Source organism: Photorhabdus temperata (assembly GCF_025384845.1).
Lineage (GTDB): Bacteria > Pseudomonadota > Gammaproteobacteria > Enterobacterales > Enterobacteriaceae > Photorhabdus > Photorhabdus temperata.
The window spans coordinates 1-57671 of the sequence record NZ_JAJAFX010000033.1 but is presented as its reverse complement, the minus strand read 5'-3'; the positions used below and the strand labels follow the sequence as shown (position 1 = coordinate 57671).

Here is a 57671-nt window from a genome sequence, read left to right as displayed (position 1 = left end):
ATGATGGTACTGCCGTTGCCACCCTTCATGCTGGATTTGCTGTTTACGTTTAACATTGCGCTATCAATTATGGTGTTGCTGGTGGCGATGTTTACCCGGCGTACTCTGGATTTTGCCGCATTTCCGACAATATTGCTGTTTTCTACTTTACTGCGTTTGTCTCTTAACGTGGCTTCAACCCGTATCATTTTATTGGAAGGGCATACAGGTTCTGCGGCGGCGGGCCACGTTATAGAGGCATTCGGTCACTTTCTGGTTGGCGGTAACTTCGCCATCGGTATTGTGGTATTTGTTATCCTGGTATTGATTAACTTTATGGTGATTACCAAAGGCGCGGGGCGTATTGCTGAGGTTGGCGCCCGTTTTGTGCTGGATGGTATGCCAGGTAAACAGATGGCGATTGATGCTGACCTGAATGCCGGATTGATCGGTGAAGAGGAAGCGAAGAAGCGCCGTACGGAAGTGACGCAGGAATCGGATTTTTATGGTTCGATGGATGGTGCCAGTAAATTTGTGCGTGGCGATGCGATTGCCGGATTAATGATCCTGGTTATCAACGTCGTCGGTGGCTTAATTGTTGGTGTGGCTCAGCATGGCATGAGTTTAGGGGATGCAGGGGAGGTTTATACCCTGTTAACCATTGGTGATGGTCTGGTGGCGCAGTTACCTGCCCTGATTATTTCGACCGCGGCTGGTGTGATTGTTACTCGCGTGGCGACGGACCAGGATGTTGGTCAGCAGATGGTGACTCAACTGTTCAATAATCCACGGGTGCTGATGTTGAGTGCGGGGGTTCTCGGATTATTGGGCATGGTTCCGGGAATGCCCAATTTTATTTTTCTGCTATTTACTGCGGCGTTGGCAGGTCTTGGCTGGTATCTCTATCGCCGCGCTGATAGCCCGGTGCTCAATGCGGAAAAACCAAAAATAGAAGAACAACAGCAGGCATCAGAAGCTTCATGGTCTGATGTTCAGCTTGAAGATCCGCTGGGGATGGAAGTGGGATATCGCCTGATCCCGATGGTTGATTTTCGTCAAAATGGCGAATTACTGGGGCGAATCAGTGGCATTCGGAAGAAATTTGCTCAAGAGATGGGATACTTACCACCGGTGGTTCATATTCGTGACAACCTTGAACTGGCTCCGGCTGGCTACCGTATTCTAATGAAAGGGGTAGAAATTGGTCGTGGTGAAGCCCATCCGGGGCGCTGGCTGGCAATAAACCCTGGTGGTGCAGTAGGGGAATTGCAAGGTGATATCACCAAAGATCCGGCTTTTGGGCTCTCTGCGGTTTGGATTGATGACAGCCTCAGAGAACAGGCGCAGGTTCAGGGTTACACAGTGGTTGCTGCCAGTACGGTTGTGGCTACCCATATGAATCATCTGTTGACGCAATATGCTAATGAGTTATTTGGGCGCCAGGAAGCCCAACAACTGTTTGAACGCGTCAGTCAGGAGATGCCTAAACTGACCGAAGACTTTATTCCCGATATCGTCAGTTTGACAACCTTGCATAAGGTTTTGCAAAACTTGTTGTCTGAACAAGTGCCGATCCGGGATATGCGGACAATTATTGAGACACTGGCTGAACATGCTCCGGGACAAACTGATCCTTATGAGTTGACATCTGTGGTCAGAATCGCGCTTGGCCGGGCGATTGCTCAACAGTGGTTCCCGGGAGCACAGGAAATCCAGGTTATCGGCTTAGATGCCGGTCTTGAGCGTTTGCTAATTCAGGCGTTGCAAAATGGGGGTGGTCTGGAGCCAGGATTGGCGGATAACCTGCAACGGCAGGCAACGGAAGCACTGCAACGTCAGGAAATGTTGGGTGCTCCTCCAGTACTGCTGGTTAATCACGCATTGCGTCCGCTGTTATCGCGTTTCTTGCGAAGGACTTTACCTCAATTGGTTGTCTTATCTAACCTTGAAATCAGTGATAACCGTCAAATCCGTATGACTGCGACGATTGGTGGTAACGGATAGTCATATCAATAAGATAATGTGCCATTTATATTCGTATAAATGGCCTTTATTATTCTTTCTTAGAAAATCTGCTCGTTTTAGATAAAAGTGAGATTTTTCTTTTATCATATTTCCCTTTACAAGTATCGCCGAAGAAGTTTTTATTCACTTCAGTTTTTTCATTGTTAAATAATAATTAGTGATCTTGAGAATAGGTTGGTAAAAAGAGTGATAATTAATTTTTTAATGTTGCTAGCTCTGATTTTAATATTATCTAAATATAAAAAATTTTCGAAACAGATCAAAAATAGAGCAAATCATATTGGGCAGGGATAATAAATAACAAACTAAAGAGTCGAATGTTGAATTAAAGAATAATAATGATAAAGGAAAGATAAAAAATAACACACCAAATTTGGTGACGAAAAAATAAAATGCAGTAATATTTACCGCTCTAAACAATTCAAAAGGATGAGAGTTAAATATGTATAAAAATATGTTAAAACCCGTAACATCAGGAAAAACAGGAAACGGAACTCAACTAAAAGGAAATGAGGATACATATGACACATCAATATTAAAAGGCAGCCCTGTAGGACGAAATGATATTGGAAATTCAGCACCACTACCCGCTCAGGCAGAAGTTTTTCAAAAAGTTGTCGATGAAAAAATAGAAAGCTTTAAAACAAAGGGAAATCCAATATCAATCGTTGTCTGGCGCAATAGCCAGACAGGGCTTACCCATATATTGGATGGTCAGCATCGATTTATTGCTGCATGCATACTTGGAGTACCCGTTAATTTGACATGGAAAAAATTCGGTATACCACCTAATCAGATAGACTGGAGTAGTACAAAATTCTCAAACGGAATACCGGCTAAGACCAAGATATTTGGAAAATAATCGATTAAGTTAGTTTAATGTGTATTAGGCGTGACTTGATCTGATACAGGAATTTGAAAGATTGAGAGTTACCGGTTTTGATATAGATGTTGAAATCTTAAACAAAACGTGAGGTAACTCTCATGCTCTATACTATTAATCCCATCATCCCGGATAAATTCAAATATAATTGAGAATGTAACGGGTGCTACGACCGCCAGCTCCGGTGCTTTTTAAACAGCCGAGTTCAACCAAATGTGCCAAATGTCTTGTTGCCGTGGGGCGACTTACCTTCGCCACTTTTTGATATTGGCTGCTGTTAATACCCTGCTCAAAATCACCGTCCAGCATACGGTTTAATATTTCTGCCTGTTCTTTAGTCAATTGGGTCTGATCTATCCGCCGCCAAAACTTAGCTTTTAACACAACCTGATTAATTTCTTTTAGTTTGTTTATTAAGGTCTCATTCAGTATTTTCAGAAACCAAACTATCCAGGCGGTAATATCCAAACTGCCTTTCTGAGTACTTTCAAGGATTTCGTAATACATCTTACGATGCTCACAAATACTGACTGACATTGCGTAGAAACGGATTGAGCGATTTTCGGCTTGGGCAAGTGCAAGGTCTGTCAAAAATCGGGTAACGCGCCCATTTCCGTCTTCTAAGGGGTGGATTGTCACAAACCATAAATGAGCAATTGCCGCCCTAATGATGGGATCGAGACTGGCATCTGTTCGGAATTTATTGAACCATTTTATAAATTGAAGTACTTCGGCGACGACTCTTTCCGGTAGTGGCGCTTCAAGGTGAACAGTCGGCTTATCCAGACGACCGGATACCACTTCTATCATCCCTTCGCGTAACTGACCTCCTTGTATCGGATTGAACAGGGTATATCCTACGGGGAACATCAACTGATGCCACCTGAGGATACGCTCAAGGGTCAGATCGGAGTCACTGTTTTCTATCACATCAAGGGCGACCTCGGTAATGCCGTCAGTTCTTTCTGTTGTTGGATAAGGTTTTTCTTCCGTGATGCCCAACCTGTTCGCCAATGACGAGCGTACAGAAGCCGCGTTCAATCTCTCGCCTTCAATTTCGCTGGAATAGATTATGCTGGATAGCAGGCTATCAAGCGTTGCTTGCCTGGCGTCTTCATACTCAGATTTGCCTAATAACAATCCTTGGTTGAAATGCACGTCTCGTAGTAATGGTGCAATAACGTCGGCATTCCAATGGAATTCAGGCCAATTATGTTGTTCCCATATCCACATTGATTTCACCTGTGAGTCAAATAAGACTTCTATTCTACTCACTAAATGAGTCGAATGTTAATTTTATTTGACTCATTTACGGTTTTTCTAAGGCCATTAAGGTCTTATTGACCTTGATAGAGGGGAGGGCGAGATCTCACATTTTTAGACCGGCCCTGACTCCTGGATTTAATCGGTATAAAGTTTTAACGATTGTTTTTATCGTTTTTAACATTTGCTTTTTATTAAATTTAATCATGATGGGATATTGTGTTTCACGTTTAACCAACGTTAATCATACCTGTTTTTTCATGATGCGTTTATCCTTTTTTCCAGGTTTTAAAATCACGCTGACAGACAAAAAACGGTTTTTATTAACTGTCGTTTTATCATTTTCAGATTCTGAATTATTTAACGTGGGTAATTATGATTTTGATATTATTTAAATATATGCGCGATTTTTCTTAATGATTTAAATGGAGCGTTTTTGTTTTATAAAAATCAAATGATTATGTGTAAGTAATGCTATTTTAGTGTGTTATCGGTTATTTTGTGTTTTTTCAATAAATTTTTTAATGAATTGATTTAAATCTAATTAAATTTATGATTATTGCAATAATAGTGGTGAGGGGGATATTTTTTATGTGAAATTTAATAAAAAAAGCAGTTAATTTTTTATTAAATAACTGGCAAAAATTCACTTTTCCACAATGCTTAATTATATCAGGTTGTGCCCCACGAAAAACCAGTGACATAGTCAAGTTAAATATTAAATAAGTGTTATCGTGAACATATTTTTCGAGGGCGGTAGCGTACCTGAGGCAATAAGCGAAGTTAAATCGTTTCAAATCGCAGGATAACTAAGAACGGGTTTCTGATGAGGAAAACATTATGTCCATTGAACCGCCGCTATATCAGGAAGGTATTGTCGTGATACATGTTGCCACGCCCGATGATTTGGTGAAGTTTGCCGATCAAGCCCTCTTCTGGAATAAAGAAACCTATGAGCAGATGAAAAGTGCAGAGGTATTGTTTACGCCAGCAGGAGAAACGCCACCTGGTCTGGGTATTAAACATGTCGCTACGCCCGATGATTTGGCGAAGTTTGTCGATGAAGAATACTACTGGAATAGGAAAACCTACGAACAGATGGAAGCTGTGAGGGTGTTGTTTATACCAGCAGAAAAAATACTCGGTGTGGGGATTAAACATGTTGCCACACCCGATGATTTAGCGAAATTTGCCGATAAAGACTTTTTCTGGAGTAAGAAAGACTACGAGCAGCTAAAAGCCGCAGAGGTGCTGTTTGTACCAAGAGAGGAAATGCCCGGTTTGGGGGTTAAACATATCGCCACGCCGGACGATTCGGCAAAGTTTACCGATAAAGCGGCCAATTAGAATGAAGAGAAACATCAAGAGGGGGATAAAGCCAGAATATTGTTTATCCCGAAAGTAAAAGAATAGAACGGCGTGTGACAACGTTAACTTATCTGTCATTCTGCATTGGAGGTATTAAATGGCTCACAACAAGACATCTACATCCAGCGAGAATAATCTGTTGAATAAAGAGGAGGTTAAATCCTGGTTTAAATTATATTCCCTGCCGAAAAGTGAAAATTATACTCAATTGGTGCAAATAGCGGCGGAAGGTCGGCGTTTAGCCGGGCTGGACCCTGATCAGCCCGACAATAATCCAGGGGCAGGATTGAACCGGGATCTGGATGAAGTGAATTTACTCTTAGTGAATCCCGGTGATGGGGTGCGTATCGGGGAGGAGCGTGAAATTGCTGTCAATATTGATAAGAGCAGCGGCTTACAGTTCATTAATGGCGAATTGGGAATACGTCCCGAATCTAAATTGTCGCTGGAATTGTTTGAGAGTTTTACAGAGGAACAAAAAAGGGAACTTTACCGTTGGCTGATTCATGCTGAGGAAATGGCAGCAAGTAAGGCTCAGTTGCCCGCGTTTGATTTGCCGACCAACGGTAACAATAAAAACCTTGGCGCTGTTGTCAGTGTCAGCGGCGATGGGAAAACTATCGCGCTTAGTGGGGCAGAAGGAAAGGATCCTGTATATCTATTTTCTTATACCGATAACGGTTGGCGGCAGCAATTCGCTGATTACGTCAGTGGTTATAGCGGCAGAGCGTTAAGTCTGAATCGAAATGGTAATGTTCTCGCGGTGGGTATTGAAAACCGAAACAGTGATGGTGGGCATGGTTCGGTGTTCGTTTATCGCAGATTGGCAAATGGCGCGTGGGAGAAATCTGCCAAACTTTGGCTTAGTGAGGCGAACGTTCAGCAGCATTTCGGTTGCGCTGTGGGCCTGAGCGCTGACGGCACACTATTAGCGGTAGGTTCTTATGGCTGGAGATCGGGTTCATTGACTAATTGTGGCGCAGTGTATCTTTATCAGTATGACGGAAAGAAATGGTCACAGCTTGGTGAGCGTCTGACCTTATCTTCTCCGGCACAGGGCGATATGTTTGGCGGCAAACTAAGCTTGAGTGCGGATGGTTCAACCTTGGCAGTGGCGGCAACCGGGCGTAATGGTAATAACGGTGAAGTGACGATATTTCATCGTCACGGGGCATACTGGCAGCCGCGACCGCCACTCAATTCGCTGACTTCTCCTTTACTCATCAGCAGTGACGGCTTTGGCGCCAGTCTCAGCCTGAGCGATAGCGGCAATATTCTGGCGGTGGGGTGCCCGGGAGAGAAGAGCAATGTTGGTGCGGTGTATTTGTACCAGCGTTACAGTAATGCATGGCAAGAAATGGGGATACTGAGAGAAGCGGTGACTGTCGGGGAAAGGTTTGGCAGCGAGCTGTCTTTGAGTGGCGACGGTCAGGTGCTGGTGGTGTCAACACCTGTTGGTAAAGATAACACAGGTGTGCAAACCGGTGCAGGATGGTGGTTTAGTTATCAGGATGAACAATGGACTATGCAGGGCAAATTACTGGCAGTGGATGGAGAATCAAACCATAAATTTGGTGCCGGTGTTTGCTTTAGTGGTGATGGCAATACGTTGGCGATTGGCGCCAGTGGCTGGAAGAGTGGAGAAGGGAAAGTTTACCTTTACGACTAGCTAAATGAGGAAAAAACGATGGCGAAAGAGATAACAGATGAAACGGTCAGCCAGCTTAGTGCCCACTTCGCCCCTGGCAAGATCCCGACTGAGGCGGCATTTTATTCATTAATTGATTGGGCCACGTTGTGGCGACAGCTTTTTGGTTGGCAGGATGGTGATCAGGCTTATCATCCGGGAGTTGGGTTGCAGGTTATCGACAACCGTTTGGTGGTTAAGACTGGTGATGGCATTGCGTTGGCGCCGGAGGGTCTTGCGTTAAAGCTACAGCTCGGCGGGGGATTGATGTTGGATAAATCCGGGGTGCTGTCGGTGGATGGTACTGTAGCGGTTTCGGCACAAGCTTTTAAATTGCTTCCTGAGGAGACACGGAAACAGATTGCCGGGTTGTTATTGAATGCTGGCACAGGAAGTAGAAAACAGGGAACAGATGACGGTGACTGACTAATACGGCTTTTGAGGAAATATTATGACTGATAAAGAAATTAGTACTGCTGACTCATTGAAAGCGAGTTTTAAGTCCGGTGTTCCGCCCGCGCCTGAAGCATTTTCCCATTTGATTGATGAGGCATATAAGGCATATGAAATCATTGATGGTGGTAAGGGGGATGGTCCGACCGCAGGGCTGGAACGAGATGACAAAGGAAAACTGGCCCTCAACGCTCACCATTCTGGCGGGTTGAACCTTGATCAGGGGGCTTTGGCACTATCACTGAGTCCAGAAGGTGGGTTCTCTTTTGATGGAGGAAAGCGTCTGAAATTGGCTGCCGAGCGGCAGGCTCAGTTTGCGGATTTTTTCAATTTATCGCGGCGGGAGCGGATGGAGATCACGCAGTTGTTGGGTTTTAAACGTGCCATGATAATGCGAATTGTTTCTCCTTCCCCTAAAGTGAATGAACGCTTTGGCACTTCTATTAGCCTGAACGCAGCGGGAGACTGCTTAGCGGTTGGGATGGATAATAAAGTCTGTGTGTATACGGGCCGGAAGGGTGAGTGGAATATAAGCGCTCCGACTGTGTTTGAGGATGATGAAGATCAATCTCGTAGTTCTTGGGATGTCAGTTTGAATGCGGTAGGAGATTGCCTGGCGGTGGGATACTTGGTGGAATACTACATTGGTGTTAAAAAAGTGAAGGCTTGTGTGTATACGCGCACGAATGGCGTCTGGGATACCAAAAATCCCATTGTGTTTCCGCTGGAAGATCAACGTGGATACGCTGGTGGTCACAATGTCAGCTTGAGCGCCACAGGAGACTGTCTGGCGGTGGCGGGCGACTCTTGGTCCTACATATATACACGCACAAATGGGATTTGGGATACAGAAAACCCCTTTAAGTTGATTAACTCGTTTATCAAGGTTTGTCTGAGTGCCTCGGGAAATTGTCTGGCGGGATATGGTGTTGATTATTCTCATGATCCAATAAACGTGGTTTATGTGTATACACGCACGAATGGGATTTGGGATAAAGAAAACCCCATTAAGTTCATGGCTGCTAAAGATCGTTCATCCAGTTTTAATCGGATTTTTAGCCTAAATGCAGAGGGAGATCGTCTGGCGGTGGGGGTAGATTATGGTGTCCCCACTGCGGGGAAGGTTTATCTATATACGCGCACGAATGGGATCTGGGATACAGAAAGTCCCATTAAGTTTTCGGCTCCTGCAAGTGATGTAACGTATTTTGGCAGCGCTATCAAACTGAATGATGTGGGAAACCGTCTGGTAGTGGGGGCGGCTTCCAGAGTGTATGTGTATACCTGTCTAAATAATAAGTGGAATATGGATACACCTATCGAGATTTTGGACCCCTCAGGCAATTCAGACAATTTAAATGGTTTTGGTAAAGCTGTCAGTTTGAATAGGTGGGAGACGAGTTTGGCAGTTGGTGCAGTTTCAGCCAAGGTTGGTTCTGCGTCTGAAGCCGGTGCAGTCTATATCTTTGAGAATGTCAAATGATGCCTGTACAGAAGACGGTGACGGTCTAATACGGCTTTTGAGGAAATTATGATGACTGATAAAGAAATCAATACTGTTGACTCATTGAAAGCGAGTTTTAAGTCTGGTGTGCGGCTCATGCCGGAAGCATTTTCCCACTTAATTGATGAGGCATATAAGGCATATGAAATCATTGATGGCGCTCAAGGTGATGGCCCGACCGCAGGGCTGAAACGGGATGACAAAGGAAAACTGGCTCTCAACACTCACCATTCTGGCGGGTTAAATCCTGAACAAGGGGCTTTGGCGCTATCATTGAAGCCAGAAGGTGGACTCTCTTTTGATGGAGGAGGGTATTTGAAATTGGATGCTGATCGGCAGGTTCAGTTTACCGATTTTTTCAGTTTATCGCGGTGGGAGCGGATGGAGATCACGCAGGTGTTGGGTTTGAAACGCACCATGATAACGCGAATTGTTTCTCCCTTCCCCAAGAAGAATGAGAGCTTTGGCATTTCTGTTAGCCTGAACGCAGCGGGAGACTGTTTAGCGGTTGGGATGATTAATAGAGTCTATGTATATGCGCGCCGGAAGAGTGGTGAGTGGGATACAAGTAAGCCTATTGTGCTTGAGGTTAATAAAGATGAAGATCATAGAGCTTCATGGAGTGTCAGCCTGGATGCGGCGGGAGATTGTCTGGCGTTGGGAACCCCGGTGCCAACGATGATGGATAACATAGGGAGGGTTTGTGTGTATACGCGCACGAATGGCGTCTGGGATACAAAGAATCCCATTGTGTTTCCGAGCGCAAGTGAATACTTTGGTATGAATGTCAGCTTGAGCGCAGCAGGAGATTGCCTAGTGGCGGGGGGCCAATACTTCTCTCCGTTCCGTATATTTATGCGCAAGAATGGGATCTGGGATAGAGAAAACCCCATTCAGATTCCGCTCCCTTCGGATTCTTATCAGTTTGGCAGAATTGCCCGCCTGAGTGCCGCGGGAAACCGCCTGGCGGCGCGTGATAACGGTTCCTCGATTTATGTGTATACACGCACAAATGGGATCTGGGATGGAGAAAACCCCATTAGGTTTAGAGCTCCTGAAGATGACTCATCCGGTTTTGGCTGGGCTTTTAGCCTGAATGCAGAGGGAGATCGTCTGGCGGTGGGTACGGATTTTTATAAATCCACTGATGGGAAGGTTTATCTGTATACGCGCTGTAGCGGGCCGCGTAAATTGAAAAAGCGCGTCATTTAAATTGATAAAATTTCCGCGCAGCGTTTTTTATCAAAATATGTGATTTATTTTAGCTGTTTTTCTTGCTAATTGTGCCATCAAAATCAGCTCGAAATTTAACCTCACATCCGCTTTTTACCGTAAATTTTCTGACTTTCTGTCATTCTATTGGTAAATATTTGTAAATAGTGGAGAGGGAAACGCCATAAATCAACGCAAGTTTCTTTCGACTATGACCATTTGCTAGCAGACTTTTCGCTTGTTGCTGTTCAGAGAACGAAAATGCTACTGGCCTGCCTCCTATTCTCCCTTGGGCACGGGCGGCTACTAATCCCGCGTTTGTCCTTTCAACGATCAGTTCACGTTCCATTTCGGCCAGGGCACTCATTACATAGAAAAAAAATCGTCCCATTGGAGTGCCGGTATCAATACTGTCAGTGAGGCTTTGGAAATGAATACCACTCTCTTTCAAATACGCATTCAACGCAATAAGATTCTGAACACTACGCCCCAGGCGGTCTAACTTCCAAACAACCAGCGTATCACCCGTGTGCAAGCACTCAAATGCTTGTTTTAATCCCGGTCTGTCTGCGGTCCTGCCACTGATTTTATCTTCAAAAATCCGCTCACAATTTGCCCCAACTAACGCATTTCGTTGCAGATCACTATTTTGGTCATTTGTTGACACGCGGATGTAACCAATCTTCGCCATACTTTTCCCCAATGCTATGGCTTGTTATTTTATCAGTAACTACATAACCAATTGATTATAAAAAATATTTATAGTTGTATTCTTGACGATATAGGGAAGTACGCGTTTCATAAAAAACCTCGGTTTAGTGGAAACGGTCGTTGTTCAAAATGTTGGAGTATCGTCAACGCAAGTAATGAGCCAAGACGCTGTCACAAAAGAGCTTAATAAAAAATCAGACAATATTGACGTGTCATCAGCATTAAATAAAAAGCTCGATAAAGCATCCGTATTACAGAGTGATGGCGGTAACACTCACGACGTTATGAGCCAATTAGCTGTTAGTGAGCGTATTATTGGAATAGGTCAGTCATGGAAAGATGTTACAGCGCAACGGGCTATAAATATTGCATACACAAACACATCTAAAAAGCCAATAATTGTATCAATTGCATTACAAGGTACAGCATTTCAAGCAGATATAACAGTTAACGACGTGCAAGCATTCTATATCAGTGTCGCAGGCTCTTGGGTCACCGGTGGTTCAACAGCAGTTATCCCCGCAGGGGCATCATACAAAGTCGTTCCTGTGATTAATGCTCGATCAATTTCTATTGTAAAATGGACTGAATTATCATGATATATAGCTATTACATAGATAAGAAAAATGAAGTGCATGCTTACTCAGAAGAGCAACTCAATACTGTTACTCGTTTAACTGAACTTGAGTCGCTTATTGCAGAAAAAGAGTATCAACCGCTGAAAGCAGAATATGATGCAGTTTTGCCAGTATTTTTTGATATTCGTGAAAATTTGAAAGTCATGAAAAAAATGACAGCAAAAGAAATTGATGCGTATTTAAACCCCTCAATACCAAAAGAACAACTCATTGTTGAAGCTGAACAGCAAAAGCAATCATTTATCAATGAAGTATCTGAAAAGATAGCACCGCTTCAAGATGCTGTTGATTTAGGCATTGCCACGGAGGGAGAAAAGGCCGCTCTACCGGCCTGGAGGAAACATAGGGTGATGCTTAATCGGGTAGACGTTTCATCAGCACCGGATATTAACTGGCCTAAAGAACCCGAGTAATCAAAGGGCCATCGCTGGCCCCTACCATCACTTCGGTACCTCCGGCCACTGAACATCAGGAGCCTGGTTCACATCTACACGAGTGAGCAATACTCTGTACTTCTTCCACTCAAGCAATGCGGCTTTCTCTGAGTCTGTCGCGACTTCTAAGTCAACAGAGTCTTGGAGTAACGAAAGTGTTTCATTTGCTTGTTGTAGCAGTGTAGCTTGTTGCTGCTTGGCTTCATTGATTTGATGAGATTTGAGTAAGTCTTTATCAACTACCCACTCTTTGCCGTTCCACGTATCAAAATCAGTAGGTGGCTTATTGAATGTAAGTGTGTCAGGCAATTCCCCGATTTCTGTTATATCAATCGGAGCGCGAGTTAACGTGTCGTAAGCTGTCTTTCCGCGATAATCGGGTACAGTTTCCCAACAGCTTTTATCTTCACTACGGCACACGGCTTCGTCTTCAGAATCGGGAAGTTCTGGAGCGTCGGGATAAGCTCCGGCTGATAGACTGACACCCAACATGACATATTCGATATCTGACGCTATGAATTCTCGCGTGATTTGATTCGAGTGATAGACCTTCATCCAACCGGCTTGGGTAGCCAATCCATCTTTTCCAAGTACGGCTGTTTCATGTTCTAAAGAGTACTTTTGTTCTGTCATTATGCTGCTCTCACTATGTAGTTAAATGCGACGTTGCGGGGGCGGGTTTCGTTGCCAACAACGCCGTTATTACTGAAATTTTCAAAATTTGAACCGTTATTTGTAAACGGCAGCGGTTGAGCTGAATCGTTATGATATGAACCCAAATGATTCTTCGTTGTTGTTGCGCCGAAAGTACCGCTATAACCGCCGTGTCCTTCAACATGAGAATGGTATTGAACCTGTTGTGCTTGCCAACTCCCACATGCTCGCCCCGGATCGACGCCGCGACCATCATCCCAGCCCCGGATAAATTCCCCCCGTAAATCGGGTAATACGCCGGAGGGGTAAGCTATTGCTAATTGTGGGTATCGAGATTTGTCAAATGATTGTCCGTTGCATGTTAAGTAGCCAGGTGGTGTGTATCGATGGGGGTACGGAATGGGGGAACCGACAGGCACAGTAATATCATGAAGTGTTGCAAGTGCAGTCCAATCCTCCTCAAAGCCATAATTATCACGGGCAGAGCGATAAGCGATACCGCCATTCCTGTAACCCACTTTTAACTGAAAAGCTGGGCAACTCCCGCTACCATTATAGAAGTGAGCAACATGTTCTGAATATCCGAGATGTAGTAATTCATACAACCCCGTATCGGTATTCCAGAGAACGGCATTTGCCCTACCTGTTGCTCCGAGTTTAAACGCCCCCACATCCCCGGCATTCAGACTGACATCCCCACTCAACGCCTTACCATTCACTTTCCGGCTACTCGGTACCGCACTATTCGCCTTATTCACCGTTTCCGCTAAACCGAGGTTTTTTATAAACTCACTTTTATTAGGGATGTCGGCCCCGTTTTGGTTTTTTGCAAGTTTATTATTCGCATTGTCATTAATTTCAGTCACCAGCTTTTGTGACGCGGCTAATGTACTGCTGTTGCCGAGTTTGTCTGTCAGTTCAATACCTCTTTCGGCTGCAATACTTTTAATTGCCACAGCAAGTTGATTTAATTTGCTTTTGTCCGGCTTAATGCCCGCTTCTTGCAAAACGGCAAGCAATTCGGCTTGCACAATGTTAAACCATTCCTGACCGGGGTAGCTGACAGCAAGACCCGCGCCGCCGTCGGTAAACCAGAGCGGTGTCGGATTGCTTACCGGGGTGATGGGGGGCATCACACTAACGCCCGATGGGTTATCAAGTCCAAACATCGTTAATCCTCATAAATAAATACAAATTCAGTTTCCGCGGGGGCATAGCGTTCTAATAAACACTCAAGGTCTGCCGCGTCAGCAACACGCAAGCGCTGCTTACAATTATCAAGCACTGTTGAAAAACGAGCAGTCCTTTCAAAGACATGAATAAAGACACGAAACCAATTCTTTTCCGGGTAAATGGGATAGTTGCATCCACGTAGGCAATGGTGAGGGTAATGCTCCTCAATTTTGATGCGATAGCCCCGTTCTGCGGCCAGATGCTCATAAAATTGATTACAAAGACTGCCCGACATCACTAATTTTGCTTTTACTGACTGACGGCGACTGTCAATCGTTGACTCATCGTCAATACTGCAATCGGGAAGCCCAGTGAACTCTTCCCAATCTTCAAGCAGCATAAAAGCCCGGTCGGCATAAATTTCATTTAAAATAGCGTCATTAATCACGTCAATGCGGGCAAATTCTTCGCTGGTAGCCAGCATTAATTTACCCAAATTGCTATCAGGATCTTTTAGCCAGGCTTTACCGTTGGGCAGCAAATCAAGCCCGGATTTTTGATAGTCTTTTGCGGTCATTGCCATTCGATATCTCCCAGCACGAAAATTTCATTCTCGGCTGCATATACGTCAGCAACGGGTGAAATCACGGTATTATCAATTTCACCAGGAGCATTAGAAATTGCCGCTCGCATTTCTGACAGCAAAGCCAGTCCACCGTAGGGCAAATTTTCCAAATAACTTTTCAGACTGATTTTTACGGCATGGCGAACTGCTTCGGTATTCGGCGATAAACGAATACGAAAATTAATGACTTTGGCAACCGGACTTTCAACAATTAATTCCGCGCCGGTAGTCTTACCCTCTGCCTGATTGGTCACCGGGTTGATATGCCCGGTCAGGTATTCTTTTACACGCACCAGATCGCCAGGCCGCGGAAATATATTGGTTTCTTCGTCCATCACGAATAAAACACCTACCGAACCATAGCCACGGTAACGCGGGATACACCACGCGCGAGTGACTCCGGCACATTCCTTCGCCCAGCGTTCATAGTCATATTTATTGCCCCCGGATGGCGGGTATTGCACTCTGAACAGCAAACGAGAACGCAGTGAGTCAATCGATTCCAGTTCTGCACCGCCGCCAATATACTGACTAATAGCTTGAGTTTTTACCCCAACCACGGGCGAAACCAATTCAAATTCAACCCCGGCTGCTGTATTTCCCTGCCTGCCGAGTTCGATGGCAATAACAGAAACTGGGTTTTCCCCAGAGGCTGCATACACATCATCGACAGACTCAAAAACAACTCCATCCGGGCGCTGAAAGCGTGTGCCTTTCGGTATCATGGCTTCATTTAGCACAGTCACTGTAATACTCCCTGTCGCCTGCGTAGCAGGTTTACGCCATACTCCCCAGAATTCGCAATGCTCAAGTAGCTTGTCATCATCCGCAAGATGCGGGACAACTTGCCGGCTGGTCCAGGCGAGATGGTCATGTAATCCGGCGGCGTTACCCGCGTTAGCAAAAGCAATTGCCCCCGTGGTACTGAATGCAGAACGGGCAAATGTGCCGGGTAAACGACTTTCAATATCTGACTGAGTACGAGCCAGTAACGTGCTAAGAGACGGGGCTTTATACGGCATTTAAATCACACTTAAATGAGCTTTAAACGACAGTGGCAACACACTGCCGTTGAATAGAGTAATATTCACTGTCAGCAATAAAACCCCGCGTTCGGGGGCTGTTGCAGCAACAGTGATTTGCTTTGCATGGTTATCTTCAATCAACCATGCCAGTGCTTCATCAGCATAGGCTTTGGCACGATGTAAAACCGATGACAGCTGTTTCTCTCGTGATAACAGCCACAAACGGCTGCCGATTGGCCGCGCATTAAATGAGTCTCCCCACCAACCGCGTTTGTCAGAACCGGCTCCCGAAGGGAGTTCGTCAGAATCCAGCGCCCGGCGGTCAGTAAACAAGGAAATAATGACCGCGGTAGCTAATGAGTTATCCAGCACAATATCTGCGTGCTCGATAGCGATGTCCGCGTTGTTGGTTTGCCATTGAAGCGCAATGTCATTCATGTGGTTTGCTCGTGCTGTATCCGTCATGCTCTGTGTGAATATGGTCTTTACCGCTGGTTGAACCTGACATATGATTATCCGCTGTACTGACCCCAACAATATCAACATTGCCGGTAAAGCGGGTTTGGGGAGTATCAAACACAATTTCATCCGCAACGACTTCCAGACGCTTACACTGAATGCGAACAACACCATTTTCAGTCAGTAAAACATGATGCCCTTCCAGGTGATAAAGCGCACTGTCGCCCGCCGTTAGCTTACCCAGGCGACTGTTTTTATTATCGACGGCAATGGCAACAAGATGCTGGCGAACGCCACTAACGGACAAGACAATGGCTTCACTGCCCGCGGGCGGAACGCTGCTATGACCATAGTTTTGAAACCGCTCAACATCATCAGCCGTTTCATCAGCCAGCAGGGAAACCTGCAAGTTTTGCTGTTTCAGTGAGTCATTGACAATATTAACCACGCCCCGCGAAATCAGCAGCCGGACACGGCGCTGAAGGCTGGCAGTGAGCTTATTAAGCTGATTAATCATTTCCATACCCCATCATTGGTTTTGGGTTCAGGCTGGGCGGGTTCGTTAAAACCGTCACGCGGCATCAGTTCGAGCTTTGTTACCGTACCCGCATCGTTATCAAGCGTATAATTTACCGAGACAATCAACAGGGCTTTCTCATTCAACCCGGCTTGGTGGGCGTTTAACGTCACCCGTTCATTAGGCTGCCAAAGTTGGCCGTTCGGCTTAAACCATCCAGTGACGCCAACTGTTGCAGTCATACCATGCGCCAGTGCGCGTTTCTGTTCCCAGGACCCCCGCGCATTGCCCTTTGCGGTAGTCAGGTTATCGTCAGCAAGAATAATAGTGGGGCGATAGCGGGTAATTTCAGCATCACGCACGTCAATATTAATCGCGGTAGATTGTGCCGGGGTTTGGGTTTCTCCCCACAGGCCCCCGGCAGCATTACTGCCTTTAACACGATACAGGCTGAACCGGTCAATCCAGGACAGATAGGTGTTAATCGTTTGAATTTTCACGCCCTGATTGTCTGCTGGCCCCAGTACCAAAACACCGGCTTTTTCCGTGCCGGCAGTGGTAAAAACTAATTCACCGAGAGCATTACTGGTTACCAGCACCCCACGGTGCCGGGCCGCGCGTGACAGGTTATCAAACACGGTTTCACCAGGTTCAATCTGCCATTGTTTGAATACCGTTGCCGCTGATGCTGTTTTGACTTCCCAACGAACGGTGACACCAAACGGCTTGCACAAGTCTTTGGCGATAGTTTCCAAAGTGACATTACGCCACTGGCCCTTGCCATGTATTGCAGCACAATCGACTAAATCACCGGTTTTATCCCGGCCAGACACCGAAATAGTTCGCTCGTCTTCAATACTGGTTTCTACCGTATCCACATAACCGGTGATCACTCGCTGACCGTTGATTTCAAGCTGGCAGGATTGCCCCGGCATCAGTACCAGTGGTGAGTCACCGCCTTTAACGGTGACACCCAACGAGAATTGCCCGGCCATGTCCTCCAGGCTGCGGGTCACATCCAGCGTTTTCCAGCCGGAATAGATTTTATTACCCAAAATTAATTCGATGGTATTAGCCATTAATCACCTCAATGTCTACGCCGCCGGTGACGAACGCCGGGTGTCGGATACCGTTGCGGCGGATAAAACGGTCCAGTTGCCGCCCCTCACCCGTTTCACGATAAAGCGTGACTAATGCCGGCTCTGTCCCCGCTAACGCAATATGCCTGGCGGTCGGTAATGCCCCCGCCGTGGCCTGCATTTGCAGCACAAAGGTAATGCGAAAATCCCGGAGCTGATTTGAGGTCTCGAACCACCCCAAATCGCCCGTCGCAATCAGCAATTGCATCAGCTCATCATCCAATTGGGTGCTGGTTTTTCGGGTATCATCCAGCGTTTCAATGAGCGGAATGGACATCACCGGGACCTCAGATGACTGAGAAATAACGGTGTAAGGTGTCCCAGCCAGGGTTAATGCAGGCGCAGGCGGCTTGGTTTTCGCGGCTTCTGTCGCCGCAGTTAACACTAACTTAGCAAGTTGAGCCGCAATAAAAACGGTGGTGGGGGTATTCACCACATGCTGTAAATGTGCCACCGCAGGCACATTCGGTTTGGATTGTACCTGAATACTGCTGCCGGCTTTACGTAATGCCCGGCTGGCAACGGCGGGCGGGGCAACTTCCGCCATACCACTGACCAAATTAGCGATATCATCAAAGAGCTGATGAGGGGCATTAATCAGATTCTTTAAGGAACCTTTCAGCGCCAGCGCGGAACCCAATAACTGGTTCATGCCGGATGTCGCCGGTAAACTACGAATACCGTTAACCAGGGTGTTAACCGTTGCTTCAACCGTATTCAGTGTATCGGTGACTTTAGCGATTGCGCCGGTTACTGTGCCCCATGCCGCCGTGATATCGGACAGAACACGGCTCGTCAGGCTGTCGCTGTTCAGTTCAGGCTTGTGTGCTTCAACCGGGGCGGTCTTATCTGCTGCCGGCACAAAGGTGACAGAGAACATCGCAACCCCACCGGTATAACAGGATTCGCGGACGGTGTAGGTTTCAATCTGGATCTGCTGCTTGCCAAAATAGGGATGGTCGATTTCGCCCGGCTCCGGGGCTTCAAGCGCGGTTATCAGGGCATCACGCTGACTAAAGTAGTCATCACCAAACACCACCGCCGTAAATGCATACTCGCGGGTGGTCAATCCCATGTCTTCGGTTTCACCGTCGTCCCGCAACGGGTATTCGTGACGAACAACGCGGCGACCACCTGAAATGGTGGCGTCATCAATGATATAGAAAGTCTGACCGCGAAAGGTTCCCTTACCGTTACCGACCCGGCTGCGCCAGGAATTGTCATTAAACAGTGTCATGACCTGGTCAAAATCAATTTCCATCAGTAACTCTTCCCGTAGCTGTAGCCGGTGTTCACCCGCAAATCGATATTTTCTGCTTTAACTGATTTGGTTTTCGCTTTGATATCCCCGGTTGTTTCAACCTGGATCGTAATCTTGCCTTCCGGCGGTTTTTGCTGAGGTTGGGGCTGGCGGTATTCCCACGGCTCCGTAGGGTTCGTCGTGTCCGTAATATTCGGTGCTGTATTTTTTCCCCAGTCACCGGTTAAGTAGGGGGAGGGTTTGAGCCCTTCTTTGGCTATCTGCTCGTTACGCTCATACCACCAATTCTTAAGGATGACGGGGAATATTTGAGAACCACGTTCTTTACCGTTTGCGTCGTAGGCATGGGGATATTCTTCACGCATCTGTTTGAAATACTTATTAAGATTTTTATCTCGTTCTTCAGGTGACAACAGGGGTAGCGCAACGGTTGATGCAATTGCCGCTCCGCGGATCCTGCCTTTTTTAAACTTAAAATTGTCGTCAGGCCCGGTTGCATGATTATTGTTGTTCTGGTCTTGCCAGTTCGTCACATAAACGGGCACCACATCAGCACCACTTAATGCCCCCGAAGAGGTATCACCGCCTGCCGAACCCGCTGGGCCGCCCTTAATATATTTAGCAAAATTGTATACCCCTTTACCGGCGCGATACACATAACGCGCCGCCACAGCCGCCCCAATCGCATACGCGGCTTTTTCAACGGCAGCAGCATATTCGTCTAACTCCTCTGGCGTCAGCGAATGAATGGCATCAGCTAAGTCCTGAACAGGTTTAGCCAGTTTCAGTTGAGCAAATCGCTCTCCGGTGTTTGTTAATGACGTTAATGCACCATTAAATGTCTGGACATTCTGTGTGGCTTTTTTCTCCAGCAATCCCTCTTCAATATTATCCGGGTGAGCAATTTTTTTTACCAAATCACGTTTTTTAGGGTCACCGAGTATCATGATAAATTTCAGGGTGTCGCCATCAAAAACATCTTTTAAATTGTGCTCCTTATTTTTGGCTGCGTTACTGATTTCAAACGCAAGATCAGCAGGGTGTTTTTGCTGCCCATTTTTATCTTTTACATTAATTCGGCCTTTTCGTTTTAAAATCTTCTGTTTTTCTTTATCATTAATGGTGTCGTAAAAACCCTGCATGGCAGAAAATGCCTGTTCTGGATCATTAAATTCGGCATTAGCAACACGCAGCATTGCCAACATTTGCTGTTGGTCTAATTGGGATTGCCATTTTGTGTCTTTTCCCAATCCCCTTAATGCCGTCAGTTGGTCGCCGATATTGCCAGTCCCCTCTTTGCTGGCAGAAACTACACCCTCAAGCCACTTACGCATTTTCTCCGGGGACTTAAAGCCCACATTAAACATCCCGCCCAGCTCATTCCCGGCAGCACTGGCTTCCAGTCTGATAGCGTTAATCGTTAGCGCGATATTGTCCAGTTGCGCTAAAGTAGCTTCAAGATCGTTAGTTTTTCCCAGGAACGCTTCTGCACCGGTCATTAAATCCGAGGTGCTGAGTTTACGATTTGCGGCCACTTTGGTTACCGCGGCATCGAGTTTCATCACCTGGTCCGCCGTCAGATTATAGGTTGTACCCAGATCAGTGACGGTCTGCTGATGGTCGGCAACTTGTTTGCCCGCCATCGCCAGCCCGCCGCCGGTCACAAACCCGACAAGGCGGTTATCAAATTTATCCAGAATACCGTTCGCCCCCGTCACCGCACTGGAAAACAGCCGCATTGAGCGACTGCCTTCCGTGCCGAACCGGCGGATACTGGCCCCGAATTGACGGGATTTTTGCGTCACATTACCGATCAGATTAACAATAAATTCGGCGCGATTTTTCGTGGTCATTTAGCGTTTCTCCAGCCAGTGTGAGTACAGCCACAGTTTCGGCAAGGGTAAGGCCAGCGCCCAGGCTGGCCCACCTTTCAACCGGATACCGACGTATAAGGCAGTGCGCTCGATAGCCCGAACGCACTGCAAACTATCGCCCCTCGTCTGCGACTTGCCTCATCGTTTCCATCGCCACATGACGCTGTAAACCGGCCTGGCTGGCGATTAACTCTAAATCATCCTGATGCAGGGTTTTTAACAGGGCCATCGGTATCGGGCCGTTGATGTTGCCAATCCGCGCGATAGTGCGGCGTAACAACTCATAGCCCATTAGCGCCGGACTGGAGAGTAGCATCGGGCCTTTTTCCGTCATCACGACCCGCTCACTGGCAGTTTCGGCATCAATCAAATCACCGGCGGTCAGTTGGCGCAGCTCGACATCAAACTGCTTTTCGGCCTCGTCATCATGGCCGTAGGTCAGCCCATGTTTTAATTCAAATGTCATGATTAAATCTCTTTGCATTCAATGCCGATAAATTCAGCGGATATTTCACCCTTACTGGTGAGCGACACATTGCCGTCACACCAGGCATTAGCGAGCATAAAACGTTCGCCGGTGTCACACTCAAATTCGATGGTCGCATCCACCAGATTTTTAATCACAAACAGACTGACGCCAGGGCCTTGCGGAATAACACAGCTCAGCCGGGCTTCCTTCGGTGTCTGCTGCCAGCCATAAACCCGGGCACCGATAACCGGGTCACGGGTTACGCCGCCCGGCGTCAGTTGTGCGCCGTCTTTGGTTTGAATTTCTTTCCCGTTGAGTCGGATATACGCGATACCGGTGTACTGATAGGGGCTTGCCATGATTTTTCCTTATTACAAAATAAACTGGATAGCGTGCGCATAAATACGGAACTGATTAACCAGATTCGGATTGCTGCGCACGTTAATACGATTGCGATCATTGCTGTCACGCTCCACAATCAACGTTGCTTTAAACGCGTCAAAATCTTCCACCAGTCCGGCAAATTCATGTTCGGTAAATAAGGCTAACAGCTCAGTTCTGATGACGGACGGCGTAACTATCGCCTGTCCGGCACTGAACGGCGTACCGTCATTGGCTAGCTTATGCCGCGGGTATTTTTGCGTGATACGCACCCGTGTTGAGTAACGCAGATACGAGAGGGTCGCGATAGTCTCGACATCCAGATAACTGGGGTCGGGGTCGCCGAAGCTGTTTTCACGATACATGGTTATCATGCGCTCAATCTGCACGACATTACCCGCCGCCACATGGCAGGTTGACATCCCGTCATAGAGCAGCAAGTTACGCTCATTCAATGCCCAGCGGTCACTGGCCGCAGGTGGCGCAATCCCAGGCAGTTGCAATGTCTGGAGAGGCCGGGCCGGGTCAATACTCAGCGAACCCACCGCCACACCCGCCAGGGTGGCCGCCCAAATATAGGTTGGCTGTGGCGCAATCCCGGTTGCGATAGTTGAAAACAGATAATCATTGCGTAACGTCCCGAACGTTGACGTTTTCGCCAGTGTGCCGCGGTAGGCCATCCAGCAAATGCCGTCAATCATGCGCAGCGGTCCCCAGCGGGTTTTCAGTTCATCACGCAGCAAATCGAGATTCGGCGTATCCGTGAAGGGGTTAACAAGATAATTCCACCAGGTATCACCGAAAGCCGTAATCGCTGGTGCCAAATCGGGGTTGCCGGTAGCGCCACCCATTGGGGTGATCGCTAAGTTGATGCCCGCCGGCAGCATTTCCCCGTCGTAGTAGTTGACCCGGACATCAATATCATTGCCGGTTTCACCACTCCATTTGGCTTTTAATATCACGGTGTCGGCCAGCGCTTCCGCGTTCGCCGTGACTGGCAGCTTTTCATGTGCATTAATCGTCTCGCGGATTTTACCGGCCATCGTGACCGCATCATCACCGGCTTTGACCGTCACACGGACAGGAACGCCGGCTATCATCAACGCAATTTGCCCGGTTTGAGCCACTTTACCGATAAGCTGAATTTTCCCTTCGGCTTTAACGCTATCCTCGGCATCGTCAAGGGCGAGCGCCCACAGTTCAGCAAACGCGTTGCCTTTGATAAATGCTGCGGCCATTTCAGCCAGCATTGAGCCACGGCCAAATGCGGTTTCAGCGGCACTGGCAGAGGTGACACGAAAAGGTTGCCCGGCGGGTACCCGTCCGGTTTTCATGCGCAATCCTAAGAGCAATGTCTTATGCAACATCTGCGGCGTGCCGGTAACGGCGGCACTGTTATCAAATTCGATATAACACAGTGGCACCCGGATATTGGCCGGGATTTCATTAAATGAGAGCGCCATTTATTGCGATGCTCCTTTTTTCGTTGATACAGCAGGAATTTCAACTACATCACCCTCTTTCAGGCGACGTAACCAGTACCCAATACGGGGCTTTTTATCGCCTTTTTCAGTCAGCGGTTCGTATGTTTCAGGGTCACGAACAACCAACCCTGGGGTGGGTTTAATATGCAATTCAGTCATGGTTTATCCTGAATAGGTAAATGAATCAGGGCTTCCTGCTCAGGCGTCCCCGTTGGCTGCCCCCATTGCTGATAATGGGTTGCATAATCGTCCAAATCGTCAAGCGCGATGGGGTCCGGCAACGGTTGCGGCGCATCAAAATACAGCCCATACACCGCTACACCGGCCTGACTTTGCGTGTCGCTCCACAGGTTGCCAACCTGGGTCAGTGTGAAGTTACCCGCCGGGGCAATCCGGCGGTTATTCAGCCAGGCGGTGAGCCGCTCAACAATCTGATAAATCCCCGGTACCTGGGTTTGTTTACCGTTTAACACGGATGCGCTGACAAAAACGCCCCAGGTGCTGATCGCGGTATGACGTATCTCGCCCTGGCGACTGCCCAGCCAGGCGACGTAAACTGCCGGTGCGGTATTGATAATCAGCTTGACGGCGCTGTCACTCCATTGCCCGGGATGGGTATCCACTTTGCGCAGTGTCTTACCAAACAACTGCTGAATACCCGCCAGTAATGCATCTGAAATATCACTGGTGATAGAGGCCGGTGTCTTCATCAGATAAATCCCCGCGATTTCTCGCGCTGCCAGACACTGCCAGCGCTGGTGATTTGCGCAATATCACCGCCCTCCGGGCGTTCAGCCTCTTTACTGAGTCCGAGACTGACATCCCCGGCGGCGACTTTTTCCAGCAAACGAATCGCATCTTCACTGTCTTTCGTGGCTTTTTCTGTTGCCGCGCCGTCTTCGAGCGAAAACCGCGCCAGCACACAGGCCACCCTGACCAGAACAGACGGCACCGTTTTCAGTGGCAAGGTCGCGCGACTGTCGATATAGCCGTCAATCGTCGCGCAAGCATCATCCAGCGCCGTTTGTATCAGTCGCTGACGTGCCATCGTCAGTTCGTCATCGGTTAATGCCGCCCAGTCATCAATCTTGACATCCGTCAGGGTGTTAAGGCCGTCACGACTGTAACGCGCGTACATATCAGCCAGAGTGGCATAACTCATTTATTCGCCTTATCTTTCTTTGTGTTAGCTAACGTAGCTGTATCACCTTGATGAGCCATCCCCCCCGGTTCGTCATTATCGGTATCTGACGTAATAACCGTGACAGACAGACGGGGATCGGCTTCCAGCGCCTGGCGCTGCTCGACATTAACGGCTGACAACGTGTTTTCACCCTGGTCAAGCACCAACCCGGCCCGGCGATAACCATCATGCGCGGTATTAACCACCACCATGTCGACATCAGCCATTGAAATTTTCTCTGACATAACATTTCACGTCCTTTAAACGGGATTTAAACGGGGCGTTAGAGGTAATCCGCCACAATCAATTCCAGACGGCCTTTCATTTCATTGCTGACAGTGCCGCCCTTAGCATCAATCGTCAGCTCACGCTCTAATAGCTGCGTGGCCTCTTTTTCCATGGCAGGCGGAACAACCAAATGGGTGGGACGGATTGCCAGCGGACGCCCCCCATCGGCTTTAAATTGCCGCATGGAAGAAATCACCGACCAGACGTTATCCGCGGTCAATGGCGCTTTAGCGGCGTAAGCCAGTTGCCAGAATGAATAACCAGCCTCACAACGCGTATCGACGCCGTATCTGATGAGCTTACGCATAAAGTTCTGCTCATCATCGACTTTATCCATCGCGACCATTTCCGGTGCTTTGCGTTGCTGGAAAATAATGGGTTTAATGGCCCTGGAATTATCAAGCACAAACCACGGCACCCCTTTGTAACTGTCATCAGTTAAGATATTGCTGACCGATGTGGCATCCCCTTTACCGTCGACATTGGGGTAGACCGGATGGTCAGCATCAAAGAAGTTCTGTTTGTCGTAACACAGATTGGCGAAGCCGTTTGACAGCGCACCGAATACCAGTTCATCGGGCTGCACACCGGCAGCACGCCCCATTTCAGTAAATAAGGGGGAATAAATGCCGATGTTATCGTCTTCAATATCATCCCGATCAACACCGACTGTGCTTTCAAATGGCCGGTTAATGATTTGATAACCGTGTGATTGCATGTCTTTGATAACACGATCACCAATCCATTCACGCATACCGGGAAACTGCCCCAGCCAGCCATAAGTGTTGGATTTTGTTGTGCTGGGCACCACGGTAGCAATTTGTTCATACTGGCTGGGAGCCTGGTCAAGCCCGTTTTGAAAATCGCCGTTCCAGCCGGTGAATAACGCTTTAATCAGCGCAGGGGTAACAATCGCCATTATTGGGCTCCTTTTTGTTTGCGTTTCAGGAATTCGGCCTCAGATAATCCCTGGAGCCTCGCCGCTTCTTTTTCAGACGCGGACAGGACGGCCAGACGCGACGGTTGTTTCACTCTCAGGGTTTGACGACGGGTGAGTGCCGTAATGCCTTTCCGGCCAGAAATCGCGGCATTTAACTCCGCAATACCGTGCTGTCTCGCTACCGCCCGCAAATAAGGGACCTCTGCGGCTATAACGCGCCCTTGTCGGCGGGCGCTGGAGATAATCGACTCCGCACTTTGTTCGCCAGAACGGGCACTTAACACCGCCGCACGGCGGGCCAGAATTTGATACGCGCGGGCAGGAACAAACTGCGTTAAATCCACGCCACTCAATGCGGCATCTTCTAAGATTTGCTCCGCTTCGGTGATATCGGCGGCGGCATCATCAATGATATCGGTTACGCCACTGGTGACGCTGTCCGGGTCTGCGGTGTTTTCAATCACCGCTTGCGTATCAACGACAGCCTGGGCTGAGGCTTTCAGGGTTTCAACAGCAGACAACGCCTGATTCAGTAAATCACTGAGTGCCTCTTCGCTCAGTTCGGCGGTATCGTCGGGCAGTTCAATACCCAGCTGCTCTAGCAACTGGAGAATAAGATCATTCATAACAATGTCCTGTTTTGATGAGGGTAAAAAGTCCGAAAGAGTTTGCGCCGCCAGCACAGCCAGAGGCCGCATACCGGTTAAACCGGGGTCATTGGTGAGTGCGCCCATCCTCAAATAAAGGGGATGGCCCAGCTCGTTATAAGGAAATACCGCAGACAAGTAAGCCCATTCGCGGTTATCAATGGCGGTTTGAGCCGCCGGTGTTAACGACAGGCGAACAAACAGCCCCAAACCTTCGCGCCACTGCATATCTGTTGCGGGATTTTTCAGCCACGCCGCGGCAATAGCGTCTTTGCACGCGGCGGCATTTTCATCTTGTTTTAATGTCACATGGTTGTAGTCAAACAGCACGGGCTGACCAATAGACGCGGTAGCCGCAATAAATTGTTCAGCAATGTTGGTATCGATAAACCACTGCCCGCCAGGTACATCGTCCGGGCGACCATCCCGGGCGCTGAAATGCCCGGCGGGCAGGAGTTGATACCAGCCATCGGTACTGTCTGAAATCGCGGCACTCAAAATGGCGACACGTTTTTTTGGGGTGGGTATTTGGGTTTTCATATCGCCATTCTGGGCAATATGAAAAAAAGGTGGGTTTGTGGGGGATCACACCTGACTGGGAAAGAAAAGATAAAACGGGGGTAAGCAGTGACACTATACCCCGTTTAAAACCCGTTTAAAAATCTCAGGAGGCGTTTAACTTTTTTTCTGTCAGCCTGACAGGCTAACGCGCTTTCAATGCGGCTGCGTGCTGCGTATTGATAATGTCGATAACATCCGCCACACCTTGCGCTGATAGTCCCATATACGCGCGAGCGGGGACTGCCGCCGGGCCCGGCGGCATATCAGGTAATCCCCCCCACATCTGAATCGGGGCATAGATTTTGTTAGCACCAATAGCCGCGCTCACCGCGTCATACGCTGTTGACAACGACATCGCCAGCCCTCCCTGTGAGCGCTGTAACATTCTGCCCGTCTTGCCTTTTTTGGCTAATTTAGCTTTATATTTTTCGGTTAACGGTTGCCAGGGGTTGCCTGTCGTCGGGTCAGCTTCTTTTGCAAACGCGTCTTCGCTTTCACTTGCCAGGACAGCGGCAATCGCACGGGTCACCGGCGTGGTATCCCGCCCCAGCGTTTGCACCCGTTTAAAGGCCGCCTGTATCGCCGCATCATCAAATTGATAGTCAAGTTGCATTCATTCTCACTCATGGTAAAATAGGTTAAACAGTGTACGAATAACGGTAATTCGACGTCAGCGCAAGCCATACGTTTATGTGGGTTCAACTCCCATCACTGTAACAAGCCCCGTTATTCGGGGCTTTGTTGTTATAGCGCCCCTTTTAGTAACTCATAATTCCCGCCAGCCACCGCTTTTTTCAGTTCCGTTAACGACACCCGGTACGTATTAATCACCACATCTAAGGCATCCGGTTGTTTGCGTACCGACCAGGGCGCATTGACCACCGTTTTAAGGGTACGGTCATCATCACTGCGAATATACAATACATTCTGATTCTGCTTATCCCACAGTACCGCGGAGGGATCCGCCACGATTTTAGGTAACGCCTGATATTCGGCCATGGTCAGGGCGACGCCTTTTTTCTGATGCTTGATACTGTCAGCGTGTACCAGGTCTTTTTCACTGATAGCCAGCACACGCGCCGCAGGCTTACCCGTCCGCTTTTCCACCGCCACGGCAATCTCCTCGGTCATAAACCCCAGCGGCTGAATATGGTTACCAGGGCGCCGCTGTGTCAGCACCTGGCCGACCCATTGCGCGAACGCCTGTTGTCGTACCGGCGCATTATTTAACGACTGGATAACCTGCTGACGGAGTTCACGGTTTTGCAACGCAATCAGCTTACGCGCAATACTGATATCCGACCCCATTGCCAATTGCCCGGCATTGTTTGACCAGCCCGCGCCGGTGGTCATACGTTGCTTGCCATTGCGGTACGTCGTGACTTCTGACTGATAAATTTCCCCCGTCCGTTCGTCAACCCCCGTCTCAACAAGTTGGGTACTCACCGCGCCGAGACTGGACTCCACGGTTAACCCCATCCGTTTCACCTGGGCGGCAGTCAGTGCGCGAACGCGGCAGCGACACCCCCAGTCATTAGGCGGATAGAGTGTGTTCCAAATCGGATCATCAAAACGAAACACCCGCCCGTTCATCGCCGCATGGCTTTTGCGGGTATTGTTATCCATGACGGCAATGTACTGCCAATAAGGGTGGGTCTCGGTGCTCGCCAGTTGCTGTTGATATCGCCCGGCCTGATACGCGGTCGCCAGGTTAGTGCGATAAATCGTTGCCAGCCGGGCCGGGCTGCCTAACTGGACGGTTTCCGTATTACCGTCACCGTCAACAACAATTTGCTTACCCCACCAACCCTGTTCTTGCAAACGAGGCTTCAGGGTTTTAATAAAATCGCGTTCGGGGGTGCCCTGACTCAGCGCTTTATCCACCTCATCACGAATCGTCGTCAGAATATCCATCCGCGCCGCTTTTGCCACGGTGAACGCCCGCGCATGGGCAGCAGCATCGGTTTCCTGCCAGTTCCAGTTGACGTCATAGCCTTTGGCACGAAAATAATCCACCGCCAGTTTTGGCTCTAATTTAGCGGCAATACCTAAATCAACCGGTTGTGGCATTCAGACGCCCCCAGAGTTCGGCGACAAACATCGCCCGATGTAACATATCAGCCAGTTGTTCATCATCCATTTCAGCATAGAGTTCAGACGCTTTATTTTTTGCCGCCTCATAACCGCCGGTCGTGAGCGCCTCAATGATCGGGGTTAACAACGGATCAACGGTGTTTTGCCATTCCTGCCCACTCACTGCGCCCGGCAGGGTATTGACTGAGGTCACCGGCTCCGCCGTTAATGCGGTCCATCCGGTTTTAGCGTTTAAGAAGGCGGAAGAGAAATCCGGGGTTGCAGGGGGCACCGGTGCTTTCAGACAGGCTTCATCATCCGCTGCCACGGGAATTTGCAGTTTATCATGCACCCACTGCACCGGAATTTTCATCCCCAGACCGACCAGGCCGGGTAATGCCGCGGCATAGGCGCTCACGTCTTCCGGCTCGGACAGATCAAACTCAAACACCGGTTTACGCCGCTGATTATCGAATGATTTGCAGTTCAAGGCATATAAAGGAAACACCAGATCCCGCGTGAGTGTGGCGGCCAGTTGCGTTGCATCACTGGTGCGCACCTCGAAACGGACCTCATTATGTACGTTTCCCAGGGCGTTGGTGCTCGTTGCACCGTCGGCCTGACTGGTGAGGGTGCCGCCTAAAATGGCCTTAGACATACTCAATTCAGCCCAATTCATCATCGCCATAAACGGGTCTGATGTGCCGTCTGCGGCGGCTTTAAAATCAATCAACATCGAGCGGGGAATAATTCCGCCGGCGTTGTGACCGATAGACATGACGGCATGAAGCAGGGTTTGTTTCTCTTTGTCGGTGGCACCCGCCGGATATTGTCCGACGCGAATAGGCAGACCGTAGATTTCCAGAAACTCAGCCAGGTCCCTGACCGAATAGTTTTTAAAGATAAACGGCCAGACCAGGGTGCGGATTAACCCCGTCCGGGCAAGATAGCCTGATTTGGATTTGGCGATATGCTGTACCCAGCCGAACGGCTGTAAATCCTCTCCGTCGGCTGTCCCGTTGCGTAAGCGCAACTGATTACGTTCATATTGTGGCGTCTGAAACCAGGCAGGATCACGCCATTCCACCGCACGCGGAATAATCAGCTCGCCGGCATTTTCCCATTCAATCTCCTGGCAGGAAAATCCTTTCAGAATGGCATCGGTGGCATCAAAAAGACAACCCGGCAACCAACTGGCATCTAATAAGATTTCGGTTAATAGCTCGGCGTCGCTGATTTCTTCCCGGCTGGCATTGGGCGGCGGCTTAATCGTCCAGTCAAGCGACTGGATAGCCCGCCGGCGCTTATCTAATTCAGACTGCAAATGCGCGTCTTTTTCTTCCATATCTTCGGCAAGCTCACATTGCGCGTGAAGTTGCCCGCGTTCGGCCTCAACCAGAATTTCAGCCGCGCGGGCGGGCGTCAACCCACTCACGGGATGATCACCGTAGTATCGGCGCAACTGTGACACACGGGACTCATCATCCTGCGTTTGCATATCAGGCTTAAACCAGAAACGGCGGCCTACTGCATCCACTAACCTGTTTAATATTTTCACCAGCAGCCTCGCTCAAAGGTCGGTAAATCGTCGTCGTCATTTGCCGCGGTGTGTTTACCCGGCAGCGGAATAAAGTCAATCATTTGTCCCTCCATATAGGTCGCGCGGGTAAACATCAGGTAAGCCCCGGCACTGTCGCCGTGACGTTTTTTACCGTCGGTCCCGGCTCGGCGGGTTTTATCAATTTTGGGCACGCCCCGGATGTTCTGGATTTGGCGCTGGTCGGCAATGATGTCTTCATCTTTAGGAATACGGATGTCATTGGATTCATACAGCGCCTTGTATTTTGGTGACCATTCACGATAGAAATTATCGGTGATATGGATAGCATCGACCATATTTTCACCGTAGTGCAATAACACGGCTTCCCCTAAATAACCGCCGTTCCCTGTCGAGTCGATGGCAATCCCGACCAAACGGGGGAGTCGGTCAATCATAAAAAAGGCTATCTGGCGTTGCTGGTTATAAGGCACATCATGCAGTTCAACGGTGATATGCAGAATGCGGCGGGTGTCCTGCTCAATACTCCCGGCCCCGATGACCGATAAATCGCCGGAACGGGCAAAATCCTGACCGAAAGCATGGCGGGTATCAGGATCCAGTTTTTGTAATGCAGGTAACAGCGTCTCTTCACAAAACGTCAACACCGTGTTTTTACGCTCGTCTTCTGTCCAGGTCATATGGCCCCTGGGCATAGCAAAACGGACAACAACACACTGGGCATCGGTTGCACGGTCAATCAGCACCCGGGGGATATAGGCCCCGCTGCCTTGCTTCGGCACGCAATAATATTCTTCCAGTGCATCTTCTTCCGTCGCGGTGTCTTTGAGTAAATTAGCTTTCCATTCGTCTTCTTTTTCCTGCGACCAGGTTTGCCGGGAAACCTGGCAGATACGTTTATACAGCCCGTCATTGCAAGCATCATCCAGCGTAATCGTATGAACAGAATACCGTTTACGCCCGGCGCGGGAATCCTGGAGCAACTCGTTAAACAGGTTTTCATTGCCGTTATGGGTAGAAATAATGCGCACTTTTGCGCCCCACATGGTCAAGGCCAGCGCGGCTTTCAGCACTTCGGCCAGCCGTTCATGGAAAGCGGCTTCATCAATCGTGACATTCCCCTGCATCCCGCGCAGGTTCTTCGGATTGCTGGATAATGCCTGGACTTTAAACCCGCTGCTAAAGTAAATAACAAATGTCAGGATATCTTTATCTTCATCCTCGAAGACTTCTTCACCGACTTCACCCGCCGCCAGTCCGTAAGCTTTAGCCCACATCGCCGCCGCATCAATAAATTCCCGCGCCATTTCTTTATTGGAACCGATATAGAAATGGTTTGTGCCGCCGGCGTCACGGGCTTTGGCGGCGGTCAGTGACGCATCGGCCGCTTCAGCCCAGGTCAATCCGGTCCGCCGCGATTTTTCCGCCATTTTTAAGACCGATTCATCGGCAATCCAGCGCTTTTGATAACCCAGCAGCACCGCATTGGGATCAAACGTCTCATCGTTAACGGCGCTGATAATAAATTCCGTCGCCGGGTTTAATTCCTGTGCCAACATTAAACAATCCCCAAGATTTGACGTTTGATCTCTGCCGCCGCTTCTGCCGTGAGACCGGCCTGCTTGACCAGGGTTTCTGTCTGCTCTGCGGCTTCCGCCGCAAACGCGGCCCGGATTTCTTTTTCCCGCTTGGTGCTGGTCATGGCGGCCTGTTCAATCCGGGCGGCGACCAGGGCTAACTGAGACAAGGCTTTCGGTTCAACCGGCTCATCCCCCTCGGCCAACTTCATACTGGTTTCAAAGGCCAGGGATTTCACAAATTCTTGCAACAGCTTCCCCACGTCGGAAGAGGGGGCAGACCCCAGACGGGAGACCCACACATCGGCAATTTCCCGCCCTTCGCGAATACGGGCACCGAGGGTTTCCATCCGGGAGGCATAACGATTCAGACCCGTCCGGGAGATTTTCAGCGCATCGGGTAAGCCTTCTTCATCAATCAACTCATTAACCGCCGCGCGGATGTCTTCCTGGGTATGACGTTTGTCACGTAACAAACTGTGCAGCTGGTCCCGGATGGGCTGCGGCAACAAATCAATCTTGGATGGCCGGCCACGGGTACGCTTATCACTCATGACTATCCCCTTGGCCGTGGTCGTTTTACACCGGGTACGGTACTGCGACCTTCTGCCACATCCGCGCCACGCCCGGTTAAGGTCATGACCAGGCAACCGGAGACATCGTTCACTGAAACCAGCCCTTGTTCGGCCAGCCAGTGGCAATGTGACTTCACCACATCACGGCTGACCCGATGGCCGTAAGCATCCAGACAGGTTTGTAATACCGATTCATTGGCATCACCGCCACACTCAACCAGCGACCGCAAAATCACCAATCGCTGGTCGGTCGTTAAAATTTCACGCATGGATGACATTAATTCTTTTCCTTTAATTCATTTTGCAATAACAAATCGCTCATATGGCGTAACTGACGCAGCTCCGGCAAGGCGGCTTTTAAATCGCCGCGCAGGTTCGCCATCTCCAGCTGCAAAGCGTGTAATTCTTTCTGATTCGGTAAAGTCGACAATGAACCTTCCAGCTGACGTACTTGCATTTTGAGTAACTCAACATCATCACGTTTGGCGTAGGTTTTACTGAGCAACACCAGCGCCACGTTAAAGGTGACCGTGACCGCCGCCCACACCATCGACCAGTTCTCTTTAAGAAATGCCAGCACTGAATTTTTTCTCCCATAATTCAACCTGTTTTTGACAGTCAATACAGCGCTCAAACGCCGGATTGATGGCAAGCCGGGCGGGATCAATCTCCTCACCACAGTGACAGCAAATGCCGTTCCCTGCCTGAACCGGGCGCTCAACATGGGCTTTTAGGGCTAATGCGCGCTGGCGTTGCTCTAACTCACACGCCCGGTCAATCAGTCTGCTCATTTTGTTTTTCCTGTTGTTGGGTCGCCCAGGCTTTGATGGCCAGGAGCTTTTGCTCCAGTTCCTGGCTCCATTGGCCGTACCGGCCGGCATGAGTCAGCAGCGCATGAGGCTCCCCGGAACGGGGCATCGGCGGTTTCGCGGGCAGTTGTAACAGCTGGGGAGGAATGGCCGGGCAGGCTGAAATCACCAGGGGCGGCGTAGTGGTAACCAAGAGCGGTTTGGTAGAGCCGCAACCCGTCAGGGCCAATACCGGTGTAAGCACTCCCATCGCGACTAAGGGCATCAGGAATACTTTGCTCAATACGCTGTGTGGCTTGCGATAAGCGTGTGATAGCGGCGTATAAGTCATTTGATATCTTTTCGTTTGCATGTTGCTGTGCCTGCTGTTTTTCAATCAAATCATGCAGTGCGCCGGCGTTTAATTCGGCGGTGGCTTTTTGTGCCCGATAAAAAGACAGTTCTGCCTCTTTGCGGTTTTCAATTTCCTGGTCTATTTTGGGCTGTAAGCGTAATTCAGCGAGCTTATAACCCACCCCGCATAGCCAAAAACCCACACCGCAGAACAAGACAATGCTGCCATAGTGTCGGAAACGTCGGATAGGATTAATCACGGGCAAACACCTCGCGGTTTTCTGTCACATTTATTTCTCTGTCACGCTTAATGGCGGCTTGTTTTGATGCCTGAGAATGCGTGACCCACGCGGCGAGGTAGCCAACGAACAGATATTCATCCATCTTGCCGGCGAGCGCACACCACAATAAAACCGCTGTGCTGGCAATAAATGCCCCAAATAAGGTGGTATCAGAGGTTGAGAGGCGACCGGTGGCCGGGTTGCTGATAAGTTGCTTTAAGTGCGCTAACATACCGGCCTCCGGTTGCGTTCAGCCCGCAATAAGCGGATATCTTGAGCAGAAACGGATTGCCATCCACGACAAAATAGCGATTGATAAGTGGCGTTATGGCTATAGATTGGAATGTCGCTGATATCTTTGCCGGCCAATGCCTGCTGTAAACAACGTTCCCGCCCGGCTTCATAGAGATTGAGATAGCGGGGGTTACGCAGTTCAGCAATTTGTCTTTTTAATAAATGGTCTGAAATTGGCGGCGGCAGCATCACAACACCTCTAACACGGCGGATGTCAGCTTATCCAGGCGGTTAAACCAGCCATCCAGAAAGACTTTTTGTGTCGGGTTCACGGCAATAATACGGGCGTACGTCAGTGCACGCCGGTTAAGCAGCCGGATAAACAGATATGGCGGCGCAAAGGTTTCAATGGCATTGAGTGTGTCAGGGCCGATAACGCCGTCATCCCGCACACTCACCGCCCGTTGTAATTGCTGTACGGCGGGTTTTATCCCGTGCTGAACGGCGGCATCAAACACCGCCAGTGAGATACCTGCCGGCAACTTATCGCAACCGGCTTTCAGCCAGAAATCCCGATAATAGATTTCGGTGGCGTCGTCTTCGGTTAATGCGGCAATATTGAGGTGAGGGTAGCTGCGCTGACTGATACCCAATTTTGTCTGGCCGCCGGTGTCATGGGGGTTATTGACATAGCCGCCTTCCACGGGCAATAAGTAATGGATAGCATGGATAAAGGAAACGCTGTAACGGTAAGTCATGATGGCTACCTGTTGTGAATAGTCGGTAGCTCATCATCTTATGGGGCGGGGAGAGGGTGGGTTTGTGGGGAGTCAAACAAAAATCAATCAATAGTCAGAATGATTGTTAATTAAAATCACCCTGGCTAATACCACAGGTAAAAACAATATCACTCGTTCCTTTATCAATGGATGTGTAATATCGAAACGAATTAACAGAGGTAGATACTTGCCTACCCTCAACTCTAGTTGCAGCGGCCATCGTTGCGAGTAATTCTTTACCTTGTTCTTCAGTGAGGTTTTCGATTACAGCTTTAGAAAACTGAACACACAAAACAGCCGTATCCATTAACTTTTTTTCTAATACTTGTTCATTGCCTGTTAACTTAAATATTGCGGCTATAGCTCTATTATTAGCCCAATATTGGTTTCCATCAACAATAGCAATATGTGTATTTTTTTTAGTGTCCCCCATAAATTTCCACTCACTGGCTTTTAGTAAACCATAGACATCTAAATTTTTCTTCACAGTGTCAAAAGCAGGAAGTTGAGCCGCATGACAAGAAAAAGAGAATATTAAACATGTTAACAGGAAGAGGCGTTTTTTCATGATCGTCCTTACTTATCTAAGAGGTAAGTCAATTTGATAACGTTTTCGATGTAGCATCAACTGTTGGCGTAGAATAGCATAAACCGTTGAATGCGTGAGCGCATATTTTTTTGCCAAGTTATCTATGCCCCCTTTAGAACGACTCCACTCATCAAATAACTGATTGTCCCTCAGTGCGGCTTTAAGGGTCTCTCCAGTGGGCAAGTAAACCGCACGCCCACCGTAATAATGAGCCAAAGCACCCACAAGTTTACTGCTGGATAAATGGGATAGCGTTTTTTCTTGCCCTTGCCGCTGCAATTCAGCGCTGAACAGATCAACCATATCCGCCAGCAATTGCGGCCAGCGACCTTGCAACTCTGCAAAGGGGATATCATTTAATCTGTCCAAGAGTTGTCCCAGTTCAGCATGATCATCATCAAAGAGTGATAAATTTACTTCGCCTGTTTTGTTAACCATTCGGCACCTCCTGATAATTTAGTAATATCGACACCCATTTGCTGCATTTGTTTAAAATACGCATCACGGCTGTCAGAGCCTGAAACTTGCTGCCGTTCTCGTGTATTGATATTGCTACCTTGGGCAAAAACCTGTTCGGCTGACTGATAGACGGTTTTCAGGTAGTTATGATTGGATAACGGTTTCTTGTCCCCCTGTGCCCGCTTTTCTCGGATACGTTCGACGGTTTCACTTAGTGCGTGAGCTAACACCCGACCGGGTTTGTAAAGCGCCAGCACTTCCCCGGCCAGCTTTAATGCCCGGCTGTTGGACAGGTTTTGTTTCTCACGGCGAAACAGGCCAATATAGGCCACCAGATGCCGGGCACAACTGCCCGGCAATTCCGCCAGTATTTTCAGTAACTGACGGCTGGCGTCATCTTCACATAACGCCTCTAAATGCCAGTCAGAGTGGCAAATGGGACAACGGGCTATTTTCATGATGATTTCCCCATATTAAAGGCGTGACATATTGCATCGTATCCCCGGCGTTCTGGCAGTGGTTGCTTGCGGGCTACCATGCTTTCTGTCATCAGCCTGAGATGCCATTTTTTCAAACTCTCAATAACCGGATAAATCAGTGTTGGCGTCAGCCAGCCGACTTCCGCAACCCCTTCTCCATTGATTTTAGCTGTTTGACGCATCACAAATTTATTCAGTGCTGACTCTGAGCCGTCATGAACAAACCCTTGCTGATGCATAGTGATCCAGATGGCCCGAATTTTGCTGATTTCTGCCGTGCGTACACGGCCTGTTGAATCCGATTTAACCCGTTGGTGATGGGGTTTAAAACGACGTTTAAACCCCCGTTCAACAAATGCAGCGTACACCTGCTTTAATTCAGCCTGAGACATATCACAACACGACATTTTGCCCGTCGTTGACGCCAGCGCAGCGCGATAAGTGTCATCGTCAAGCTTAAGTTTGGTTTTGGCGATATGAATAAGGCGGATCAGTTGTTGTTTATTCATCGTTCATTAACCCATTCTAAACCATCAATCTTTTTGTATTGCCGGATCAACTGGCTGGCATTTGCAAATATCGGAGAAAGAGAGGTCTGATTGCTATATACCTCAGGGAATTTCTTTGCCAGATTACGCTTCCCTGCTATTTTTTCCATTTCTGCAATTTTTGTTTTGCTATAAAGCGGTTTTGCCACTGTCAGCCAAAATAATTTGGTGAGCGGGTTATACTTATCACATTCTTCATACCCCCAATCAACACACAGAGTATGATTAAAATACACAAAAAGCTTACTTCTGCTTTCACTCACTCTTTCCCGAACAATACTAATGACAGTATCCTGGTACTTAAAATTAACGTGACAAAACAATCCCTTAAGCTCACATTCGATTTCTTTCCAGTTTGATTTATCAATCATTGGGTTTTCCTTATTTTCTGAATTTGGCGTAAACCTGTCCTGGCGGGTTTACGCCAATTAATTAAAACGAATTAACAGATAATTAAATTACGCCGGAGTTAAATAATCCGTTCTCACAAAATAAGGCTCAATGCTAATTTCAACTACCGTGCAATTTTTTAAATCTTTCGCTTCATCAACTGTTTTAACTGGTGTTCCACCGCGTAATATTTTATTGGGCTGATAAATAAAACTGGCTCCAACCCGATAACGTTGATTAAACTGTTTCGCTTTCATATCAGACTCCAGCGATATCCAGTGATATCGGTTTATATTGGTCAGTATCACCGACGCGCTCATAAACCCGAATATAGGATTTACTGCCGATAACCTGCAACGCTTCGCCGATAGCTACCATTGCCTGTTGCCAACGCTCATCGTCAATATCCAGCCGACGCAGTGCCAGAACGCGACCGGTGTTGATATCGCCCTCTTTATCGGTGGAGAACGCCTGATTAATTAGCGCATGAATTTCAGGACGCGCACCCTCTGTCCAGTCAGCCAGGCAACTGTCAATCAGCTCCTTCGCCGCTTGCAGACGCTCATCAAACGCAATACGGTCCTGTATTGCCCGCTGGATTTTGAAGCGCCCGTCATAGCAAGGTAGCGTGACGTTCCCTTTTTTCCCGCCTTTTGTTGCGCCATACGCTTCTGCTGACAAGTCAATAAATGCCTGAATATCAGCAAACGCCCGCAGCTTCAGTTCCGCCAATGCAGAGCTAACGGTAATGGCCTGCTCGACGATTTCCCCGACCAGCCTGTCCCGCTCTTTATCAATTTCACGGATAATAGAGACCGGTGTTAAAACACCTTTAGCATCAACCCAATAACCTTCCGGGGCCTGCTGTGTTGTGTATTGTTTAGTGGACATGTTGATTAACCTCCTGAGTGTGAAAACATAAATCGTATTGTTGTGCAAGGTAATGCTTAATAACCTGTACCAGCGCCATGACCTCTTGTTTTTCATTGGCTGTGTAGACAGCACCGCCTGACGCTTTAACGTCATGCATTAATTTCCCCTGATGCGTGGTAATGACAATTTCGATTTTAACAGCCATACATCCCCCTAATGATTAATGTAATGATTCTGACCAATACACCTGACAACCTTTATGGACAAACATCCCCTGCCGATAATCACAATTACGCCCCAAGTATCGGTAAGTGGCCTTGCCGTTACGAATTAACTGCTCACAATGCTGATGGCGGGCAATTTGAATACGCGGCGCGCTATCCCGTATCATGATACTCATCACAGTAAAACCCTGTTCTGTCAGCGCGGATACCGCATCACCCACGCTATTGAATGCCGAAACCAGAGAATCCTTTGTCATAATGTCGCCCCCTCTAAATCTTTGACTGCTGCGCGGATATGTTTTTCCGCCAGTGATTCGTTATTGCCCTTAGCAAACATCGCTGCCAGCCGCAGGGTATGAGATACGGTACGCAATGCGCCGGGGCGTTCTGATAACTGTTGGACTAATGCGCGTTCCTGTTGGCCCAGCCCCCAGGCATCCGCAATGGCGGTAACGTCATCTTTTTTGGTTTTCAGGATGGCGACTTTTTTCGCAATTCGGCTAAACAGTCGCGCAAAGTCCACACTGCGGGAACTGCCGCCGGTGAGTTTGGCATAGACCTGATGATTACCGACTAGGGCCAGACCAATACCGGTTTCTTCCTGAAGAATGCGCAACTCCTCAAGCACCGGATAATCAAGGTGGTCGGCTTCATCAATCACCAATAACCCCGATGTACCGCGCAATTTTCTGCGTATTGCCCGCCCCAATTGCCCCGCCCGACGTGGCGCATCTCCCAGACCCAGCTCCAGGGCCAGTTCGTACAGGCATTCACTCAGGCTGGCGCGGGAGGGTGACACGGTTATCAGCCACACGTTAGGGCGTTCAGCAACAAACTGCTGCAAGGCTTTGGTCTTACCCACCCCCGGACTGCCGTAAATCACACTGATGCATTGCGCCAGCTGGGCATATTGCAACGCGCTCCAGATTTGCCGCACAGTCTTCGTCTGGACAAAATCCGGGGCTGCGGGCATTTCATTGGTGCGTTTGCTGCGGTTCTCCAGCCAGACAGACAGCTGGCCGGCAACTTTGCTGTTATCCCCTTTGTAGCTTTCATTCATAAACTGAGATAACGCGGTACTGGATATGCCGCTTTCACGGGCGACATTGCTGTAAGTCAGGCCGTCACTTTCAACAATGGTTCGGATAGCGGCACGAACGTCAGCCAGCTCTGTTTGTGTTTGAGTCAACGCTATAATATTGGTCATCGTATTCTCCTAAATTGCATTTTTCTGTTGTTGCTCATGCAACTGCGCAACCGCATTTTCAAAGGCATAGTCATAATCGGTGTCCGGCTCGGCCTGTTCATCCACCACTACCCGGCGCACGGTATTCCCCACCGGGCGGTAAATCTCCACCACGCGGCTTTCCGGTGGCGCGGGCGGCACGGTTTCCGGCATCAGTTCCGCCACTTCCAGCGCGGTCATGCGGCGCTGGGCAGCCGTGGCTTCTTTAGTGCGCTTAACAAAGCGTGTCCGGTTACGGTCATGCTCACGAGCAGCCTGAGAATCCCCGAACCCGGATTTCTCAATACACAAGGCTTCGCAAATAAACCGGCCATCCAGCGTGTAACACAGCACGGAGTCATGCAGTGCTGCCGGGTCAAAACGAATAACAATTTTGTTGGGCTTAATCCCCAGCAACTGCTCGTGGTAGTACCGGTTTTTACGTGACTGTATTTTGCCGCCGGCATTTAAGGTAAATGCGCCATGGGTGACCGTGACTGATTCAGACGGCAGCAACAGTAAATGGCGCTGCTCGGCGGTAGCTTTACGTACGGTACTTTCCTGATAGCTCTGTTCAAACGCATCATCAAACGACCATTTCCCAAGACATACCTCTGTATCGCGCTCAGGCCGACGGTTCCAAAAAGCGATCCCTTCTGCCAGCGCATTTAAAAATGTTTCGGCATCCACGACCCGGTCACCGTAATTATCGGGCTTTGCCATCGGGTTTGCGCCGGTATACGCCCCCGCTAAAGCCGGATGTTTATCGACCACTTCACCTAAGCCGCCGTGAGAGAATGCACGCTCTATCGGTTTTGCTTGTCCGTGTCCACGCCCGAACAGCACACTGGTCCAGTGCAATTGAATGCCCAAAAGCGGGATGATACCTTTTGGGTCATCTTCCTTGACCTTGAATCTGTAACGGTTGGGTACACCGCCTGTCATCCATTTGTTAGCAGCGGCACGGGTGTTATCAATAGTGATGTGTTTGGGAATACCGTATTGCTCGATCACATCCGCCAGGGCCAGGCGGATACTATCGCTGTTCTCGGACACATCAGTACGCCAGGCCAGAATTTTACGGGTACGGATATCCTGCCAAATCCAGGTCTTGGGCCGGATAGTTTCACCATTAAACCATTTAACAAAAACGTTATGCTGATAGCCGTCGCCGTTAATCCATTCCATCGCATCCAGTTCAAGCACCGTACGTTCTTGCGCGGGATAAAGCCGCATCAGAGCGTGTTCACCTTCACGCAACAACACGATCTGTTCGGTCGGTACTTCACGCTCCAGCTTGCGGCGCAGTGATGACAGACTCGGTATCGTCCAACCGTGCGCTGTTGCCGCTTCTTCAAGACGGGCATAGCAGGTGCGCAGCGCTGGTTGCTCCGGGCGCAAATAGTCAGCAAGCAAGAAATCCCAGGCAGCAGACGTACATTCCGCCTCTTTCTTTTTGCGCGTGGTCAAACTGTGTCCGTGCTTGCCAACCAGCGCTGCCAGCCAATCGGTCCGGTCAAAAGGTTTCGCAAGGTAGTACCAGCGCCGAACGCTCGCGGAGGGAACCTGTAACGCATCAGCGACAGAATCAAATGCGGTCAGTGTATCAATGCCGGTATCAATCAAACCCGTGACCGCTATCACCACCTCACATTTCCGGCGTGCTTTTCCACGCTGGTTGTTATTCGCGTTATTCCAGTTCTGCCAAAGCAGCTCACGCGAGTAGGTTTCTGCCTGCTGTTTTTTATTTTTGATGTCAAAACGCAGATTGTTGATTTCCACCGCCCCTTGCTTTTTCAGTACCGCCGCACGGGCGACAGGCGGCAGGCAACTTATCGGGTATTCAAATGATTTTGAACCTGAGCGTGTGCGACGCTTTTCGCCTGCTAGCTTATCCAGATTTGCACGAATGTTATGTTGCATGCTGGGAAAGCCTGGCAAACCGATACATTCTTTAGCAGTAACCCAAATATCCATCAGTTTCACACTCCCAAATGAAGGGGATTGCTCCCGTAGTTTTCTTTTGTATGGTTAGCGGTTATAGCGACTCGGCCAGATGACTGACGGGTCAACCCCGATTGCCTGAGCGATAATTCTTTCACCCTTCGGCCAAGGGCGTGTTAATGCATTTCGCAAAGTATCCTTAGCTAAACCTGCGTTGACAGACAATGTGCGTAGATTTGTGCCGCGTTTTTCTAAGGCTGCGCGGATATCTGCACGATGCCAATCTGCTTGCTTGCTTGTCTGCATTGTGAAATCCTTATAGGTTTATCGGTGCGGATAATCTCTATTGATTATCGGTGTGAGTATGAATGTACGGCAGAAAAAACCGAATGTAAAGCCAATCTCGGTTTTTTCTGCAAATTAATTTCTATAGGGCTTTTTCAAGGGGGACAGTTCAATGGTGAGCTCTTACAAAGAAGAAACTGACAATAAAGAGAATAAACTGAATCGGATTATTCCAGATGAGCGAATAATCCATTTTGGTGAGCGTTTGCGTGGAGCGATGAAAGGAGAGTCTATTAATTCGTTTGCAAAGCGTTGCGGTATGTCTGAAAGGGTAATTAGGAATTATTTAGATGGTTCATCGTATCCATCAATTGACAGATTGGCCGTTCTCGCCAAAGCAAGTAACACTTCATTAGAGTGGTTAGCTACAGGTCAAGATTGTTCGGTTAAAAATGCCGAATCGGTTTTTTCTGCAACTCATAATGAACAATTATCTCCTTCACAAAAACAACAACAAGCATGGTCTGAGATTTTAGAAAGAATGACTCCCGCGGAAAGAGAATCAGTTATTGATAGGGTTTTCAGGCAAGGTATCAACGCATTACTAACACCACCCCAGACAGACATTCAGCAAGAATCGCAATTCCCCTGGCCGGAAGACCTGCCTGCCAAACTGGGGGTATCTAACCACTCGTTGGTGTTTGCTCAACTGTATGCATCTTTAACTGATGAACAACGACAGAGATTTTTGGAGTCTATCAATGACAAAGAACACATCCCAGCAAACCACAACAAGATGAGCAGCAAAGCAGGTTAGCATAGGCTAAAGTAGCCTATGTTTTAAAGCGTATTTAAAGATGTTTTAAATGACTGATAGGGCGAGTCCTGGTTTTATTAAAATAAGTGGCACAAAAGCAACAACTGCAAAAATTTTCTCATTTTAGTTAGTCTGCCCGTCAGGGCAGGGATAAACTTACCATACCCACGCAACACCGCACTACCACTGAATTTATATCCGCGAATTCCCGTTTATTTTCGCCAAATCCCTATCTCTTTTTGTTTCTCATTACTTGTGGTTCAATACACGCGCAGGAATGGGATATGGGATAAAGAAAATCCCATTAAGTTTTCGGCCCCTGCAAGTGGCGTATATTTTGGCGGTTCTCTCAAACTGAATGATGCGGGGGATCGTCTGATAGTGGGGGCGGTTGCCAGGGTGTATGTGTATACCTGTCTGAATGATAGATGGAATATAGAAACACCTATGGAGATTTTGAACCCTTCAGACAATTTAAATGGTTTTGGTGGGCCTGTCGGCCTGAATAAGGCGGGGACGAGTTTGGTAGTTGGTGCAACGTCAGAGAGCGTCGACTCTACGTCCAAAGCCGGTGTAGTTTATATTTTTGAGAATGTTAAATAATACCATAGTTACTAAGCTCAATATTATCCTCGACACTTCACCTACGCCCGGACGTGGGCTGTTTCAGATGTGAAACTAGCATTTCAAATGGATATTTATGCATGTCAGGAAAATTCATGATGTTAATAGTGTGCTCTAATCTAAGTGGATAAAAAAGTGCCGTTCATCGTGATGAGCGGCACTTGATTAAAACTTATTTATGCTTATGAAGCGAGATTACTTTTTACGGGAATTAACATCAGGAAGTTCTACAAGTTCCCCCCGGTTATACAATGGCCCCATATCAATTTTCTCTTTACCTTTAATCGGAATATAACCGGCTCCTTCTCTGGCTGCATTTGCCAGCAGGCCGCAATCTTGATCGCCAGACCAAGAGAATATTCCGCCCAGCTTATGTTCCGTTGCATAAATACCTTTCTTGAACACCGTGCGAGGGGTATCTAGAGAGATAAAATGTCCGCCTGTGCTGTTATAAAGAAAGTCCGCGTCTGTCGCGGTGTCCGTCATTAATTTAAAGCCATTTTTTGCCCATGCGAGCTGTTGCTCACAATCAAACTGATTATTCAGCAAACAGAAAAATTCAGGAGCGCCGTTCTCCATCGTACCCAGAGCAGGAGCAGGATTATCTGGATTACGGTTGTATTGACGGGTTTTCAGATCTGCACCTATACAGGAACGACCATAGTTGGCAAAACCAAGGTGAATTTTTCCGGGGGGAACGCCTTCAACCTCAATAAGGTATTTAATGGCTTCATCAGATGAAATATCGTAATCGCGGTTAGGATCGTCTGACGCATAAGGAGCAGAATAGAGATTGGTATGATGACCAATGTGTTTTGCCCAGCCGTTTCCAAAGAAGTCGTAGGTCATGACAAAAATATTATCCAATCCATTGTGAATGAGTCCTTTGATGTTGGATTTTTTCAGCTTGCCGACGACAGCACTGGACGCAATCGTAATTTGTTTTCTGGCACTGGTGCCAAATGTCCGATCTAAAGCCTGACGCAACTCCTTAATGAGAATGGCGTAGTTAGGTCCATCATTTTCCGGATCAAACTCGTTACCCACTTCACCTGCGGCTCCAGGGTATTCCCAGTCGATATCGACGGCGGTAAACATGGGGAAACGTTGGAAGAAGTCAACAATGCTGTCAATAAAGGTTTTGCGTTGGGCATCGTCTTTTAACATTGGAGAAAAATAACCGGACATACTCCAGCCGCCGATACTGAAGGCCAGTTCCAGACGATGTCCTGCCAGTTTGGCCTGTTGTTGCAGGTTACGCAGCCCTCCGAGCAGGCCCGATGCGGCTTGCTGATTATAAAATGGCAAAAAGGTATTAGGACCGGCATCTCTTGTATCTTCTTTGGGTAGCCCGACGTTACGCGTAGTTCCCAGATCACCATAAGGGTCGACAGGAACGATATGACCGAATGTAATGGGAGGATCTTCCGGTCTTAATTGTTTATTCCAACCCTCAGCAGACAGGTTGATTCTGTCTTTTTTGCTTCCTTTATCGCCATAAATACCTAAAAAGCTGAATACTAATCTGTCATAAGCGGTTGCAGGGATATCCGCCAGATTAAATCCGCGACCAGGGCCATCTTCATTCTTGTCAGAGTCCTTTGAAGCTGGAGGCAAACGCGCATCATACTGGCACCAGTCAGTAATATAGGCAGAGACTTTAGGACGCGTTCTGTCCGTTTCATATTGGTTGTATAAAGAATGACATACCCGCGCAGAGGTGTAAGCCAGATTCGTGCCTGAACCATCGGGCTTATAGCCCTCTTTCTGATAAGTCTCCTCTGTGAGTGCATCGGGTTTTAAAATAGCCACATCTCCGGGGATAGGTTTAACGGTGCTTTCCTTAGGATTGCCATGTTTAGCGATTTCTTCTGCTGTTGCAGCACGTACCCAGCTCCAGGCATTTTCGTATGAAGGGGTATTATCACGTTGAGGAATGTGCCAGCGTTCCACCCAGTAAGTGTTTTTATAGACTTGACCATCAAATATAACGTAATAAGTTTCTCCACCAGATTGGTTGCTCCAGGCGGTTAACGGCGCACCGATATTTTCACTGGCATCGGACATCACTTTTTTGCAGGTATATTGATATTTACTGTTATCAGTCATCTTTTTTACCTTTTATATTTTTCCCACCTCATTTAATGAGGTGGGAAGTGGGAGTCTGTTAGTCTTGTTTTTTTTGCGCTTCGTGCTGCGCCAATCGTTCTCTGACTTTTTTCGTGAAGCTGTCACTGGTAGAACGTGCGGTATAACGCAGATGAATGATAATATCGCTCATCTTTTCCAGCAGGTCAGATTGATTATCACCAAACGTTAGCGTCCAGTTAGCAAATACCCCTGTTCCTTCAAAAGGCAGGAAGCGCTCATCCTGGAAATCAAGCTGGAACATGCCGCTATCGTTTATACCGGTTGATAACACTACCGCCTGATTGGCCTGTAAATTACGAATTAAGCCATGAGGTTCGCCGTACTTAACTGGGTTAAGTAAGTAGTCGATAGTGTCAGGATCTTCCATGAAGTTAATGCTGTTGCTATTTTGCACCAGCGTTGCACGAATATCCTGATAGGGACCGACCAGTGTCGCCAGAGAAACCGAGACCGTTTTGGTGCGACGATCAATGTGTCCGGGATAATCTCTGATGAACATTTCAGAATCCAGATTGAAATTAAAGTTACCGGTTGATTTACCCGCTTCCCATGCTTGAGAGCTAAGTAATGATTTTAATGAAATGGTTTTAACCACCTCCAGCCGGCGAACGTTTTGTTTCATATACTCTTGATCCATGCGCAGTAAGGACAATTTCAGCGATTCTCCGACCAGCAAACCTTGATAGAGATCGTTCCAGCCTCCGCTTTGAATAAACTGCGTATCAAATTTCCCTGTTTCATATTGCCAGGAGGCTTCCGCAGACAAGCATAAAGACATCACGGCGTCATACGCTTGTAAATACAGCGCGGAAATTTGGCTAATCATCCACATGTACAGGTTTTCACTGGTGAAACGTTGGGAAAAATACTCCAACAGCGTATTATCGTGTTCCCTTTGTGCTTGTATTTGCGCTAACTGCGTGATAGATGCCTGCAACTGTCGGGTCTGAATAGCAATTTGCTGATCGATTTCTTCAACGTTAATTTCAGCCTGTTTATACTGAATTTCCCATTCCTGACGGCGGCGGCGGTAATTTTCTGAAACGCTCAGGCTGTTAGCTTTCGCATTTTTGGATTCATATTCAATGCGTATACCTTCCGCGATGGCTCTTAGTGGAGCACCATACTGCATGCCGCCAACGGCAAAACCAAAAATATTAGGAATGAGATCCGCAACTGCGCCAGCGGTAGAAATGGCCTGAGCAGCAATAACCGCATCAGCTGCTCCGCCCTGTAGCGAAATCACTTGCTGTTCGGTACTGGAGATATCTTCATCATATAGCGCTTGGTAATGCTGTTGTCGTTCAAGCGCGGCACGTCGGCTAATATTTAACGAATCCAAAGAGGCTTGATTAATATCAATTGTTTGTTGTTGCAGATTGACAGTGAAACTATACAAACCTAACTGTTGCTGCATTCTGAAACGCTCAAAGTCCAGATTATCTTTGCGTTCCAGTAAACTGAGGAAGCTATTACCATACTGAATTAATGTCTCCACACCACTCATTGCCCGGCTGAACACGGGGGCAAATCGATAATTGGGGATCGACATTCTTTTAGCTCCAGCCTGACGGTTGGCAACCACGCGTTGATAGCGTTGTTTCAACAAATCACGAGGGCTAATAGGCTCATCAAACAGCCCTGCCGGGTACTCTTTCCCGTCCAGCGTTAAATTGTGACGCAAGTTATAAATACGCCGCGCCAGTTCCTCCCAAAGTGTCAGATATTCCGTATCGACGGGCTTACGGAATAAATCGGAGGGTTGATTGGAAACGGCAGAATCCCACACCACAGGTAGCAGTGGCAGCGTGTCCGTCATCGTCATTTCCAACTGACGTGTTTGGGTGTTGGTATAGGTTGCTGTATCTTCCAGCGTTCGCGGTTTCCACTCGGCGGCGAGCTGAATATCCGGGCTGGTGCCGAGCAGATTGTTAGCCGACGCATAGGTGAGCCGGGCAACGATACGGGAAGTTTGCGTGAGTTTGCGGTACTCCCGATCACCTTGATCCAACAGATTTTTCAAATAAAAACGGAAAATCGCTTTGCGGTAGTGAATGGGTTCACTGGCGGCGATGGCGTCAGGATCTGTCGGCTGGGTAAGGCTGCGCATAAATTTCGGTGGGGGATCAAGCAGTGGTCGGCTGCTCCAGTAACGCGGTTTTCCTTTGGCTAAATCTGGATGTTCGGCATCTTCCAGCGGATTGAATATATAGTGCAACCACTGTGTTGCTTCTTCAAGGCGCTGTTCGATATTTAAGCGCCAGGCTACCAGGAACGGCATATGGAAGAACAATTCCCAGAAATAGATACCGTTGGCACCATCAAGGTCGATGGCCGTCATGCCACTGTGTGGCGGTAGAGGCAGTTCCTTAATATGTTGAGTATCCCAACTGAGTACCTGATGGATACCCTGGCTGGCGCGGCTGATTAGCTCCTTAGCGAATAAAGTGTTCAGCCGAATAGTCGGTGGAGTATTCTTATCATCATCCGGTGCGAAGGAGAGGTATTGAACCTGGCGTTCTTCCTTGAATTGAACTAACGGACGGATCAACATCCCGACCCGATAGTCATTGATATATATTCCTCCTTTTTTCTCATTTCCGAGACCATCAGTGAAACTTATACCGGCTACTAAAGTGACGGAAAGGTTTTCTTTCAGATCCAAACGGTATACAACATCTGGTGTGGGCTTGTTTTTGGTGAGTGGTTCAAAGGCTAATTTTGTATCCTTAGTAACTTTTTTCTCCTTGCCAGACTCATCAATGATAATTTCAGTATTCCTTTGCCAGATGCAGAACTCCAGATTTTCAAAGTTGTCATGATATGGATCGGAACCGTAGAGAAAAGTTGAGCGAGCAGTTAGTTGCAGTTCCGTGCTGGAGTCGTAGGCAAAATCGACAATCAGTTTTATCGTCCCTTTTCCCAACTTTTCGTCGCCTTGGTCATCTCCTGCCCCTGCAATCATAAATTTGGTATTACGTGTTGCTGGGTAAAGCACCATGGTGCGGAAAGGTATGGGGTCTCCAGCTTCATCTCTATGCTCTCGGGAGTAATACCACACCAGATCCGCAGCATATTTTTCCGATGTCTTAGGCAGATCAGTAATTTCTGCCAGCAACGTATCGCAGATAAATTCGAAACAATAATCGTAATCATAAGGCTGACCCCCGTCCATTCCCTTCAGACGGGTAAAGGCGACAACAGCCAGCTTTGGTTCGCCTTGCATTACATCCATCACGGCAACCATATCTGTCATCTGATAGGGCAGTTCTCCTTCCCGCAAAATACTGGGAGCACTCCAGGTTCCATCGTATTTTGCGTAGGCGATTTTTAATTGAGTGTTGTAGGTTTTCGGTGCTTCCTCTGTGTCTGCATGTAGACGAATATTTGTTGTCGTAGGAGTGACTTCTTCGCTTTCTGCCCAAGCAATATACAAGCGGTTATTTAAAAAGATCGGACGTATCGTCGCGCTTTTTACTCCCCCCAACGGTAAATCGATAAAACGCCATTCACTCCAGGCATTGGGTGAAAGCGCATCGGTATCTGGATGTCGAATAGACAGATTCAGAGAGCGCCAGTAATATTGGTAAGGCTGGGTTCGGGTACGTCCGATAAAGAAAAATTTATCACGGGTGATGTCTACGCCGTCTTCGTAACTGGCAATAACTTCCAGATTGCTGACATCCTCAAAGTTATTCAGATACCCCAGCACGGCTTGTTGTACCGATTCTTGGGTAATTTTCCCCTGATTGAGACTGCTTTCAAGTTGAAAGAAAAACTCCGTTTTATTCAGCCGCAGCATCGGTTCCAAATAACTTTCCGGATAGGTTCTTAGCATACGGTCGGCGGACCAATAGTTATAACGGTTGGCAAATTCTTGCCAGTTCTCGCTCTCCTCGACGGTCATAAACAGACCTTTTTCAATATTTAGCGAGATGCGGTTAATGTATTGCTGCAAAGTATTGGTTGCCATTGCCACCCGACTAGTATTGACTTTGGCAGAGACCATGACATCCAACAGCAGATAATCATAGACATCATCCACATTTTTAATGTCGTCGCGTAGCGGCTCCATCGCGGGAGAATGGGCAACTACCTGACCAATAAAATAGTCCACCAATGCATCTCGCTGTGCTTCCAACAAACCTGCTTCTATCGTATTTTCGCTCATCGTTGTTGTTCTCCGGGAAGATCAGGATTTTGTCGCCGCAATGACGGCCTCGCCGACATGTTGGATCTGATCGAATGAGGAAGAGGGGGTGATTGCGGCTGTTTCACGAAGCGGTGAAACGGATAGCTTCGTTTGTTGTGAAAGTGCTTGAAGACGGCGTAACCAATCAATTTGCCCCATATTGCAAGCGCGTGCCGGGGTAAATTGTTCACATGCCTGTTCTACTTCACTGGCATCCCAGCCTAAGATATCGGCCAGAAGTTCTGCACAATCGAGATTAATATCTTCGTCATTACGTTTAACTGGCGGATTATTGGCGTAAGCCAGATATTCGATTAATTTATCTTCCGTGTGTAATGATGAGGTCACCCAATGACGATAACGGCTCAATATAAAGATCTCTTTCAGCGTCAACGGCGCACCTTGTCCGGGTTCCATAACTGTAGGAGAGGATAGACTCAGCCATGTTGGTTCGGCCAGGCGTAGGAATAGTAATTGGGGCGTCAGGCGCAGTTGTTTAATTAGTGCTCCATTCATCGCCAGATTATAGGCAATTTGCAGAAGATCATCGGAGATCTGTTGAGCATGAAGAAGACGTCCATTATACCGGCGCGACTGTTGATTCAGCATCTCCAGCAGCTCTGTTACACTGCTGCCAACCCATCTCAACAACAGCGGAACCGCATCGCGGGAAACACCGTATTCCTTGGCAACTGCGGTAGAAACTAAATTGTCCTGTGCAGTTTTATATTGCTGAATAATAAGCCTCAGTGCGGTAACCGTAAGCTGTTTATCATCTGGAGGAGACGGTAGCCCATCAACTATAGCAGTAATGGTTTTTTCGAGATATTCTTCATCGCTCTGTGCCCAGACCAAAGGTAGGGGTTTCACCAGACCATCTTCGGTAATGAGCTCGCTAAGTTTTGCTATCCAGCCGCCGACATCGGGAATTTCTGGTCCTTGGAAGTCTTGTTCTGTCAAAAGATTTTCCGGCAGGGCAGAGACAATGCCGCCAAAGAAATCTGCGCTGCTTTCGGTGGCGACAATAGGCAAACGCTGATTTTGAATAAACAGACTAAGCTCTTCCGGCGTCAGTTTTGTCTGTGATAGCCAGGCTGATATTTCTTCCATAGCGAGAATGATATCGAGACTATCGATTTGCGTTGTTGACTCTCCGTCATCTCCCAGTGGGCTTAAACGGGGTGCTCCCGCCAGCAGTAGCGGATTAAAACCACTAGTTTTGGAGAAAATATCAACAATGATGATTCCTTGCTCTGGGGTCAATTTAAACAGTCTGGGGATCATAACCAGCCGATAAAATGCTGATATGACATCCAGAGAACGCATGAGCCGTTTTTCCGGCAATGAGAATGCGGAACCGACTTGTTGCGCTAAAATTTGAAAAGTGGCTGAAGAAATTCCCAGACCCGCACAGATTTGTTTTACCGTTCTGGCATCGCTACCCCGGCGGGCGGTATAGTCAAATTCGCTATTGTCCAACGCCATTGGGATATCAAACAGCTGAGGCTGATTAAATACCTGATCGAAAAACGGCACATTAGAACTGATATTGAAAGGGGTAATCTGGTAGATAAATGCGGCAAAGGCTTCGGCTGCCAAATTATAGTTATTGTTTAAATAACGGAATAGGCCCAGAACCCGCAGGCTATTGTAGTTGATATTCAGCTCTAAATTATCCATCCCTTCTGCCCGGGCAGCTGAGGTAAGCAACAAATCTAATTTATCATGCGGCAGTTTTGTCCAGCGTTGCAGGCGTAACAGACGGTTTAATCGATCAAAACGATATTCCGTGATTGCTGTCATACTACGGGGACGTGTTTTGTTAATACCCAATGCTTCTGGGTGGGCAGAATTCAGATATACCGAGCCATACTGATAAGGAGTGGGGAATGTGGCGTGACTCTGTCCATTACTGAAAATCGTATTTTTAAACTGAACATTCGGTGACACGGTAGGATGATAATCGCCGTGGCTGAACGCACGTTCCAGCTCCTCAACAGAGCCTTTAGTTTGTTCGGAGAAGAACAAAATTTCTTCCAGTTTTTGCCTTTGTTGCAGGGTAATACCATAGTTTTCTAAGAAGAAATCGGCGGCTTCGGGAAATAATTTATCTTCATCAATATCATCACCGGCAATGGCGAAACGGTATGTTAAGGTCAGTACCGACGTCTTTTCTGACCACTTTTGAACTTCGATCTTGATTTCACCAAAATAAGGGCCGGCAGCAAGATCCAGGTCGGGATTATCTTCGTTATGCCAACTAAGTTCTAACTGGCGCGGGTAGGGTGGCGTATCATCAAACGGGAGCAACCGGGCCTTAATACGCTGATAACTGAGTACTGATTTACCGCGTAGCTTAATTGTAATGGGCTTTTTATCCTGATTAGTGCAGGTGACGGTGATGAACTCGTGGTTATCTGGTGCAGGTTCAATCTCACTGTATGTGAGCTCGTCTGGACCACTGACATTGTCTTGCTTCGGCACAATATAACCATGGGCAGAAAGAACAATATCGGTGACGGTTTCGGTTGTACTGCCGCTAAGATAAACCGCCTGTAAGCGGGGGCGAGTTAGATGTACCTGCGCAAATGGACTGGGCTGGCTCAACAATGCCATTTGCTCCTTACTCAGCAGGGTTCCTGCCAGCAAGGTATTGTTCTGTTTATTTGCGGGTAGATTGTGACTAAACCATGGGATCTCGGTACTTAATGCCTGAATGATTTTAGCCAGCGAGGTCTTTTTCTGCTCTAATCCCAGCGTAATTTGCGTTGTCGGCAGGCTGAATGGCAACGTAAAGGGGTAGCGTGTTTCACCTAATACTTGATTAACCGGTTTGCCTGTATCTTCTGTGAGATCGATATAGTTTGCAGCGGAATAACTGAGCACTTCATTGACTATTTTGAGTGCCGGAAGTTCCTGATAGGTATTGTCCGCATCCAGCATTAATTCGGCTAAGTCAGGGCGTCGCTGTTCAAGCATTGTCGCGCCTTCTGTCGAATCCAGCTCGATTTGCCGTGCAAACAGATAAAGCTCAAGCAGATAACTTATTGGCGAATTCAGCGCTTCCAGAGCGCCCGGACGACAGAAGTTATCCCAGGGTTCGGGAAAAAGGTCAGTATAACTTGGCAGCTCAGGTTTTCCCTCTGCAATGCGTTTCAAACGCAGCGATTCACCATCGCGTAGCCCTTGTTCCCTCTGCATATGGACGAGTTGAGTAGCAAAACTGAGTGCACGATCATAAATCTCACTTGCGTGCCCAGAGAACTGATGCTTATGGCGGCGAAGAAAACGGGATTTTCCTACGCGAATAATATCGAAAACAGATTGATAACCAAAGTTGATGAGTTGAGTAGCTAAACTATTTTCTGCTTCTGCTGGGATTGTTTTCACCAAAAGCGTTGAAATAGTCTGAGAAGCATGATTATTGGATTGGAGCGTTGTCTTATCGTTCATAATTCACCTTATAAACTGAAATAACGCATAAGTAAGGCTCGACTCAATATGATGAGTCGAGCCTGCTTATTATACCCTTCATCTTTCAAGTTGCTGCTTTGTTGGCTGCGCTCACTTACCCCAGTCACATCGTTATCTATGCTCCTGGGGATGCGTTCACTTGCCGCCGCGCTGCAACTTGAAATCTATTGGGTATATAGCCCGGATACTTATTTCTTTCTGGCAAATACAGTCTTACTTTGATGGCGATTTGTAACAAAGGAAGGTTGGGATCGTCTTGGTTGAGAACTCAATTCTGCTCTCCCAACATGGTAAAATTTAGACATGTCAATAGTGACTGGAGCAACAGGCGTGGCGCCTAATCCTTCACGGGCGGCGTTGACTAATAGCCCGTTATCGGCATCAATCGTCCAGACAAATAGCCCTCCAAGCCCTTTATTTTTTACAAATTCCGCTTTTCGATGCACGGTACGAGGTGTTTCTATCGATAGAAATGCTCCGGTGTTTTCGTTATATAAAAAGTCTGCGTCGGAAACGGTATCGGTATACAGGGTAAAATCGTTTTTACCTTTCAGATCACTGTCTAGATAGTTGCGCAGTAGATCTGGAAATTCGGTGACGCCGGGGCCAAAGCTGCCGAAAGTATTATCCTCGTCAGGATCGTGTGGGGTGTAGAAGCCTCTCAGTGGTGATAATTTGGTGACGTATGCTTGTTGAGCATTACGACTATAAGCGGCAAAACCACAGAAAATTATTTTAGGGTTAACATTTAGCTCCAGAAGGTAATTAACCGCATCCTCCATTGAATTCAGTTCATCGTTATTAGGGTCACGTTTAATATTGGTATGGTGTGCCAGACTTTCAGCCCATGGAGAGCCAAAAAAGTCATAACACATCACGTTTAACCCTTCAACACCTGCCTTAATCAATTCCAGGACATTTGCTTTTGCCATTTTGCCTGGCTCGGCATTAAGCGCGATACTGATTTTTATATCAGGCAACTTTTGCTTAATTACTTTAATTAATTCTGCGAAGTTTTCCGCATCTTCGTCCCCATAATCATTACCTTCTGCACCTGGAACACCGGGGTATTCCCAGTCAAGGTCAAGATCAGTAAACATAGGGAAAGTATCAAAAATCTTTTTCAGACTTTCAGCCAGATTTTCGCGGGATTCAGGCTCCTTGGCGATGTGGTGGAATGCTTGACTCATTGTCCAGCCGCCCAAGCTTAAACCAATTTTTGGCGGTTTCGCGCCTTGAGTAAGCTTAACTAATGCGCCTAAAACGCCCTGTGCTTTATGTGGGTCAAACAGCTCAGGAGGATCGCCCGGTACCCAGCCTGCAAATCCACAATTCAGATAGGCTTGAACATCTGCCCAACCGTCGAGGAAGGTTGCTTTGCCCCGGTGATTAATTAGGTCGTCCTGATCCTTAGCAATAGCAAAATCTATAGCGCCTTTTTCAATATTGCTTTGTTGTTCTCCTTCGTCGCCAATAATCCCTGAGAAACCAACGATAATCTTGTCATAACGCGGGTAGTTATCATCTTTTAAACGCATGATATCTGAGCCACGCCCGCCTACTGTGTAATCGACGTCGGTATCTCCGGCAAATTGACCATAGCGGCCGTCATAAATCCCCCAGTCAGTGAGATAGCCAAATACCAGAAAATCAGGATCAGCTTCATAATTATTAAACAGGTTTTTAGCCACCCTTCCTGGGGTATAAGAGAGTTGTTTGTCCGCTGTAGCAGGATCGAACTCATTGGCGGCATAGGTTTTTTCAGCGGCTCCCGCTCCCCAGACTTTGTCTGGCTCGTTTAAATCTTTGGTTCCTGGATCTGGAGAGAGATAGAGTTCATCTGCTGCATGAGGTTTTTTTTCATCAGACATTTTGTCGATCATAATAATCCTCTTTTAAAGTAAGGTCTTAGTGATGATGTGATTTCACTGTTAAAACTTGAGATAGGTAAGATAAAACGTAGCTTATGTTTGAAATTAATCAATTATATTTATATGAAAAATTAACTACTGTTTCGAAATCAAGGATATATATTTTCATCATAGAATTTAGAACCTCTAATGATTTGAGAGTTAATATTATATTCATGATTGATATAATTATTTGATTTCAAGTAATTATATTTATTATCTGGTAATTTAAGGTAGGAATAAAATAGTATTTTAGGAAAAGGTTTTTGTAAAAAAATAATAAGCAGGGAGAGTTTCTTTATGCTATTGGAAAGCGTTTATCTTGAGAAGAGTAATTAATGTATTTTCTAATGTGTATGAAAAACTGCACGAATCAATAATATGTCTATATTTACATAGAGGCGCCAACAAAATTTCTGGCGTGTCGTCTGTTACCGTTAGCGTTGCGGAACTACCACCAATAAGGAGCCATCTATGTTTCAAGCTGATCTACATGCCGGAACGCCAACCCTGCGTGTGTGTGATAATCGTGGGCTACCCATCCGCAGTCTGCAATATCACCGGGCTTTGACTGGGGATAACTCTCATCCAATGACGCCGCTTGATGAGCGCATCACCCAGACCTACTATCATGCTGCCGGTTATCCTACCGAAAGCAGAGACCCGCGCCTGTTTGCCAACGGAACTACACCCAACGTCCGCCTGGAGTGCAGTCTCAGCGGCACGCCTTTGCGTAGTGACAGTGTTGATGCCGGTTGGAGTTTGTCTCTGAACGATATCGAAGGCCGCCCGTACTGGCGTAAAGATGCCCGGGGCACGGTACATACTTGGCAGTATGAACTCCCGGAGAAAGGCCCTGGCCGTCTGAGCGCTCATTTTGAACAGCTCAACGGTGGTGAGTTTGAGGTGCGTGAACGTCTGGTGTATGGAGAAGAGGAGCCGGATGCCGGACAAAACAATCTACGCGGTCAGTGTGTACGCCACTACGACACTGCTGGCTGTATGCAGCTACACTGTGTCGGACTACAGGGCGTGATCCTTAAACAGTCGCGTCGCTTACTGAAAGATAAAACAGCACCAGTGTACTGGCGCGGCGAAGATGAAGGGGATGAGAACACGGGTTGGTCATCCCTGTTGGAAACCCAACGATGGACTACCCGCACTGCCTGCAATGCGCAGGGACAACTGTTAAATCAGACCGATGCTGCCGGGCATTTGACCTGGCAGCGTTACAATGTGGCCGGGCAACTGACTACTGGCGGGCTGACACCCAATGGCGATGCGCCGGAACAAATACTGATAGCCCGTCGCACTTACAGTGCTGCCGGGCAGGTATGGGAGGAAGAAACCGGCTCAGGTATTTCTACCCGCAACACCTATGAGTTACAGACGCAACGATTACTCAGCGTGGAGACTAAACGGGGTAATACGCTGCTGCAACACATTGTCTATGACTATGACCCGGTAGGTAACATTATTCAGGTGGATCACCTGCATGAAGAAACGCGATTCTTCAACAATCAGCAAGTTAATCCACGGAATAGCTATGACTACGACACGTTGTATCAACTCACTGCGGCCCGTGGTCGTGAACAGGTGCAACAGGTAAATCCTTCCGGTCAGCAAAAGGATGAAAACCAGCGGGTCAACTACCAGCGTAACTACAGTTACGATCGAGGCAACAACCTGATACGTATCCGCCATAATGGAGCCACTCAGTTCACGCGGGATATCACGGTGGAAGCCGGTTCTAATCGAGGGGTGGCGCAGGTGGATGAGGTTTCTTCTGTACGGGCAGAAAACAGCTTTGATGCCTGCGGCAACCTGCAAAACCTGCTGCCACGCGATACTCAGACACTGATATGGGATGGACGTAACCAGTTGAGTGGTGTACGTGGCAGTACACGGGAAGAGGATTACCTGTACGGCAGTGGAATGCGGGTATACAAGATGAACCGTTCACAGAATGGCACGGAGGAAGAACGGGTGGTGTATTTACCGGGGTTGGAACTGCGTAGTCGCTGGTTGAATGGCACAGAGCAGGAAAGTTGGGAGGTTATCACGCCGCAGGATGGGGTGAGGGTGCTGCAATGGCGTAAAGGTTGCCCGCTGGAAGGCAAAACCTGGCAAGGGCGCTATTGCTATATGGGATTGCTGAGTTTAAATGAACTGGAGCTGGATGAGACGGGAGCATTGATTAGCGAGGAGGAATATTTCCCGTTTGGTGGTACGGCGTGCTGGTTACCACGGAACAAAGTTGAAGGCGATTATAAAACCCACCGTTATTCGGGCAAAGAGCGAGATGCCACCGGGCTGTACTATTACGGTTATCGTTACTATATGCCGTGGGCAGGCCGCTGGCTGAATCCAGACCCGATTGGCTTAGCAGGGGGTCTGAACCTGTATGCGTACGTGCATAACCCGGTGTCGT

59 protein-coding genes and 2 pseudogenes (1 of these 61 running past the window's edge) are annotated in these 57671 nt (G+C 48.0%); 12 read left to right on the top strand and 49 right to left on the bottom strand.

The features are described 5' to 3' along the window. Together flhA and LGZ99_RS14245 are read left to right on the top strand one after the other, a co-directional pair. On the top strand, positions 1–1983 hold the 3' portion of the coding sequence (flhA, locus tag LGZ99_RS14250; protein ID WP_036838292.1) for a flagellar biosynthesis protein FlhA. It extends 99 nt beyond the left edge of the window; 1983 of the gene's 2082 nt are visible here — the last part of the coding sequence; its start codon lies beyond the left edge, outside the window; its stop codon occupies positions 1981–1983. A 463-nt stretch (positions 1984–2446) separates the two neighbouring features. Continuing rightward, a complete protein-coding gene (locus LGZ99_RS14245) occupies positions 2447–2866 on the top strand; it encodes a hypothetical protein (protein WP_021325492.1) in 420 nt (139 codons plus the stop codon). A gap of 159 nt (positions 2867–3025) precedes the next feature. Here LGZ99_RS14245 and LGZ99_RS14240 read toward each other — a convergent pair whose 3' ends face one another. Then, complete coding sequence (locus tag LGZ99_RS14240; RefSeq protein WP_262979237.1) at positions 3026–4120, bottom strand: Fic family protein; 1095 nt, start codon at positions 4118–4120, stop codon at positions 3026–3028. 870 nt (positions 4121–4990) lie between these two features. On the opposite strand from LGZ99_RS14240, the gene LGZ99_RS14235 reads away from it, so the two are divergent. From LGZ99_RS14235 to LGZ99_RS14215, 5 genes and pseudogenes are all read left to right on the top strand, one after another. After that, positions 4991–5497, top strand: coding sequence for a hypothetical protein (locus LGZ99_RS14235; RefSeq protein ID WP_036838296.1), 507 nt, complete (start codon positions 4991–4993; stop codon positions 5495–5497). Positions 5498–5615: 118 nt separating this feature from the next. After that, entirely contained in the window at positions 5616–7187 is a 1572-nt protein-coding gene (locus LGZ99_RS14230; RefSeq protein ID WP_036838297.1) for a WD40 repeat domain-containing protein, read from the top strand. A gap of 18 nt (positions 7188–7205) precedes the next feature. Next, positions 7206–7631 (top strand): hypothetical protein, encoded by a 426-nt coding sequence (locus LGZ99_RS14225; RefSeq protein WP_036838298.1) that lies wholly within the window; start codon positions 7206–7208, stop codon positions 7629–7631. Positions 7632–7653: 22 nt separating this feature from the next. Next, positions 7654–9141 (top strand): hypothetical protein, encoded by a 1488-nt coding sequence (locus LGZ99_RS14220; RefSeq protein ID WP_036838300.1) that lies wholly within the window; start codon positions 7654–7656, stop codon positions 9139–9141. Positions 9142–9189: 48 nt separating this feature from the next. Next, positions 9190–10344 (top strand): annotated as a pseudogene (locus LGZ99_RS14215) (hypothetical protein); the annotation flags it as partial. A 169-nt stretch (positions 10345–10513) separates the two neighbouring features. Here the strand turns inward: LGZ99_RS14215 and LGZ99_RS14210 are convergent. Next, positions 10514–11065, bottom strand: coding sequence for a recombinase family protein (locus tag LGZ99_RS14210; protein WP_262979236.1), 552 nt, complete (start codon positions 11063–11065; stop codon positions 10514–10516). A 175-nt stretch (positions 11066–11240) separates the two neighbouring features. Here LGZ99_RS14210 and LGZ99_RS14205 point away from each other — a divergent pair, with 175 nt between their 5' ends. Together LGZ99_RS14205 and LGZ99_RS14200 are read left to right on the top strand one after the other, a co-directional pair. Further along, positions 11241–11684, top strand: a complete 444-nt coding sequence (locus LGZ99_RS14205; RefSeq protein ID WP_262979235.1) for a hypothetical protein — start codon at positions 11241–11243, stop codon at positions 11682–11684. Next, positions 11681–12136 carry a tail fiber assembly protein gene (locus LGZ99_RS14200; RefSeq protein WP_262979234.1) on the top strand — a complete coding sequence of 152 codons (456 nt, stop codon included), beginning with the start codon at positions 11681–11683 and terminating at the stop codon, positions 12134–12136. The genes LGZ99_RS14205 and LGZ99_RS14200 overlap by 4 nt, the downstream gene beginning before the upstream one ends. A 27-nt stretch (positions 12137–12163) precedes the next feature. Here the strand turns inward: LGZ99_RS14200 and LGZ99_RS14195 are convergent, their stop codons facing one another. The 43 genes from LGZ99_RS14195 to LGZ99_RS13985 form a co-directional block, all read right to left on the bottom strand. Next, positions 12164–12790 (bottom strand): tail fiber assembly protein, encoded by a 627-nt coding sequence (locus tag LGZ99_RS14195; RefSeq protein WP_262979233.1) that lies wholly within the window; start codon positions 12788–12790, stop codon positions 12164–12166. Beyond that, on the bottom strand, positions 12790–13980 hold the full coding sequence (locus LGZ99_RS14190) for a tail fiber protein (protein WP_262979232.1): 1191 nt from the start codon (positions 13978–13980) through the stop codon (positions 12790–12792). Before LGZ99_RS14190 ends, LGZ99_RS14195 begins: the two co-directional genes overlap by 1 nt. A gap of 2 nt (positions 13981–13982) precedes the next feature. Beyond that, on the bottom strand, positions 13983–14567 hold the full coding sequence (locus LGZ99_RS14185; RefSeq protein ID WP_036841412.1) for a YmfQ family protein: 585 nt from the start codon (positions 14565–14567) through the stop codon (positions 13983–13985). Continuing rightward, positions 14558–15631, bottom strand: a complete 1074-nt coding sequence (locus tag LGZ99_RS14180; protein ID WP_262979231.1) for a baseplate J/gp47 family protein — start codon at positions 15629–15631, stop codon at positions 14558–14560. Before LGZ99_RS14180 ends, LGZ99_RS14185 begins: the two co-directional genes overlap by 10 nt. After that, on the bottom strand, positions 15632–16072 hold the full coding sequence (locus LGZ99_RS14175) for a phage GP46 family protein (protein ID WP_036841409.1): 441 nt from the start codon (positions 16070–16072) through the stop codon (positions 15632–15634). It lies immediately after the preceding gene. Then, the gene (locus LGZ99_RS14170) at positions 16065–16610 is read right to left on the bottom strand and encodes a phage baseplate assembly protein V (protein WP_036841407.1); all 546 of its coding nucleotides are present in this window, start codon (positions 16608–16610) and stop codon (positions 16065–16067) included. Before LGZ99_RS14170 ends, LGZ99_RS14175 begins: the two co-directional genes overlap by 8 nt. After that, a complete protein-coding gene (locus LGZ99_RS14165; protein ID WP_262979230.1) occupies positions 16607–17689 on the bottom strand; it encodes a phage baseplate assembly protein in 1083 nt (360 codons plus the stop codon). Before LGZ99_RS14165 ends, LGZ99_RS14170 begins: the two co-directional genes overlap by 4 nt. Continuing rightward, positions 17682–19010 (bottom strand): DNA circularization protein, encoded by a 1329-nt coding sequence (locus tag LGZ99_RS14160; RefSeq protein ID WP_262979229.1) that lies wholly within the window; start codon positions 19008–19010, stop codon positions 17682–17684. The genes LGZ99_RS14165 and LGZ99_RS14160 overlap by 8 nt, the downstream gene beginning before the upstream one ends. Further along, positions 19010–20863 (bottom strand): hypothetical protein, encoded by a 1854-nt coding sequence (locus tag LGZ99_RS14155; protein WP_262979228.1) that lies wholly within the window; start codon positions 20861–20863, stop codon positions 19010–19012. The genes LGZ99_RS14160 and LGZ99_RS14155 overlap by 1 nt, the downstream gene beginning before the upstream one ends. Continuing rightward, the gene (locus LGZ99_RS14150; protein ID WP_262979227.1) at positions 20864–20995 is read right to left on the bottom strand and encodes a hypothetical protein; all 132 of its coding nucleotides are present in this window, start codon (positions 20993–20995) and stop codon (positions 20864–20866) included. It lies immediately after the preceding gene. 1 nt (position 20996) lies between these two features. Then, a complete protein-coding gene (locus tag LGZ99_RS14145; protein WP_036841403.1) occupies positions 20997–21350 on the bottom strand; it encodes a phage tail assembly protein in 354 nt (117 codons plus the stop codon). A gap of 2 nt (positions 21351–21352) precedes the next feature. Further along, positions 21353–21712, bottom strand: a complete 360-nt coding sequence (locus LGZ99_RS14140; RefSeq protein ID WP_262979226.1) for a phage tail tube protein — start codon at positions 21710–21712, stop codon at positions 21353–21355. Between the two features lie 12 nt (positions 21713–21724). Next, complete coding sequence (locus LGZ99_RS14135; RefSeq protein WP_036841400.1) at positions 21725–23197, bottom strand: phage tail sheath subtilisin-like domain-containing protein; 1473 nt, start codon at positions 23195–23197, stop codon at positions 21725–21727. Continuing rightward, positions 23198–23377 carry a DUF2635 domain-containing protein gene (locus LGZ99_RS14130; RefSeq protein ID WP_036841399.1) on the bottom strand — a complete coding sequence of 60 codons (180 nt, stop codon included), beginning with the start codon at positions 23375–23377 and terminating at the stop codon, positions 23198–23200. Then, positions 23374–23928, bottom strand: coding sequence for a DUF1834 family protein (locus LGZ99_RS14125; RefSeq protein WP_036841397.1), 555 nt, complete (start codon positions 23926–23928; stop codon positions 23374–23376). The genes LGZ99_RS14130 and LGZ99_RS14125 overlap by 4 nt, the downstream gene beginning before the upstream one ends. Next, positions 23928–24380: a gp436 family protein gene (locus tag LGZ99_RS14120; protein WP_036841396.1), complete on the bottom strand. Its 453-nt coding sequence runs from the start codon at positions 24378–24380 to the stop codon at positions 23928–23930. The genes LGZ99_RS14125 and LGZ99_RS14120 overlap by 1 nt, the downstream gene beginning before the upstream one ends. After that, positions 24377–24646: an HI1506-related protein gene (locus LGZ99_RS14115; protein ID WP_152552775.1), complete on the bottom strand. Its 270-nt coding sequence runs from the start codon at positions 24644–24646 to the stop codon at positions 24377–24379. Before LGZ99_RS14115 ends, LGZ99_RS14120 begins: the two co-directional genes overlap by 4 nt. 38 nt (positions 24647–24684) lie before the next feature. Next, positions 24685–25608 carry a Mu-like prophage major head subunit gpT family protein gene (locus LGZ99_RS14110; protein ID WP_036841394.1) on the bottom strand — a complete coding sequence of 308 codons (924 nt, stop codon included), beginning with the start codon at positions 25606–25608 and terminating at the stop codon, positions 24685–24687. Continuing rightward, positions 25608–26816 carry a phage protease gene (locus tag LGZ99_RS14105; protein ID WP_036841392.1) on the bottom strand — a complete coding sequence of 403 codons (1209 nt, stop codon included), beginning with the start codon at positions 26814–26816 and terminating at the stop codon, positions 25608–25610. The genes LGZ99_RS14110 and LGZ99_RS14105 overlap by 1 nt, the downstream gene beginning before the upstream one ends. A gap of 163 nt (positions 26817–26979) precedes the next feature. Next, a complete protein-coding gene (locus LGZ99_RS14100) occupies positions 26980–27450 on the bottom strand; it encodes a phage virion morphogenesis protein (RefSeq protein ID WP_262979225.1) in 471 nt (156 codons plus the stop codon). Between the two features lie 131 nt (positions 27451–27581). Continuing rightward, complete coding sequence (locus LGZ99_RS14095; protein ID WP_262979224.1) at positions 27582–28907, bottom strand: phage head morphogenesis protein; 1326 nt, start codon at positions 28905–28907, stop codon at positions 27582–27584. Then, positions 28891–30474, bottom strand: coding sequence for a DUF935 domain-containing protein (locus LGZ99_RS14090; RefSeq protein WP_390894017.1), 1584 nt, complete (start codon positions 30472–30474; stop codon positions 28891–28893). Before LGZ99_RS14090 ends, LGZ99_RS14095 begins: the two co-directional genes overlap by 17 nt. Then, positions 30465–32027, bottom strand: a complete 1563-nt coding sequence (locus LGZ99_RS14085; protein ID WP_262979222.1) for a terminase large subunit domain-containing protein — start codon at positions 32025–32027, stop codon at positions 30465–30467. Before LGZ99_RS14085 ends, LGZ99_RS14090 begins: the two co-directional genes overlap by 10 nt. Continuing rightward, positions 32027–32599, bottom strand: a complete 573-nt coding sequence (locus LGZ99_RS14080; protein ID WP_262979221.1) for a DUF3486 family protein — start codon at positions 32597–32599, stop codon at positions 32027–32029. The genes LGZ99_RS14085 and LGZ99_RS14080 overlap by 1 nt, the downstream gene beginning before the upstream one ends. Positions 32600–32601: 2 nt before the next feature. Further along, positions 32602–32889, bottom strand: coding sequence for a VpaChn25_0724 family phage protein (locus LGZ99_RS14075; RefSeq protein WP_262979240.1), 288 nt, complete (start codon positions 32887–32889; stop codon positions 32602–32604). A gap of 8 nt (positions 32890–32897) precedes the next feature. Continuing rightward, complete coding sequence (locus LGZ99_RS14070; RefSeq protein WP_262979220.1) at positions 32898–33200, bottom strand: DUF2730 family protein; 303 nt, start codon at positions 33198–33200, stop codon at positions 32898–32900. Continuing rightward, a complete protein-coding gene (locus tag LGZ99_RS14065) occupies positions 33184–33411 on the bottom strand; it encodes a TraR/DksA C4-type zinc finger protein (protein WP_262979219.1) in 228 nt (75 codons plus the stop codon). Before LGZ99_RS14065 ends, LGZ99_RS14070 begins: the two co-directional genes overlap by 17 nt. After that, positions 33408–34022 carry a hypothetical protein gene (locus LGZ99_RS14060; RefSeq protein WP_262979218.1) on the bottom strand — a complete coding sequence of 205 codons (615 nt, stop codon included), beginning with the start codon at positions 34020–34022 and terminating at the stop codon, positions 33408–33410. Before LGZ99_RS14060 ends, LGZ99_RS14065 begins: the two co-directional genes overlap by 4 nt. Then, entirely contained in the window at positions 34015–34275 is a 261-nt protein-coding gene (locus LGZ99_RS14055; protein WP_262979217.1) for a DUF2644 domain-containing protein, read from the bottom strand. The genes LGZ99_RS14060 and LGZ99_RS14055 overlap by 8 nt, the downstream gene beginning before the upstream one ends. After that, complete coding sequence (locus tag LGZ99_RS14050) at positions 34269–34526, bottom strand: hypothetical protein (protein ID WP_262979216.1); 258 nt, start codon at positions 34524–34526, stop codon at positions 34269–34271. Before LGZ99_RS14050 ends, LGZ99_RS14055 begins: the two co-directional genes overlap by 7 nt. After that, positions 34526–35035, bottom strand: a complete 510-nt coding sequence (locus tag LGZ99_RS14045; RefSeq protein ID WP_262979215.1) for a glycoside hydrolase family 108 protein — start codon at positions 35033–35035, stop codon at positions 34526–34528. The genes LGZ99_RS14050 and LGZ99_RS14045 overlap by 1 nt, the downstream gene beginning before the upstream one ends. A gap of 106 nt (positions 35036–35141) precedes the next feature. Continuing rightward, the gene (locus tag LGZ99_RS14040; protein WP_262979214.1) at positions 35142–35624 is read right to left on the bottom strand and encodes a hypothetical protein; all 483 of its coding nucleotides are present in this window, start codon (positions 35622–35624) and stop codon (positions 35142–35144) included. Between the two features lie 12 nt (positions 35625–35636). After that, complete coding sequence (locus tag LGZ99_RS14035; RefSeq protein ID WP_262979213.1) at positions 35637–36083, bottom strand: Mor transcription activator family protein; 447 nt, start codon at positions 36081–36083, stop codon at positions 35637–35639. Continuing rightward, a complete protein-coding gene (locus LGZ99_RS14030) occupies positions 36059–36562 on the bottom strand; it encodes an HI_1489 N-terminal domain-containing protein (protein WP_262979212.1) in 504 nt (167 codons plus the stop codon). The genes LGZ99_RS14035 and LGZ99_RS14030 overlap by 25 nt, the downstream gene beginning before the upstream one ends. Next, positions 36559–37092 (bottom strand): gp16 family protein, encoded by a 534-nt coding sequence (locus LGZ99_RS14025; protein WP_262979211.1) that lies wholly within the window; start codon positions 37090–37092, stop codon positions 36559–36561. Before LGZ99_RS14025 ends, LGZ99_RS14030 begins: the two co-directional genes overlap by 4 nt. Continuing rightward, positions 37089–37502: a hypothetical protein gene (locus tag LGZ99_RS14020; RefSeq protein WP_262979210.1), complete on the bottom strand. Its 414-nt coding sequence runs from the start codon at positions 37500–37502 to the stop codon at positions 37089–37091. The genes LGZ99_RS14025 and LGZ99_RS14020 overlap by 4 nt, the downstream gene beginning before the upstream one ends. An 87-nt stretch (positions 37503–37589) precedes the next feature. After that, positions 37590–37778: a hypothetical protein gene (locus LGZ99_RS14015; RefSeq protein WP_262979209.1), complete on the bottom strand. Its 189-nt coding sequence runs from the start codon at positions 37776–37778 to the stop codon at positions 37590–37592. 1 nt (position 37779) lies between these two features. Next, complete coding sequence (locus tag LGZ99_RS14010) at positions 37780–38412, bottom strand: DUF3164 family protein (RefSeq protein WP_262979208.1); 633 nt, start codon at positions 38410–38412, stop codon at positions 37780–37782. Then, positions 38402–38599, bottom strand: coding sequence for a hypothetical protein (locus LGZ99_RS14005; RefSeq protein WP_133815658.1), 198 nt, complete (start codon positions 38597–38599; stop codon positions 38402–38404). The genes LGZ99_RS14010 and LGZ99_RS14005 overlap by 11 nt, the downstream gene beginning before the upstream one ends. A gap of 15 nt (positions 38600–38614) precedes the next feature. Further along, the gene (locus LGZ99_RS14000) at positions 38615–38875 is read right to left on the bottom strand and encodes an HI_1482 family protein (RefSeq protein ID WP_262979207.1); all 261 of its coding nucleotides are present in this window, start codon (positions 38873–38875) and stop codon (positions 38615–38617) included. Then, positions 38872–39825 (bottom strand): AAA family ATPase, encoded by a 954-nt coding sequence (locus tag LGZ99_RS13995; protein ID WP_262979206.1) that lies wholly within the window; start codon positions 39823–39825, stop codon positions 38872–38874. Before LGZ99_RS13995 ends, LGZ99_RS14000 begins: the two co-directional genes overlap by 4 nt. A 9-nt stretch (positions 39826–39834) precedes the next feature. Further along, positions 39835–41820 (bottom strand): transposase domain-containing protein, encoded by a 1986-nt coding sequence (locus LGZ99_RS13990; RefSeq protein WP_262979205.1) that lies wholly within the window; start codon positions 41818–41820, stop codon positions 39835–39837. Positions 41821–41874: 54 nt separating this feature from the next. Then, positions 41875–42093, bottom strand: coding sequence for a helix-turn-helix domain-containing protein (locus tag LGZ99_RS13985; protein WP_262979204.1), 219 nt, complete (start codon positions 42091–42093; stop codon positions 41875–41877). Positions 42094–42244: 151 nt separating this feature from the next. On the opposite strand from LGZ99_RS13985, the gene LGZ99_RS13980 reads away from it, so the two are divergent. Together LGZ99_RS13980 and LGZ99_RS13975 are read left to right on the top strand one after the other, a co-directional pair. Continuing rightward, entirely contained in the window at positions 42245–42889 is a 645-nt protein-coding gene (locus LGZ99_RS13980) for a helix-turn-helix domain-containing protein (protein ID WP_262979203.1), read from the top strand. A gap of 255 nt (positions 42890–43144) precedes the next feature. Next, a pseudogene (locus LGZ99_RS13975) lies at positions 43145–43492 on the top strand (hypothetical protein); the annotation flags it as partial. Between the two features lie 216 nt (positions 43493–43708). Here LGZ99_RS13975 and LGZ99_RS13970 read toward each other — a convergent pair. The 4 genes from LGZ99_RS13970 to LGZ99_RS13955 form a co-directional block, all read right to left on the bottom strand. Beyond that, complete coding sequence (locus tag LGZ99_RS13970) at positions 43709–45622, bottom strand: glycoside hydrolase family 18 protein (protein ID WP_036838304.1); 1914 nt, start codon at positions 45620–45622, stop codon at positions 43709–43711. A 58-nt stretch (positions 45623–45680) separates the two neighbouring features. Further along, entirely contained in the window at positions 45681–49835 is a 4155-nt protein-coding gene (locus LGZ99_RS13965; RefSeq protein ID WP_036838307.1) for a Tc toxin subunit A-related protein, read from the bottom strand. Between the two features lie 21 nt (positions 49836–49856). Beyond that, positions 49857–53309, bottom strand: coding sequence for a Tc toxin subunit A (locus LGZ99_RS13960; protein ID WP_262979202.1), 3453 nt, complete (start codon positions 53307–53309; stop codon positions 49857–49859). Positions 53310–53518: 209 nt separating this feature from the next. Further along, positions 53519–55213 (bottom strand): glycosyl hydrolase family 18 protein, encoded by a 1695-nt coding sequence (locus LGZ99_RS13955; protein WP_072008842.1) that lies wholly within the window; start codon positions 55211–55213, stop codon positions 53519–53521. A 501-nt stretch (positions 55214–55714) separates the two neighbouring features. Between LGZ99_RS13955 and LGZ99_RS13950 the strand changes: the two genes are divergently transcribed. Then, a partial coding sequence (locus LGZ99_RS13950) for an RHS repeat-associated core domain-containing protein (RefSeq protein WP_262979201.1) occupies positions 55715–57671 on the top strand: 1957 nt, incomplete at its 3' end.

Bases quoted from the DNA above. Each gene is read 5' to 3' on its own strand.
- LGZ99_RS14080 (WP_262979221.1), bottom strand. From the start codon at position 32,599: ATGAGTGATAAGCGTACCCGTGGCCGGCCATCCAAGATTGATTTGTTG.
- LGZ99_RS14200 (WP_262979234.1), top strand. From the start codon at position 11,681: ATGATATATAGCTATTACATAGATAAGAAAAATGAAGTGCATGCTTAC.
- LGZ99_RS13990 (WP_262979205.1), bottom strand. From the start codon at position 41,820: ATGGATATTTGGGTTACTGCTAAAGAATGTATCGGTTTGCCAGGCTTT.
- LGZ99_RS14000 (WP_262979207.1), bottom strand. From the start codon at position 38,875: ATGACAAAGGATTCTCTGGTTTCGGCATTCAATAGCGTGGGTGATGCG.
- LGZ99_RS13960 (WP_262979202.1), bottom strand. From the start codon at position 53,309: ATGAACGATAAGACAACGCTCCAATCCAATAATCATGCTTCTCAGACT.
- LGZ99_RS14050 (WP_262979216.1), bottom strand. From the start codon at position 34,526: ATGCTGCCGCCGCCAATTTCAGACCATTTATTAAAAAGACAAATTGCT.
- LGZ99_RS14190 (WP_262979232.1), bottom strand. From the start codon at position 13,980: ATGTTTGGACTTGATAACCCATCGGGCGTTAGTGTGATGCCCCCCATC.
- LGZ99_RS14045 (WP_262979215.1), bottom strand. From the start codon at position 35,035: ATGACTTACCGTTACAGCGTTTCCTTTATCCATGCTATCCATTACTTA.
- LGZ99_RS14160 (WP_262979229.1), bottom strand. From the start codon at position 19,010: ATGGAAATTGATTTTGACCAGGTCATGACACTGTTTAATGACAATTCC.
- LGZ99_RS14095 (WP_262979224.1), bottom strand. From the start codon at position 28,907: ATGCCACAACCGGTTGATTTAGGTATTGCCGCTAAATTAGAGCCAAAA.
- LGZ99_RS13970 (WP_036838304.1), bottom strand. From the start codon at position 45,622: ATGACTGATAACAGTAAATATCAATATACCTGCAAAAAAGTGATGTCC.
- LGZ99_RS13995 (WP_262979206.1), bottom strand. From the start codon at position 39,825: ATGACCAATATTATAGCGTTGACTCAAACACAAACAGAGCTGGCTGAC.
- LGZ99_RS13965 (WP_036838307.1), bottom strand. From the start codon at position 49,835: ATGAGCGAAAATACGATAGAAGCAGGTTTGTTGGAAGCACAGCGAGAT.
- LGZ99_RS14185 (WP_036841412.1), bottom strand. From the start codon at position 14,567: ATGGCAATGACCGCAAAAGACTATCAAAAATCCGGGCTTGATTTGCTG.
- LGZ99_RS14005 (WP_133815658.1), bottom strand. From the start codon at position 38,599: ATGGCTGTTAAAATCGAAATTGTCATTACCACGCATCAGGGGAAATTA.
- LGZ99_RS13985 (WP_262979204.1), bottom strand. From the start codon at position 42,093: ATGCAGACAAGCAAGCAAGCAGATTGGCATCGTGCAGATATCCGCGCA.
- LGZ99_RS14030 (WP_262979212.1), bottom strand. From the start codon at position 36,562: ATGAAAATAGCCCGTTGTCCCATTTGCCACTCTGACTGGCATTTAGAG.
- LGZ99_RS14130 (WP_036841399.1), bottom strand. From the start codon at position 23,377: ATGACTGAATTGCATATTAAACCCACCCCAGGGTTGGTTGTTCGTGAC.
- LGZ99_RS13955 (WP_072008842.1), bottom strand. From the start codon at position 55,213: ATGATCGACAAAATGTCTGATGAAAAAAAACCTCATGCAGCAGATGAA.
- LGZ99_RS14065 (WP_262979219.1), bottom strand. From the start codon at position 33,411: ATGAGCAGACTGATTGACCGGGCGTGTGAGTTAGAGCAACGCCAGCGC.
- LGZ99_RS14055 (WP_262979217.1), bottom strand. From the start codon at position 34,275: ATGTTAGCGCACTTAAAGCAACTTATCAGCAACCCGGCCACCGGTCGC.
- LGZ99_RS14225 (WP_036838298.1), top strand. From the start codon at position 7,206: ATGGCGAAAGAGATAACAGATGAAACGGTCAGCCAGCTTAGTGCCCAC.
- LGZ99_RS14140 (WP_262979226.1), bottom strand. From the start codon at position 21,712: ATGGCAAGCCCCTATCAGTACACCGGTATCGCGTATATCCGACTCAAC.
- LGZ99_RS14120 (WP_036841396.1), bottom strand. From the start codon at position 24,380: ATGAGTTATGCCACTCTGGCTGATATGTACGCGCGTTACAGTCGTGAC.
- LGZ99_RS14110 (WP_036841394.1), bottom strand. From the start codon at position 25,608: ATGGCGATTGTTACCCCTGCGCTGATTAAAGCGTTATTCACCGGCTGG.
- LGZ99_RS14245 (WP_021325492.1), top strand. From the start codon at position 2,447: ATGTATAAAAATATGTTAAAACCCGTAACATCAGGAAAAACAGGAAAC.
- LGZ99_RS14135 (WP_036841400.1), bottom strand. From the start codon at position 23,197: ATGGCGCTCTCATTTAATGAAATCCCGGCCAATATCCGGGTGCCACTG.
- LGZ99_RS14205 (WP_262979235.1), top strand. From the start codon at position 11,241: ATGAGCCAAGACGCTGTCACAAAAGAGCTTAATAAAAAATCAGACAAT.
- LGZ99_RS14010 (WP_262979208.1), bottom strand. From the start codon at position 38,412: ATGTCCACTAAACAATACACAACACAGCAGGCCCCGGAAGGTTATTGG.
- LGZ99_RS14170 (WP_036841407.1), bottom strand. From the start codon at position 16,610: ATGATTAATCAGCTTAATAAGCTCACTGCCAGCCTTCAGCGCCGTGTC.
- LGZ99_RS14175 (WP_036841409.1), bottom strand. From the start codon at position 16,072: ATGAATGACATTGCGCTTCAATGGCAAACCAACAACGCGGACATCGCT.
- LGZ99_RS14195 (WP_262979233.1), bottom strand. From the start codon at position 12,790: ATGACAGAACAAAAGTACTCTTTAGAACATGAAACAGCCGTACTTGGA.
- LGZ99_RS14020 (WP_262979210.1), bottom strand. From the start codon at position 37,502: ATGATTGATAAATCAAACTGGAAAGAAATCGAATGTGAGCTTAAGGGA.
- LGZ99_RS14240 (WP_262979237.1), bottom strand. From the start codon at position 4,120: ATGTGGATATGGGAACAACATAATTGGCCTGAATTCCATTGGAATGCC.
- LGZ99_RS14155 (WP_262979228.1), bottom strand. From the start codon at position 20,863: ATGACCACGAAAAATCGCGCCGAATTTATTGTTAATCTGATCGGTAAT.
- LGZ99_RS14100 (WP_262979225.1), bottom strand. From the start codon at position 27,450: ATGCAACTTGACTATCAATTTGATGATGCGGCGATACAGGCGGCCTTT.
- LGZ99_RS14025 (WP_262979211.1), bottom strand. From the start codon at position 37,092: ATGAATAAACAACAACTGATCCGCCTTATTCATATCGCCAAAACCAAA.
- LGZ99_RS14085 (WP_262979222.1), bottom strand. From the start codon at position 32,027: ATGTTGGCACAGGAATTAAACCCGGCGACGGAATTTATTATCAGCGCC.
- LGZ99_RS14145 (WP_036841403.1), bottom strand. From the start codon at position 21,350: ATGACATTTGAATTAAAACATGGGCTGACCTACGGCCATGATGACGAG.
- LGZ99_RS14115 (WP_152552775.1), bottom strand. From the start codon at position 24,646: ATGTCAGAGAAAATTTCAATGGCTGATGTCGACATGGTGGTGGTTAAT.
- LGZ99_RS14075 (WP_262979240.1), bottom strand. From the start codon at position 32,889: ATGCGTGAAATTTTAACGACCGACCAGCGATTGGTGATTTTGCGGTCG.
- LGZ99_RS14105 (WP_036841392.1), bottom strand. From the start codon at position 26,816: ATGAAAACCCAAATACCCACCCCAAAAAAACGTGTCGCCATTTTGAGT.
- LGZ99_RS14180 (WP_262979231.1), bottom strand. From the start codon at position 15,631: ATGCCGTATAAAGCCCCGTCTCTTAGCACGTTACTGGCTCGTACTCAG.
- LGZ99_RS14015 (WP_262979209.1), bottom strand. From the start codon at position 37,778: ATGAAAGCGAAACAGTTTAATCAACGTTATCGGGTTGGAGCCAGTTTT.
- LGZ99_RS14040 (WP_262979214.1), bottom strand. From the start codon at position 35,624: ATGAAAAAACGCCTCTTCCTGTTAACATGTTTAATATTCTCTTTTTCT.
- LGZ99_RS14210 (WP_262979236.1), bottom strand. From the start codon at position 11,065: ATGGCGAAGATTGGTTACATCCGCGTGTCAACAAATGACCAAAATAGT.
- LGZ99_RS14230 (WP_036838297.1), top strand. From the start codon at position 5,616: ATGGCTCACAACAAGACATCTACATCCAGCGAGAATAATCTGTTGAAT.
- LGZ99_RS14035 (WP_262979213.1), bottom strand. From the start codon at position 36,083: ATGGTTAACAAAACAGGCGAAGTAAATTTATCACTCTTTGATGATGAT.
- LGZ99_RS14165 (WP_262979230.1), bottom strand. From the start codon at position 17,689: ATGGCTAATACCATCGAATTAATTTTGGGTAATAAAATCTATTCCGGC.
- LGZ99_RS13980 (WP_262979203.1), top strand. From the start codon at position 42,245: ATGGTGAGCTCTTACAAAGAAGAAACTGACAATAAAGAGAATAAACTG.
- LGZ99_RS14235 (WP_036838296.1), top strand. From the start codon at position 4,991: ATGTCCATTGAACCGCCGCTATATCAGGAAGGTATTGTCGTGATACAT.
- LGZ99_RS14125 (WP_036841397.1), bottom strand. From the start codon at position 23,928: ATGAAGACACCGGCCTCTATCACCAGTGATATTTCAGATGCATTACTG.